General features: G+C 37.1%; 57 protein-coding genes and 1 other annotated feature (1 of these 58 running past the window's edge). Of the genes, 46 read left to right on the forward strand and 11 right to left on the reverse strand.

All coding sequences use genetic code 11. From position 1 onward, the window contains the following. Positions 1–9 precede the first annotated feature (9 nt). Positions 10–717, reverse strand: coding sequence for an iron-sulfur cluster repair di-iron protein (gene ric / locus AC6CHV_RS20330; RefSeq protein WP_498079573.1), 708 nt, complete (start codon positions 715–717; stop codon positions 10–12). A 189-nt stretch (positions 718–906) separates the two neighbouring features. Between ric and AC6CHV_RS20335 the strand changes: the two genes are divergently transcribed. From AC6CHV_RS20335 to AC6CHV_RS20395, 13 genes are all read left to right on the forward strand, one after another. After that, positions 907–1,869, forward strand: a complete 963-nt coding sequence (locus AC6CHV_RS20335; protein ID WP_498079574.1) for a methyl-accepting chemotaxis protein — start codon at positions 907–909, stop codon at positions 1,867–1,869. 61 nt (positions 1,870–1,930) lie between these two features. Then, entirely contained in the window at positions 1,931–3,199 is a 1,269-nt protein-coding gene (locus tag AC6CHV_RS20340; RefSeq protein WP_498079575.1) for a molybdenum cofactor synthesis domain-containing protein, read from the forward strand. Continuing rightward, positions 3,184–3,696 (forward strand): molybdopterin-guanine dinucleotide biosynthesis protein B, encoded by a 513-nt coding sequence (gene mobB / locus AC6CHV_RS20345; RefSeq protein WP_498079576.1) that lies wholly within the window; start codon positions 3,184–3,186, stop codon positions 3,694–3,696. The genes AC6CHV_RS20340 and mobB overlap by 16 nt, the downstream gene beginning before the upstream one ends. A gap of 215 nt (positions 3,697–3,911) precedes the next feature. Continuing rightward, entirely contained in the window at positions 3,912–4,382 is a 471-nt protein-coding gene (locus tag AC6CHV_RS20350; protein ID WP_341332360.1) for a molybdenum cofactor biosynthesis protein MoaE, read from the forward strand. Then, the gene (gene moaD, locus AC6CHV_RS20355; protein WP_341332359.1) at positions 4,379–4,612 is read left to right on the forward strand and encodes a molybdopterin converting factor subunit 1; all 234 of its coding nucleotides are present in this window, start codon (positions 4,379–4,381) and stop codon (positions 4,610–4,612) included. Before AC6CHV_RS20350 ends, moaD begins: the two co-directional genes overlap by 4 nt. Before the next feature lie 146 nt (positions 4,613–4,758). Then, complete coding sequence (gene argC, locus AC6CHV_RS20360) at positions 4,759–5,799, forward strand: N-acetyl-gamma-glutamyl-phosphate reductase (protein WP_341332358.1); 1,041 nt, start codon at positions 4,759–4,761, stop codon at positions 5,797–5,799. A 35-nt stretch (positions 5,800–5,834) separates the two neighbouring features. Further along, the gene (gene argJ / locus AC6CHV_RS20365) at positions 5,835–7,064 is read left to right on the forward strand and encodes a bifunctional ornithine acetyltransferase/N-acetylglutamate synthase (protein WP_341332357.1); all 1,230 of its coding nucleotides are present in this window, start codon (positions 5,835–5,837) and stop codon (positions 7,062–7,064) included. 11 nt (positions 7,065–7,075) lie between these two features. After that, positions 7,076–7,852 carry an acetylglutamate kinase gene (gene argB / locus AC6CHV_RS20370; protein WP_498079577.1) on the forward strand — a complete coding sequence of 259 codons (777 nt, stop codon included), beginning with the start codon at positions 7,076–7,078 and terminating at the stop codon, positions 7,850–7,852. Then, on the forward strand, positions 7,852–9,003 hold the full coding sequence (gene argD / locus AC6CHV_RS20375) for an acetylornithine transaminase (RefSeq protein WP_498079578.1): 1,152 nt from the start codon (positions 7,852–7,854) through the stop codon (positions 9,001–9,003). The genes argB and argD overlap by 1 nt, the downstream gene beginning before the upstream one ends. A gap of 117 nt (positions 9,004–9,120) precedes the next feature. After that, on the forward strand, positions 9,121–10,197 hold the full coding sequence (locus AC6CHV_RS20380; protein WP_341332354.1) for a carbamoyl phosphate synthase small subunit: 1,077 nt from the start codon (positions 9,121–9,123) through the stop codon (positions 10,195–10,197). Then, entirely contained in the window at positions 10,190–13,315 is a 3,126-nt protein-coding gene (gene carB / locus AC6CHV_RS20385; RefSeq protein ID WP_498079579.1) for a carbamoyl-phosphate synthase (glutamine-hydrolyzing) large subunit, read from the forward strand. Before AC6CHV_RS20380 ends, carB begins: the two co-directional genes overlap by 8 nt. Continuing rightward, complete coding sequence (argF, locus tag AC6CHV_RS20390) at positions 13,312–14,271, forward strand: ornithine carbamoyltransferase (protein ID WP_341332352.1); 960 nt, start codon at positions 13,312–13,314, stop codon at positions 14,269–14,271. The genes carB and argF overlap by 4 nt, the downstream gene beginning before the upstream one ends. Positions 14,272–14,380: 109 nt before the next feature. Then, complete coding sequence (locus AC6CHV_RS20395; RefSeq protein ID WP_121445419.1) at positions 14,381–14,560, forward strand: YjzC family protein; 180 nt, start codon at positions 14,381–14,383, stop codon at positions 14,558–14,560. A 38-nt stretch (positions 14,561–14,598) separates the two neighbouring features. On the opposite strand, the gene AC6CHV_RS20400 is transcribed toward AC6CHV_RS20395, so the two are convergent. Further along, a complete protein-coding gene (locus tag AC6CHV_RS20400; protein WP_121445418.1) occupies positions 14,599–14,787 on the reverse strand; it encodes a DUF2929 family protein in 189 nt (62 codons plus the stop codon). A 157-nt stretch (positions 14,788–14,944) separates the two neighbouring features. Between AC6CHV_RS20400 and AC6CHV_RS20405 the strand changes: the two genes are divergently transcribed. The 3 genes from AC6CHV_RS20405 (at position 14,945) to AC6CHV_RS20415 (ending at position 17,377) form a co-directional block, all read left to right on the forward strand. Continuing rightward, complete coding sequence (locus AC6CHV_RS20405) at positions 14,945–15,676, forward strand: alpha/beta hydrolase (protein ID WP_498079580.1); 732 nt, start codon at positions 14,945–14,947, stop codon at positions 15,674–15,676. Between the two features lie 87 nt (positions 15,677–15,763). Further along, positions 15,764–16,330 (forward strand): hypothetical protein, encoded by a 567-nt coding sequence (locus AC6CHV_RS20410; protein WP_341332350.1) that lies wholly within the window; start codon positions 15,764–15,766, stop codon positions 16,328–16,330. A gap of 90 nt (positions 16,331–16,420) precedes the next feature. Beyond that, on the forward strand, positions 16,421–17,377 hold the full coding sequence (locus AC6CHV_RS20415) for a BMP family ABC transporter substrate-binding protein (protein ID WP_341332349.1): 957 nt from the start codon (positions 16,421–16,423) through the stop codon (positions 17,375–17,377). Between the two features lie 29 nt (positions 17,378–17,406). On the opposite strand, the gene AC6CHV_RS20420 is transcribed toward AC6CHV_RS20415, so the two are convergent. Then, the gene (locus tag AC6CHV_RS20420) at positions 17,407–17,685 is read right to left on the reverse strand and encodes a hypothetical protein (RefSeq protein ID WP_341332348.1); all 279 of its coding nucleotides are present in this window, start codon (positions 17,683–17,685) and stop codon (positions 17,407–17,409) included. Positions 17,686–17,953: 268 nt separating this feature from the next. On the opposite strand from AC6CHV_RS20420, the gene AC6CHV_RS20425 reads away from it, so the two are divergent. From AC6CHV_RS20425 to AC6CHV_RS20435, 3 genes are all read left to right on the forward strand, one after another. Then, positions 17,954–18,886: a beta-ketoacyl-ACP synthase III gene (locus AC6CHV_RS20425; RefSeq protein WP_121445413.1), complete on the forward strand. Its 933-nt coding sequence runs from the start codon at positions 17,954–17,956 to the stop codon at positions 18,884–18,886. A gap of 78 nt (positions 18,887–18,964) precedes the next feature. Further along, a complete protein-coding gene (fabF, locus tag AC6CHV_RS20430; protein WP_341332347.1) occupies positions 18,965–20,203 on the forward strand; it encodes a beta-ketoacyl-ACP synthase II in 1,239 nt (412 codons plus the stop codon). Positions 20,204–20,416: 213 nt separating this feature from the next. Continuing rightward, entirely contained in the window at positions 20,417–21,064 is a 648-nt protein-coding gene (locus AC6CHV_RS20435) for a DUF2268 domain-containing putative Zn-dependent protease (RefSeq protein ID WP_498079581.1), read from the forward strand. Between the two features lie 468 nt (positions 21,065–21,532). Here the strand turns inward: AC6CHV_RS20435 and AC6CHV_RS20440 are convergent, their stop codons facing one another. After that, positions 21,533–22,363 (reverse strand): NERD domain-containing protein, encoded by an 831-nt coding sequence (locus AC6CHV_RS20440; RefSeq protein ID WP_498079609.1) that lies wholly within the window; start codon positions 22,361–22,363, stop codon positions 21,533–21,535. Between the two features lie 265 nt (positions 22,364–22,628). On the opposite strand from AC6CHV_RS20440, the gene AC6CHV_RS20445 reads away from it, so the two are divergent. The 12 genes from AC6CHV_RS20445 (at position 22,629) to AC6CHV_RS20500 (ending at position 35,906) form a co-directional block, all read left to right on the forward strand. Then, complete coding sequence (locus AC6CHV_RS20445; protein ID WP_341332345.1) at positions 22,629–23,642, forward strand: ABC transporter ATP-binding protein; 1,014 nt, start codon at positions 22,629–22,631, stop codon at positions 23,640–23,642. Between the two features lie 3 nt (positions 23,643–23,645). Next, on the forward strand, positions 23,646–24,641 hold the full coding sequence (locus tag AC6CHV_RS20450; RefSeq protein WP_121445408.1) for a dipeptide ABC transporter ATP-binding protein: 996 nt from the start codon (positions 23,646–23,648) through the stop codon (positions 24,639–24,641). Positions 24,642–24,707: 66 nt separating this feature from the next. Beyond that, the gene (opp4A, locus tag AC6CHV_RS20455) at positions 24,708–26,429 is read left to right on the forward strand and encodes an oligopeptide ABC transporter substrate-binding protein (protein ID WP_341332344.1); all 1,722 of its coding nucleotides are present in this window, start codon (positions 24,708–24,710) and stop codon (positions 26,427–26,429) included. A 76-nt stretch (positions 26,430–26,505) separates the two neighbouring features. Then, positions 26,506–27,471 carry an oligopeptide ABC transporter permease gene (gene opp4B / locus AC6CHV_RS20460; RefSeq protein WP_498079582.1) on the forward strand — a complete coding sequence of 322 codons (966 nt, stop codon included), beginning with the start codon at positions 26,506–26,508 and terminating at the stop codon, positions 27,469–27,471. 13 nt (positions 27,472–27,484) lie between these two features. After that, the gene (gene opp4C / locus AC6CHV_RS20465; RefSeq protein ID WP_121445405.1) at positions 27,485–28,393 is read left to right on the forward strand and encodes an oligopeptide ABC transporter permease; all 909 of its coding nucleotides are present in this window, start codon (positions 27,485–27,487) and stop codon (positions 28,391–28,393) included. 494 nt (positions 28,394–28,887) lie between these two features. Beyond that, positions 28,888–29,871 carry an ABC transporter ATP-binding protein gene (locus tag AC6CHV_RS20470; protein ID WP_440273359.1) on the forward strand — a complete coding sequence of 328 codons (984 nt, stop codon included), beginning with the start codon at positions 28,888–28,890 and terminating at the stop codon, positions 29,869–29,871. Beyond that, positions 29,868–30,890 carry an ABC transporter ATP-binding protein gene (locus tag AC6CHV_RS20475; protein WP_341332341.1) on the forward strand — a complete coding sequence of 341 codons (1,023 nt, stop codon included), beginning with the start codon at positions 29,868–29,870 and terminating at the stop codon, positions 30,888–30,890. The genes AC6CHV_RS20470 and AC6CHV_RS20475 overlap by 4 nt, the downstream gene beginning before the upstream one ends. Positions 30,891–31,004: 114 nt before the next feature. After that, positions 31,005–32,678 (forward strand): peptide-binding protein, encoded by a 1,674-nt coding sequence (locus AC6CHV_RS20480; protein ID WP_341332340.1) that lies wholly within the window; start codon positions 31,005–31,007, stop codon positions 32,676–32,678. A 136-nt stretch (positions 32,679–32,814) separates the two neighbouring features. After that, positions 32,815–33,765, forward strand: coding sequence for an ABC transporter permease (locus AC6CHV_RS20485; protein WP_341332339.1), 951 nt, complete (start codon positions 32,815–32,817; stop codon positions 33,763–33,765). A gap of 15 nt (positions 33,766–33,780) precedes the next feature. Then, positions 33,781–34,689 (forward strand): oligopeptide ABC transporter permease, encoded by a 909-nt coding sequence (opp4C, locus tag AC6CHV_RS20490; RefSeq protein WP_121445400.1) that lies wholly within the window; start codon positions 33,781–33,783, stop codon positions 34,687–34,689. 152 nt (positions 34,690–34,841) lie between these two features. Next, complete coding sequence (locus AC6CHV_RS20495) at positions 34,842–35,057, forward strand: YuzI family membrane protein (RefSeq protein WP_498079583.1); 216 nt, start codon at positions 34,842–34,844, stop codon at positions 35,055–35,057. Positions 35,058–35,156: 99 nt separating this feature from the next. Beyond that, positions 35,157–35,906, forward strand: a complete 750-nt coding sequence (locus AC6CHV_RS20500) for a YjbA family protein (RefSeq protein ID WP_341332338.1) — start codon at positions 35,157–35,159, stop codon at positions 35,904–35,906. 184 nt (positions 35,907–36,090) lie between these two features. On the opposite strand, the gene trpS is transcribed toward AC6CHV_RS20500, so the two are convergent. Beyond that, the gene (trpS, locus tag AC6CHV_RS20505; RefSeq protein ID WP_341332337.1) at positions 36,091–37,080 is read right to left on the reverse strand and encodes a tryptophan--tRNA ligase; all 990 of its coding nucleotides are present in this window, start codon (positions 37,078–37,080) and stop codon (positions 36,091–36,093) included. 85 nt (positions 37,081–37,165) lie between these two features. Beyond that, positions 37,166–37,404 (reverse strand) — a binding site (T-box leader). 161 nt (positions 37,405–37,565) lie between these two features. On the opposite strand from trpS, the gene AC6CHV_RS20510 reads away from it, so the two are divergent. From AC6CHV_RS20510 to AC6CHV_RS20535, 6 genes are all read left to right on the forward strand, one after another. Beyond that, complete coding sequence (locus tag AC6CHV_RS20510) at positions 37,566–39,203, forward strand: peptide ABC transporter substrate-binding protein (protein ID WP_341332336.1); 1,638 nt, start codon at positions 37,566–37,568, stop codon at positions 39,201–39,203. A 107-nt stretch (positions 39,204–39,310) separates the two neighbouring features. Continuing rightward, a complete protein-coding gene (locus tag AC6CHV_RS20515) occupies positions 39,311–40,246 on the forward strand; it encodes an ABC transporter permease subunit (protein WP_121445395.1) in 936 nt (311 codons plus the stop codon). 3 nt (positions 40,247–40,249) lie between these two features. Next, positions 40,250–41,167, forward strand: coding sequence for an ABC transporter permease subunit (locus AC6CHV_RS20520; RefSeq protein WP_498079584.1), 918 nt, complete (start codon positions 40,250–40,252; stop codon positions 41,165–41,167). A gap of 12 nt (positions 41,168–41,179) precedes the next feature. Then, the gene (locus AC6CHV_RS20525; protein WP_498079585.1) at positions 41,180–42,229 is read left to right on the forward strand and encodes an oligopeptide/dipeptide ABC transporter ATP-binding protein; all 1,050 of its coding nucleotides are present in this window, start codon (positions 41,180–41,182) and stop codon (positions 42,227–42,229) included. Positions 42,230–42,237: 8 nt separating this feature from the next. Next, positions 42,238–43,176 carry an ABC transporter ATP-binding protein gene (locus tag AC6CHV_RS20530; protein WP_341332333.1) on the forward strand — a complete coding sequence of 313 codons (939 nt, stop codon included), beginning with the start codon at positions 42,238–42,240 and terminating at the stop codon, positions 43,174–43,176. Between the two features lie 209 nt (positions 43,177–43,385). Continuing rightward, positions 43,386–44,591 (forward strand): putative glycoside hydrolase, encoded by a 1,206-nt coding sequence (locus AC6CHV_RS20535; RefSeq protein ID WP_498079586.1) that lies wholly within the window; start codon positions 43,386–43,388, stop codon positions 44,589–44,591. 37 nt (positions 44,592–44,628) lie between these two features. Here the strand turns inward: AC6CHV_RS20535 and AC6CHV_RS20540 are convergent, their stop codons facing one another. Beyond that, on the reverse strand, positions 44,629–44,814 hold the full coding sequence (locus tag AC6CHV_RS20540; RefSeq protein ID WP_341332331.1) for a hypothetical protein: 186 nt from the start codon (positions 44,812–44,814) through the stop codon (positions 44,629–44,631). Between the two features lie 146 nt (positions 44,815–44,960). On the opposite strand from AC6CHV_RS20540, the gene AC6CHV_RS20545 reads away from it, so the two are divergent. The 5 genes from AC6CHV_RS20545 (at position 44,961) to pepF (ending at position 50,744) form a co-directional block, all read left to right on the forward strand. Next, entirely contained in the window at positions 44,961–45,536 is a 576-nt protein-coding gene (locus AC6CHV_RS20545; RefSeq protein WP_341332330.1) for a GNAT family N-acetyltransferase, read from the forward strand. Positions 45,537–45,770: 234 nt separating this feature from the next. Next, a complete protein-coding gene (gene spxA, locus AC6CHV_RS20550) occupies positions 45,771–46,166 on the forward strand; it encodes a transcriptional regulator SpxA (protein ID WP_099354197.1) in 396 nt (131 codons plus the stop codon). A gap of 626 nt (positions 46,167–46,792) precedes the next feature. Next, positions 46,793–47,461 carry an adaptor protein MecA gene (gene mecA, locus AC6CHV_RS20555; protein ID WP_341332329.1) on the forward strand — a complete coding sequence of 223 codons (669 nt, stop codon included), beginning with the start codon at positions 46,793–46,795 and terminating at the stop codon, positions 47,459–47,461. A 129-nt stretch (positions 47,462–47,590) separates the two neighbouring features. Next, positions 47,591–48,823, forward strand: a complete 1,233-nt coding sequence (locus tag AC6CHV_RS20560) for a competence protein CoiA family protein (protein ID WP_498079587.1) — start codon at positions 47,591–47,593, stop codon at positions 48,821–48,823. Between the two features lie 97 nt (positions 48,824–48,920). After that, positions 48,921–50,744: an oligoendopeptidase F gene (gene pepF / locus AC6CHV_RS20565; protein ID WP_498079588.1), complete on the forward strand. Its 1,824-nt coding sequence runs from the start codon at positions 48,921–48,923 to the stop codon at positions 50,742–50,744. Between the two features lie 108 nt (positions 50,745–50,852). Here the strand turns inward: pepF and AC6CHV_RS20570 are convergent, their stop codons facing one another. From AC6CHV_RS20570 to AC6CHV_RS20585, 4 genes are all read right to left on the reverse strand, one after another. Beyond that, the gene (locus AC6CHV_RS20570; protein WP_245864076.1) at positions 50,853–51,029 is read right to left on the reverse strand and encodes a hypothetical protein; all 177 of its coding nucleotides are present in this window, start codon (positions 51,027–51,029) and stop codon (positions 50,853–50,855) included. 485 nt (positions 51,030–51,514) lie between these two features. After that, positions 51,515–52,354 (reverse strand): DsbA family protein, encoded by an 840-nt coding sequence (locus tag AC6CHV_RS20575; RefSeq protein WP_498079610.1) that lies wholly within the window; start codon positions 52,352–52,354, stop codon positions 51,515–51,517. A gap of 197 nt (positions 52,355–52,551) precedes the next feature. Continuing rightward, positions 52,552–53,166 carry a transglycosylase SLT domain-containing protein gene (locus tag AC6CHV_RS20580; RefSeq protein WP_498079589.1) on the reverse strand — a complete coding sequence of 205 codons (615 nt, stop codon included), beginning with the start codon at positions 53,164–53,166 and terminating at the stop codon, positions 52,552–52,554. Next, on the reverse strand, positions 53,163–53,762 hold the full coding sequence (locus AC6CHV_RS20585; protein WP_498079590.1) for a CYTH domain-containing protein: 600 nt from the start codon (positions 53,760–53,762) through the stop codon (positions 53,163–53,165). Before AC6CHV_RS20585 ends, AC6CHV_RS20580 begins: the two co-directional genes overlap by 4 nt. A 146-nt stretch (positions 53,763–53,908) precedes the next feature. Between AC6CHV_RS20585 and AC6CHV_RS20590 the strand changes: the two genes are divergently transcribed. The 4 genes from AC6CHV_RS20590 to AC6CHV_RS20605 all read left to right on the forward strand — a co-directional run bounded on the left by AC6CHV_RS20590 (position 53,909) and on the right by AC6CHV_RS20605 (position 57,089). Beyond that, complete coding sequence (locus AC6CHV_RS20590) at positions 53,909–54,277, forward strand: UPF0738 family protein (RefSeq protein WP_341332324.1); 369 nt, start codon at positions 53,909–53,911, stop codon at positions 54,275–54,277. Positions 54,278–54,310: 33 nt separating this feature from the next. Continuing rightward, the gene (yjbM, locus tag AC6CHV_RS20595) at positions 54,311–54,994 is read left to right on the forward strand and encodes a GTP diphosphokinase (RefSeq protein WP_498079591.1); all 684 of its coding nucleotides are present in this window, start codon (positions 54,311–54,313) and stop codon (positions 54,992–54,994) included. Positions 54,995–55,169: 175 nt separating this feature from the next. Further along, entirely contained in the window at positions 55,170–55,964 is a 795-nt protein-coding gene (locus AC6CHV_RS20600) for an NAD kinase (protein WP_121445380.1), read from the forward strand. Positions 55,965–56,189: 225 nt separating this feature from the next. Beyond that, positions 56,190–57,089: an RluA family pseudouridine synthase gene (locus AC6CHV_RS20605; RefSeq protein WP_498079592.1), complete on the forward strand. Its 900-nt coding sequence runs from the start codon at positions 56,190–56,192 to the stop codon at positions 57,087–57,089. Positions 57,090–57,454: 365 nt separating this feature from the next. Here the strand turns inward: AC6CHV_RS20605 and prpE are convergent, their stop codons facing one another. Further along, positions 57,455–57,671 carry the final stretch of a bis(5'-nucleosyl)-tetraphosphatase PrpE gene (gene prpE, locus AC6CHV_RS20610; protein WP_498079593.1) on the reverse strand. It continues 521 nt past the right edge of the window, so only the last 217 of its 738 coding nucleotides appear in the window; its start codon lies beyond the right edge, outside the window — the gene reads right to left on this strand; the stop codon is at positions 57,455–57,457.

The following is a 57,671-nucleotide window of genomic DNA, read 5'->3' on the forward strand; positions in this document are numbered from 1 at the left end:
GATTTGATGTTAGTTGCCAGCCGCAGCTCTTGGAAACAGTATATTATTTTCTAAATGAATATGCTCGAATAAATCTGCTTCAAGTGCCTCAAGACGTTGGTAGACAAGACGATACGTTCCACATGCACCGATTGGTGGTTGGAAGTCATTTGTGATGTCACGAATTTCTTTTATAATATTTCCGGCCTCATCATGATCGGCTTCTAATTCTATTACATGCTTCTTCACTAATTCATGATTTTCAGCAGTTGGTTCGTTTTCAAAGTTTACGATGAGTGGAAACGAATCTGCTTCTTCTTTAATAGTGTGTTGTTCTAGCTCAACCTTCAATTGATTAAAAAGTGAATGTACCCTTGCTAGGTGTGGATGATTTCCACCGTGAACGCGTAAAACCTTTGTTACATATGGACTAAGCTGTGGAAGTTCTTCATTTAAATAACGATGGTGTTTATTAACGATATGATCAATTAATTCTGAATAGCTTGCAGCTTTCCAATCCACCGTTTTTTCATTTAATTCTTTCATGTCTTGGTAAAGAGCATTTAGTTTAGTTAAAACTTCATCTTTTGAAAGATTTCTTTCCTCAATTGCATCTATAAGTGGTCGGTTTCCACCACAGCAAAAATCAATTCGAAGTTTTTTGAAAAGGTCTCCAGCCTTCGGAAACTCAGTTACAATTTCTCCAATGATATGTTGTTCAGTAAAAGTGTGTTCCATGATTCTACCTCCTATTTAGTAATCTACTTCTAGCATAGCTTGTAACACAATCAAATGAGGTGATGCGAATCACACTTTTGCTTAATAATCGTCGAAAAGTAAGATGAAAGTGATGGAAATCACAAATACAAATGGGACAAGTTTGATAGTATTAAGCTATAGTAAGATGGCTGCAAGGAGTTGGCGTAAATGTTTATTCGTAAACAATATATAGATGATCTCGAAAAAGAAAATATACAACTAAAAAGAGAATTAGAAGAATTAATAATTGAAAGAGATCGGCAAAATGAAAGCACTGCGACGTTTATTAAAAATTTTTACGAAGAGCTTGTGGCGACAATTGAACAGCATGAGCATGTCAATGGACAGCATCATGTTCTAGGTGAACTCGTAGCAAAAATAAAGTCTAAATTCGATAGAGTGGAAGAGTTAAGTCTCTTATCCTTTCAAAATTCAACGAAATTATATGAAAATGGTCAATCCTTACTATCAGCAGCAAGTGATATGGTAACAAAATCAACGGAAGGAAAGAACGAAGTATTAGAGGTTGAATCAATTATGAAAAAGCTTGGAAGCCAATTAAATGATACATCTGAAAAAATGAATCATCTTAATAGCCGTTCAAGGGAAATCGAGGATATTGTTGGAGTCATTAAAGAGATTGCAGATCAGACCAATTTATTAGCATTAAATGCCTCAATTGAAGCTGCTAGGGCAGGTGAGCAGGGGAAAGGATTTTCAGTTGTGGCTGCGGAGGTTAGAAAATTAGCAGAGAGTACGGCAGTTAGTACGGAGCATATTAGTTCACTCACAAAGGCGATTCAGAAAGAAATCAATGAATCCTTACAATCGACTACACACAGTACAAGTCTTGTTCATTTAGGGGTTGATGTAAGTATAAATACAACCGAAAGATTTAATTACATTATGACAGTGATTCAGTCTGTGCAACAAGAAGTTCACTTTGTCTTGGACACAATCGAGGAACAAAAGGAGTTTTCACAAGATGTAATGAATGAAATATCAAATACAAAAGAGCTATTTGATAATGCTAATCATTTAATTGTTCAACATATTATAGATGCTAAAGTTGTTGATGATAAATTAGAAGAAGGAATTATTCAACTTAATGACACCACTGCAAGAAAGTAGTGGTTTTTGTTTAAATATACTACAATAGGAAAAAAGTAGATAAAAGAAGCGAGTGGATAACATGGTTGAAAAACGAACACCGATACCGGTTCCAGAAGCGGTATCTCGTGTAATGGAATTTGCGGGTACAGGTACAAAAGAATTAGTACCGATAGAGGCCAGTTATGGACGATTTTTAGCAGAGGATTTAATTGCTGATCACGATGTCCCTCATTTCAATCGTTCCCCATATGATGGCTTTGCTTTAAGGTCAGCGGATACAATAGACGCCAGACAGGACCATCCAATTGAATTTGAAGTAATAGAAGAAATTGGAGCAGGTTCAATTGCTACAAAAAAGGTAGATGCTTTTCAAACAGTTCGAATCATGACAGGGGCGCAAATGCCAGCAGAATGCGATGCGGTTGTGATGCTGGAATTGACAAATGAATACGAACGTAATGGCAAAAAATACATGTCGATTAAAAGACCTTTTAAATCCGGAGATAATGTTTCATTCCAAGGTGAAGATACAAAAAAAGATTCTGTCCTAGTCGAAAAAGGAATATTCATTAACCCTGGAGTAAAAGCACTTTTAGCAACCTTTGGTTATCATCAAGTTGAAGTGGCAAAGAAACCTGTAATCGGCATTTACGCTACAGGAACAGAGTTGCTTGATGTTAATGAGGGATTACTACCTGGGAAAATTCGTAACAGCAATTCTTATATGGTCAGCGCACAAATTGAAAGAGTAGGTGCAAAGCCCAACTATTTCGGTAAACTCTCGGATGATTTTGACCTTTGCTATGAGGCAATCAAAAACGCATTAGATGAAGTTGATATTCTCATTACAACGGGTGGAGTTTCAGTTGGGGATTATGATTATCTACCGGCAATTTATGAAAAATTAGGTGCAGAAGTATTATTTAATAAAATTGCAATGAGACCTGGTAGTGTCACAACGGTTGCTAAACTAAATGGCAAGCTATTGTTTGGCTTATCCGGCAATCCGTCTGCCTGTTATGTTGGCTTCGAATTATTAGTAAGACCAGTGGTGCGAACAAGATTATATTCGAATCATCCACATCTAATAAAAATACAAGCTGAACTCAATGCTGACTTTCCAAAACCAAACCCATTTACAAGGTTTGTACGGAGTAGGATTAGTTTCTCTGATGGTAAAATTTTGGTGACGCCGAGTGGGCTTGATAAATCCAATGTAGTCTCCTCGCTTGCCGGGGCGAACGCATTAATGGTGTTACCCGGTGGAACACGTGGGTTTGGAAAAGGCGACGAAGTTGATGTGTTATTACTGGAAGATCAGGAAGGAAGTATGTGGCCTTGGAAATAAGGTTTCCACTTTTACAAATTGTTGGATATCAAAACAGTGGGAAAACAACGTTAGTTGAAAAAATTGTAAAAAGAGGCACAGAACTTGGGGTTAGGATTGCAACAATTAAACATCATGGACATACAAGCAATCTGAAGGGACTTAATAAAGAAAAAGATTCTTCCAGACACTTTAAAGCCGGTGCATCTGCAACCATTGTTGAAGGCGGTGGAAGTCTTCAGTTAGAAGCAAAGACTGCCGGCTGGACTTTAGAAAAGCTCATTCAGCTGTATGCTTTTTTTGAAAATGATATGGTATTAATTGAAGGGTTTAAATTAGCTGATTATCCCAAAATTGTTCTGATTAGGAATGACGCGGACAAGGAGTTGCTAACTTCATTAACAAATATAGTAGCAGTTATTTCTTGGATTCCAATCGAATCTAATTTTCCTCTTTTTCATATAAAAGAGGAAGAAATTTATTTAGAATGGGTATTTAACTTTATTCAGAAAAGATAAATGTAGTAATGAAGTTTAAAGGAGCAATTCTGAGTTGAATGAAGTTAAATGTCTCCGGCAGATGCAACAGATTTTTTAATGAAGTTTACGAGAATAAGAACAGAGACTAAGAATGCCACGTCCTGTGGCATCTTCTTTTGTGACCCACATCGTGTGGCCTAAAAAGTCTGTGCGCAAATACGCCTATGCGTATCTGGATTGAAGGAGGTAAATCAATGAATAATACTTTATATAAAATTACGAAAGAACCTATCAATGTTGAAGAAGTTACGAATAAAGTCGTTAGACGTGAGGCCGGTGCTGTTACTACTTTTATCGGCACAGTCCGCGAATTCACTAAGGGGAAACGGACCCTCTATTTAGAATATGATGCATATGTTTCAATGGCAGAAAAAAAGCTTGCTCAAATTGGAGAGGAAATAGCTGAAAAATGGCCAGAAGCTAAAACGGCCATTATTCACCGAATTGGTCGATTGGAAATATCAGAAGCTGCTGTTGTCATCGCAGTCTCCACACCACATCGTAAGGATGCCTACGCTGCAAACGAGTATGCAATCGAAAGGATTAAACAGATTGTTCCCATTTGGAAAAAGGAGCATTGGGAAGATGGAGAAATGTGGATAGGCGATCAATTAGAGACAAAACAATATTTAACAGGTCAACCAGAAGAGGAGGATCTAAAATGATAACTGTTTTATTCTTTGCTCATTTACAGGAAATGGCAGGAACAGATAGAATAATTTTACATGAAAATGAGCTAACTGTAACAGATTTGAAAGAAAAGCTTTCGAACGACCATGGTATAATAAACCTTGACCAAATTATGTTTGCAATTAACGAAGAGTATGCAGTAGATAAGGACGTTGTAAAAGCAGGAGATACAGTGGCGTTGATTCCACCAGTAAGTGGAGGGTAATTATAAAACCATCGACTACTGGTGGTTTTTTTGTATAAAAAAACTGAATTATTTATAAAAATACAATTGATTTTATTTTTATACGGACTTATAATGAAACATATTTCAAAATTTAATTTGTTATTAAAAACAATGAGGTGGATATATTGAAAGCGGCAATTATAGGGGTTACTGGTTATGGCGGAATTGAATTATTAAGACTATTGACAAACCACCCAACTATAGACGTTCATTCTGTTCACACTTCGTCTCAAACAGGGATGAAGCTTTCAGAGGTCTACCCCCATGTTACTAATCTGGTAAATCATTCTTTAGAAGAAATTGATATTCCTAAGATTGCAAATGAAGTTGATGTTGTATTTCTTTCTACACCATCAGGGGTATCAACCACGATTGTACCTGAACTATTGAAAGAAAATGTGAAGATTATTGATCTATCTGGGGATTATCGTTTAAAAAATCCTAGTGCATATGAACAATGGTATAAAAAGCCAAGCGCCCTACAAGCAGACTTAGACAAAGCTACATATGGTCTTCCTGAATGGAATAAAGAAGAAATTAAGAGTAGTAGTTTTATATCCAATCCTGGGTGCTATCCCACTGCAACAGTGCTTGGTTTAGCTCCGTTAGTGAAACATAAACTAATAGATGAAAAATCAATTGTGATCGATGCCAAATCAGGAATATCCGGAGCTGGAAAGAGTCCTTCTAGAACTACGCATTTCTCTGAAAGCAATGATAACTTTTCAATTTATAAGGTAAATCAACATCAACATATTCCGGAAATTGAACAGGTGATACAAGGGTGGGACGATTCAATCCCATACGTTACGTTTAGTACACATTTGGTCCCAATGACCAGGGGAATTATGTCAACGATGTATATCAATCGTGCAGTAGAGACACTTACAATGGACCAACTTTATGAACTTTATAAGGAAAGCTATCAAGATGCTCCATTTGTAAGAATCCGAGAAAAAGGCGCATTTCCTGCCACAAAAGAGGTTTATGGAACGAATTATTGTGATATTGGCCTTGCATTAGATGAGCGAACAAATCGAATTACCATTGTGTCAGTCATAGATAATTTAGTTAAAGGGGCTGCTGGTCAGGCCATCCAAAATGCAAATATAATGTTAGGTTTAGAAGAAAATACGGGATTACACTATGTCCCTCTATTCCCATAATAGAATTATGATTGATAGATAAGGAGTGACTTTGCATGATAGATATGAAGGAGATTCAAATAATAAAATTGGAAGAGGGAACTGTTGTAACCCCAAAAGGTTTTAAAACAGCAGGAGTCCATGCCGGATTACGTTATAAAAAGAAAGACTTAGGAGCGATTGTTTGTGATGTTCCAGCTAACTGTGCCGCTGTATATACGCAAAGTCATTTTCAAGCCCCTCCTTTAAAGGTTACGAAAGAGAGTATTGCCATAGAGAACAAATTACAGGCTGTTGTGATCAATAGTGCATGTGCTAATGCATGCACTGGTGAGCAAGGTTTGTTAGATGCATACGAAATGAGAGCTGAATCTGCAGCTCAGTTTGGTATTGAAGATCATTTAGTTGCAGTTGCTTCAACGGGTGTCATCGGGGAACTATTACCAATGGATAAAATTAAAGCAGGCATTAAACAACTTCAGCCAACTAATACAGTAGAAGCAGCTGAAAGCTTCCAAACGGCTATTTTAACAACAGATTTAGTTATGAAAAAAGCATGTTACCAAACAACAATTGATGGAAAGAAGATTTCAATTGGTGGAGCAGCAAAAGGCTCTGGGATGATTCATCCAAACATGGCAACGATGCTAGGTTTTGTAACAACTGATGCTAATATTGATTCAAACTCCCTACAAGCTGCAATAAAAACAGTGACAGATGTGACTTTTAACCAAATCACAGTCGATGGAGAGACCTCAACAAATGATATGGTTTTGGTAATGGCCAGTGGCTTGGCGGAAAATGATCTACTTACACAAGAACATCCTGAATGGGATTCATTTGTTTCTGCACTTCAATCCACTTTCGAAGATCTTGCAAAGCAAATTGCAAAGGATGGAGAAGGAGCTACAAAACTGGTCGAAGTGAATGTAACGGGAGCTGTATCTGATGTGGATGCACGTATTATTGCTAAAAAGATTGTCGGTTCAAACCTTGTTAAAACAGCAATCTATGGAGCAGATGCGAACTGGGGAAGAATTATTGGAGCGATAGGTCACAGTACAGCTACTGTGAATCCGGATAATGTAGATATTTCAATTGGAACAATCCAAATGCTAAAAGGAAGTCAGCCGTTGACTTTCTCAGAAGAGCTTGCAAAAGAATATCTTGAAGGTACTGATATTGTTATTCACGTTGACCTCCATTTAGGAAAAGGTACTGGTACGGCATGGGGCTGTGATTTAACCTATGATTATGTCAAGATAAATGCAAGCTACCGAACATAAGGAGACTTGAAATGGAGACAATTGTTATCAAATGTGGAGGTAGTATACTTAGTGAGTTGTCCGACTCATTTTTTAATAGTATTAAAGAATTAAAAAACAGTGGCTATAATGTAGTTGTTGTGCATGGTGGCGGGCCTGAAATAGCTGAGACCCTCTCCTCACTGAACTTAAAGAGCGAATTTGTTAACGGGTTAAGAAAAACAACAAAAGAGGTCCTTAATGTTGTTGAAATGGTATTATCAGGAACGGTTAATAAAAAGGTTGTAGTTGAGCTTGGGAAGGCTGGTATCCCAGCAGTTGGGTTATCTGGCTGTGATGCAGAACTAATAAAAGTGAAGCCTGTGGACCTTGAAAAATTGGGGTATGTTGGCGAAATTGTAGATGTTAATGTTTCATTCCTGGAGTTTCTAATTTCTCAAAATTATGTTCCGGTAATTTCTCCAATTGGGATTGATGAGGACTTTAGCAAATTCAATATCAATGCTGACACTGCTGCAGCAAGTGTTGCCATAGCCCTTCAGGCAAAACATTTATTATTCATAACCGATGTAGATGGAATTAAAAAAGACGGTGAAGTCTTACCATCGCTTACAACGGATTCAGTTTTATCCCTCATCGATGAAGGGACGATTTACGGGGGAATGATTCCAAAAGTAAAAGCAGCCCTCACAGCTTTGAATGATGGGGGACTTAATGAAATAACGATTATTAACGGGAAAAGCTCGTTATTATCCGTAGATGGATCGTTAAAAGGAACAAAAATTGTAAAAGAACTAGAGGTGGTATAATGGATGCACTATTTCCAACCTATGCAAGATGGGATTTAACAGTTGAATCTGCAGAAGGTGCAATCATTGTAGACAATAAAGGAAAAAAATACTTGGATTTCGTTTCCGGAATCGCAGTTTGTAATCTAGGACATCGCCACCCTAAGGTTATGAAAGCAGTAGAAGAGCAGTTGCAGAAATATTGGCATGTATCAAATTTGTTTAAGTCTGATATTCAACAAGAAGTGGCTGAAAAGCTAGTATCAAATTCAGAGCTTGATGCTGTTTTCTATTGTAATAGTGGAGCTGAAGCAAATGAAGCTGCTTTAAAACTCGCTCGTAAATACACTCAAAAATCAAAAGTCATTACATTTAAACAATCCTTCCATGGAAGAACATTTGGAACTATGGCAGCTACTGGACAGGAAAAAATTCATACAGGATTTGGCCCTCTCTTGCAGGAATTTGTCTATCTTCCATACAATGACTGTGACACGTTAGAGCGCGAAATGGATGATGAAGTTGCAGCGGTTATGGTAGAAGTTGTGCAGGGTGAAGGTGGAGTTGTCCCTGGAACAGAAGAGTTCCTTAAAAAGATTGAAGAACTTTGTGCAAAACATGGTTCCCTATTTATTATAGATGAAGTTCAAACAGGGATTGGTCGTACTGGAAAGGCCTTTGCTCACCAGCATTTAAACCTTACACCAGACATTATTACCTTAGCAAAAGGTTTAGGAAGCGGACTACCCATTGGTGCTATGCTTGGTAAGGAAAAACTGAAGGAAGCATTTGGACCTGGTTCACACGGGTCAACTTTCGGTGGCAACCCTATTTCATTAGCTTCTGCTAAAGCCACCCTATCGATTATTTTTCAGGATGAGTTTTTAGAAGAAGTTGAGAAAAAAGGAGCTTATTTACAAAATGAGCTTACTACAGCACTAGCAGATCAGGACTTAGTTACAGAGATTCGTGGTAGTGGATTAATCGTAGGGATTGCTTGTAAGGGAGAGGTAGCTGCTTTGATTACGGCACTTCGAGAAAATGGTCTTTTAACTCTTCCAGCTGGCCCGAATGTCATTCGCTTATTACCACCATTAACTGTTACTTACGAAGAAATTGATGAAGCGGTTAAGATGATTAAAGAAACACTTGTGGCAGTACATATTGCCTAGGATTGATGCTGGTAGTTAGGAATCTATCTATCTAACTACCAGCTTATACAATCGAATTTTTTTTGAATACTTTTGTATAAAAATACGTCTACCTAAATAAAAATACGAGGTGAAACAATGAAGGGATATCTACATTTAGAAAATGGTGAAAGCTTTGAAGGAACGTTATCGCAAGCTTCTGAAAAGGCTGTAACGAACGGTGAAATCGTATTTTATACTGGAATGACTGGGTATCAAGAAGTGTTAACGGATCCTTCTTATAAAAATCAAATCATTGTTTTCACGTACCCATTAATCGGAAACTACGGAATAAATGAATTCGATTTTGAAAGTAAAGAACCTCACGTCGCTGGAGTCATTGTATATGAAACAAAGGATTCTTATTCTCACTATAATGCAAAGTATTCCTTAAAACAGTATCTTGATAAATGGAATATACCATTGCTATCCCATGTTGATACTCGTGCAATTGTAAAGAGAATCAGAACTGAAGGAACAATGCAAGCTGTAATTAGTGATTCTCCTTCTTTTGATGTAACGGCCATGTCTGTTAATGCTAATCCGGTGGGAGAAGTATCGAGTAAGGAGTGGCAAACATTTGGTACAGGAGATAACCACATTGTATTAGTTGATTTCGGGTATAAGAGATCCATCTTACAATCTCTTTTGTCAAAGGGATGTACGGTAACTGTAGTTCCTTATACTACACCTTTTGAAAAGGTCAAACAACTTCAACCAAATGGTATTGTCTTGTCAAATGGTCCTGGAGATCCAAAGGCTCTAGCTGAACATCTTCCGACAATTAAGCAGATGATCGAATACTTTCCAACACTAGCCATTTGCTTAGGACATCAGCTTGTTGCCTTAAGCCTTGGTGGAGATACAAAGAAGTTGAAATTCGGCCATAGAGGTGCAAATCAACCAGTGGTAGATTTGCTAAATGATAAAGTTTATATTACCTCACAAAACCATAGTTATGTAGTTGATGAAGACAGTTTGAGTGAAACAAAACTGAAGGCGCGCTTTATAAATTGCAATGACAATTCAGTAGAAGGATTAACGCATTCAACGCTTCCAATTTTAACGGTTCAATTTCATCCGGAAGCACACCCAGGACCAGCTGAAAGCAGTTGGGTTTTTGATGAATTTATAGCCAACAATTGTACTGTTAGGAGAGAAGAGATATATGCCTAAGGATCATTCAATACAATCTATATTAGTAATTGGCTCTGGACCCATTGTAATCGGGCAAGCAGCAGAATTTGATTATTCTGGGACTCAGGGGTGCAGAGCTCTACGTGAAGAAGGCTATAAAGTCATCTTAGTAAATAATAATCCAGCAACCATTATGACAGATGAAGTCAATGCAGACACAGTATATTTTGAACCATTAACTGTTGAAAGCCTTGAAAAAATCATTGCAAAGGAACGTCCAGCCGGTTTACTCGCAACACTTGGTGGTCAGACAGGTCTCAACTTAGCTTTTAGTTTAAGTGAAGCAGGTATTTTAGATAAGTATAATGTGAAAGTACTTGGTACTCATATTGAATCCATCAAAAAGGGGGAGGACCGTGAGGCCTTTCGAAGCTTAATGAATGAACTAAATGAGCCAGTACCGGATAGTGAAATTGTAACAACAGTTGAAGAAGCGAAAACTTTTTCCGAAAGGGTTGGATTTCCTGTCATTGTTCGTCCAGCTTACACATTGGGGGGAACAGGAGGAGGCATTGCGCATGAACTGCAACAATTAGAAGAACTAACGAAAAATGGCTTATCCGAAAGCCCAATTACTCAATGTTTGATTGAAAAAAGTATTGCTGGATATAAAGAGATTGAATATGAGGTAATGAGGGACAAAAAGGGAACCTGCATTACCATCTGTAATATGGAAAATATTGATCCTGTTGGAGTCCATACTGGTGATTCTATCGTTGTGGCACCATCACAAACACTAACAGATGAAGAATATCAAATGCTACGAGCTGCATCAATTAAGATTATTTCTGCTTTAGGAATTATTGGTGGTTGTAATATTCAATTTGCTTTGGATCCATTTAGTAAGAATTATTTTCTAATTGAAGTAAATCCACGAGTTAGTCGTTCCTCAGCACTAGCTTCAAAAGCAACTGGATATCCAATCGCAAAAATGGCCGCAAAGCTTGCGGTAGGATATACATTAGATGAATTAGTAAACCCGGTTACAGGAAAAACATTCGCTAGCTTTGAACCAGCTTTAGATTATGTTGTTGTTAAATTCCCACGCTTTCCATTTGATAAGTTTACAGATGTTCCTACTACGCTTGGAACTCAAATGAAAGCAACGGGTGAGGTAATGGCCATTGACCGAAATCTTGAAAGTGCCATTCAAAAAGCTGTACATTCGTTAGAAGGCGATAATAAAAGCCTTCGTTTACCTGCAATTGTAAATAAATCTGGTGAGGAACTTCTCCAACTTGTAGAAAATGGAAGTGAAAATCGTTTCTTTGCTGTTCTTGAATTGTTAAGAAGAGGAACAACTGTCAGGGAGCTTCATTCGATTTCAAAAATAGATTTATTTTTCCTAGAGACGTTCAAGGTCTTAGTAGACACTGAAGAAAAAATTCAACAAACTGCACTCAATGATTTTACTGTAGAATTTATGCAAATCGTAAAGGAAAAAGGGTACTCCGATCAGCATATTGCGTTCCTTTGTCACGTAGAGGAATCGATGGTTCGTGCAAAACGAAAAGAACTTGGCATTATTCCAAGTTACAAATGCGTGGATACCTGTGCAGGAGAGTTTGCTGCACAAACTGCTTATTATTATTCAAGTTATTTTGGTGAAAATGAGCTGGACGTTTCCGAAAAGCAAAAGGTATTAATTCTTGGCTCTGGACCTATTCGAATCGGTCAAGGCATTGAGTTTGACTATAGCTCAGTTCATGGGATATTTGCGCTACAAGACGAGGGTTACGAAACCATTTTGATGAATAACAATCCTGAAACTGTAAGTACTGATTATGAGATTGCAGATAAATTATTTTTTGAACCCTTAACTCTTGAACATGTATTAAATGTAATTGAAGCAGAAAAAGTGGATCAAGTAATGGTTCAATTTGGTGGTCAAACCGCGATTAATCTTGCCCAAGGATTAGAAGATGCAGGTATTTCAATCGTCGGAATCACACACGATATCATTGACCAGCTTGAGGACCGTGACCGTTTTTATCAGCTCTTAGAAAAAACGAATATTCCGCATATCCCTGGTGAGATTGCCGATAATGCGGAGGAATTAGTGGAAAAGGCTAAGGCGATAGGTTATCCTGTCTTAATCCGTCCTTCATATGTTATTGGCGGCAAGGGAATGCTCGTAATAAATGATGAGGACGAGCTTGTATTATTTTTAAAAGACATAACAAAGGATACGTATCCACTTCTGATTGATGCATATGTACCTGGATTAGAAATCGAAGTTGATTTGCTTTCTGATGGCGACGAGATTTTAATTCCAACCATTGTTGAACACATTGAAAAAGCAGGAGTTCACTCTGGTGACAGTCATGCGATCATGCCTGCAGTTTCTTTAACAGAAGATAATAAGAAAACGGTTGAAACCTATGCTACTAAGATCGTTCGTGAATTAGATTTTAAAGGCATTATGAACATACAATTCGTAATCAGTAACAATCAAATTTATGTACTCGAAGTGAACCCAAGAGCAAGCCGTACGGTACCAGTTATTAGCAAAATTACAGGGATTCCAATGGCTCAACTAGCGTCAAAACTTGTGCTTGGTAAATCACTACAGGAAGTAACTTCAGAAAAAGGATTATTACGTGATTTACCGTTCTATACAGTGAAATACCCAGTTTTCTCAACATATAAACTACTCGGTGATCCGACAGTAGGACCTGAAATGAAATCGACCGGAGAAGGAATCAGCATTGCTGCAACAATTGATGAGGCACTAACAAAAGTTTTCCATAGCTACATCATTTCAAAAAAAGGCGCTGATGAAATTGTCTTCGATGCGGATTATATTCCTGAAGAATTGAACCAAATTGCTAAGGAAATGGGACTAAAAACGTATGTTGCTAACGACATTTCAGAATGGTGTAAGAGTGAAAAAGCTTTAGCATTTGTAAGCCTTACAGGTGAGAAAAGTGCGAAAAAGAATAAGTTAGAGGCAAGTCAAAAACGCATTCATGTATTCACTGAAATTGAAACATTACACGCATTCTTAAAAGCGTTCCGGGTATCGCATTTTTCCGTAATGTCGATTCAAGAACGAAGAGATACATTAAATAATCAGAAAGAAGTGATTAGCAAATGACAACTGCTATTAAACATAATGCTAAAAACGTTCTAAAGGGAAAGGATCTCCTCACTCTCCTTGATTTAACGGGTGAAGAAATTATCAATTTGTTGGATACAGCTATTGAAATAAAACAAAAGCATAAAAATGGGGAAGACACACCGTATTTAAAAGGAAAAACCTTAGCGATGATCTTTGAAAAGCATTCAACCCGTACAAGAGTATCATTTGAGGCAGGCATGCTTCAGCTTGGGGGAAATGCAATCTACCTAAATAGCAATGATATGCAGTTAGGTAGAGGAGAATCAATTGCTGACACAGCAATGGTCTTATCTGAGTATGTAGATGCAATCATGATCCGTACATTTGAACATGAAAAAATTGAGGAACTCGCTAAATTTGCAAATATTCCAGTCATTAACGGTTTAACAGAAGATTATCACCCATGCCAAGCATTAGCAGACTTACTCACGATTTATGAAAATAATAAAATCTTCAAAGGAAGCAAACTTGTCTATGTTGGGGATGGCAATAATGTTGCTCATTCCTTAATGATTGCTTCGGCAAAGGTTGGATTAGACTGTACGGTTGTTTGTCCGCCTAATTATGCTCCGAAGGCTTTTATCGTAGAGCAGGCAAAAGAAATTGCAAAGGAAACACATGCAGTGATTGAGGTTAGCCATGATCCTGTTTGCGGCCTAGAAGGTGCCGATTATATTTACACAGATGTATGGGCTAGCATGGGGCAAGAAAAGGAACAGCAAGAAAGACTTAAGGCGTTTAAGCCATATCAAGTTAATTCTGAGCTTGTAAGTGCTGCTAATGAAGACTACATGTTCATGCACTGTTTACCAGCTCATCGTGGTGAAGAAGTTACGGCCGATGTGATTGATGGACCACATTCAGTTGTATTCGAACAAGCGGGAAATCGTCTCCACGTTCAAAAAGCAGTATTAAAAGCAATTATGGAATAAGGAAATTTATTGAAGCTTCAGCCTTTTTAGGTACTGGGGCTTTTTTTCATGATTTTAAAGGGTAGTGGGAATAGTAATCTTGTAATACTATTCAAAAAGGAGGATTATGATGGGGCAAAGTCATGAATTTCGTGCAGGGCAAAAAGCACCGAATAATGGGATTTATGTAGAAATCGGAGAGCAAGGAGATATGGTTAAGAACCCTAAAAGTGTTAAATTAAATGCCGGTGACCCGTTCCCGGAAAACTCAAACCACAACCGCAAATGGTCATATAAAAGAAAGCCGTAAACAACAAAAAAAGACCCGAACGGGTCTTTTTTTGCATATTAATGATGAGGTTCCTCTACAGGCTCGTTTGGAATAACAGAACCTAAAATAATGATTAGGGCTGTAACGATCACAGCAACGATCGAAGCTGTTTGGAATGAATATGTAGCTGCCTGCATTGATCCAATAACATATGAAGCCATTTGGATTAAGAGGAATGTCCAAAAGAAAGTCCAAAAATAACGCAATGTTTTCACCTCATTAAATTTAACTATATCTTTAAGTAGTTTACCACATTTGTCATCTTTAAGAAAAGTTATTTATAGGCATTTCCCCCTTTCATCTTTTATTCCACAGCATACACTAATAATGAAGGACGAAAATTAGGAGTAGGAGAAGAGAGCAATGGTTCAAAATAAAGTATTTTTCAAGCTCGACACGGAGTGGTCTGCTCTTCATTTGCCAAAACGTCCAAACGGCTTTGCTGTATTAATCATTGGGGATAATAAGAATTTTGTAGAAGAGAGCTCAAGCTTTTGGATACAAAACTACGCAAGGTCCCAAATTCTCGAATACCTTAAGGATGAGGGATATACTGTATTTTATTCAAACTTGTATGGTGCAAACTGGGGAAATCCTGCCTCCATAAAATTAGCAATACAGTTGTATCACATCGTGATGAAACGCGAAATCCTAAATAAACGCATCCATATTCTTGCAGAAGGAATGGGAGCATTAACTGCCATGCAGTTAAGTAAAAGGATGCAGGGGGAGATACGATCTATGGCCTTCCTAAATCCATGCATTGACTTAGTTGCACATATTGAGAATGAAAGAAAAAATAAATTTTTTTATAAAAAGCTGTTAAAAGAAGTTGCGAAGGCTTACCACCTTGAGGAAAGAGAAGTTGAATCAAAAATTGCAGATTTAGCACCAAAAGAAAATCTTGTAATCCCAAATATCCCAATCAAAATTTGGCATAACACAAATGAAAGAACATACACTCCTGAAATACACAGTAAGAAATATCAAAGTGGAAACGAGATGGTCACGTTAAGCTATCATATCAGTGAAAATACGTATGCATTTAGTCGCTCAATTGGTAGCTTCTATAAAGAAAATGAAAAGGAATTATAAAAAGTCCCAGTTTCTATAAAGAATAGGGACTTTTTATTTACTCATTCGCATACGATACTGTATTAAATTAAATGGGGGATGTTACAAGTGAAGAAGGTTATACTATTCGATGCTTTCTCCTTTGTAGGATATGGGCTCTGTTGCAAGATGCTAGACGAGGAAATCAATGTTATTGGGATAGATGCTGAACCGATGGAAAATAGTCCGGAAGAGAAGAAATTGCTCTTTATTGGGCGCAATGCCTATTTTCGTTTTTTCGAGAATTCGAAGGCATCATTGAACCAAAGTTTGTTCAATAAAACAGATGCTGTCATATATCCTTGGTGTAGTTCTACACATCCAAATCAAAATGAGGAAAAAGAGGAGAGACTTCAATCCATATTCGACTATTGTAATGATTCAAAAACCAAACTTATCCTGGTATCGGCACATGAAATAAACAGAGTTGAAATTGATTCTTTGGCAGATGAATTGGATGATAGTTGGTATTCAAAAGTTAATATAAAAGATAGTCTGTGGGAACATCGGAAAATACGAACAAAGAATGTAAATTTTTTGTTTACTTTTATCGATTTTGCTAATAAAAGTTTTACTGAATGTATTCGAATAATGAATGACCATAGGGAATTTTTCTACCAAAACATAGACAGCTAATACTTCTTTTGCTTTCCAAGTAGTACAAAGTACAATAAAATAAATATATAGAGGACGAATTTTGTTTTTGTTTTTGAAGGAGTTGTAGGAATGCAAAAGTGGTTTAGGTGGGTGACACTCTTAATCCTGTTAAGTTTTCTTGTATCCTGTGGACAAACAGATGCAGATACTGGGGTCAAAAAAGTAGGTTTGCTTGTACCTGATACAATAGATGACCAAGTATGGGGTACGAAGGGGTATAAGGGGCTATTACAGATAAAATCTCAATTTGAGGTTGATGTCTTTTACAAAGAAGGAATTACAACAGAAGCTGCAACTAGATCTGCTGTAGATGAATATGTTGATAAAGGTGTTAATTTAATATTTGGTCATGGTAGTGAATACACTACGATTTTTAATGATATTGCTGATGAATACCCTAATGTGCATTTTGTTTTTTTCAATGGGAATACGAGAAAAGAGAATGTGACAAGCCTAAACTTTGAAGGGCATGCTATGGGATTTTTCGGTGGCATGGTTGCAGGTGAAATGACGAATACAAATAAAATCGGAATTATTGCTGCTTTTGAATGGCAACCGGAAATCAATGGGTTTTATGAAGGTGTTTTATTTCAAAATGATGAAGCCGATGTAGATATAGGATATGTTCAAAACTGGGATGATGACGAAAAGGCAATTTCGATTGCAAAGAATATGATCTCAGACGGTATCGATATTATATATCCTGCTGGGGACGGCTACAATGTCCCAGTGATAGAAAGACTGAAGGAAGAAGGCCTATATGCAATAGGCTATGTTTCGGACCAATCTGACCTGGGCAAAGAAACCGTCTATACAAGCACTGTTCAGCATGTGGATCAACTCTATTTATTAGTTGCCGAAAAGTTCAATAAAGGTGAACTGGCTTCGGGAAACCTCTCGTTTGACTTCCAGGATGGAGTCATTTCAATGGGGGTTTTTAGCCCGAAGGTAGATGAAAACTTTATTTCAGAACTAAATGATTATATTAATCAATATGTAGAAACAGGAGATCTTCCATCAAAATAGAAGAAGCTATCACATCAAGTGATAGCTTCTTATTTTTTACGAAAATAATCAAGGAGAGGCGAAAGGTCTTTTAAAGCTGGTTTGATTTTGTCAATTGAGGTCATAATATCATTAATTTGTCCCATTAATTGGTTGAAATCTACTCCATCAGCATGGTTTTGATTGGATTTTGCCTCAGAAGGTACATTTTCATTTCTCTTTGCCGAACGAGGACCAAACATGAGGCGATCAAACTTATCCATCGAAGAAGGAGTATCACGCTCACTCTTTTCGGCCTTTAAATCAATTTCTTCATTCTCATTACTCATTTTTATCACCAACTCACATTAGAAGTTTTCTTCAAAACATTTTTATTATATTCATATGATACATCTCAAAAAATGATATGGGCTAGTATCACTTAAAACCCTAGGCTAACATGGAATCTAACCAAAAATAAAACCAAAGAGTTGATAACAATTAAAAAATGGATTAAAATTAGTACCAAGTCATAATAATTGATAATAAAGAAAAGCGCAGAATAAAAAAGGCTTTTTTGATAAAAATTATGTTTTCTCATAAAAGGGAGATGTTTGTATGGGTGTAGGAATAATTGGAATCAATCGATTTGTACCAGATAGAGTGGTAACAAATAAAGATCTCGAAAAAGTTTTGGATACATCAGATGAATGGATTCGTACAAGAACAGGAATAGAAGAACGTAGAATTGCAGATGATGATACAAATACTTCTGATATGGCGTATGAAGCAGCCCGTAGAGCTTTAGAAGATTCAGGTATTACCGCGGATGCATTAGACCTAATTATTGTCGCTACAGTAACGCCTGACCATCCGTTTCCGTCAGTTGCATGTATGATTCAAGAACGTCTTGGTGCAAAAAATGCAGCGGCAATGGATATTAGTGCAGCATGTGCAGGATTTATGTACGGAATCATTACTGGTAAACAGTTTATTGAAAATGGTGATTATAAGCACGTATTAGTAGTAGGTGTTGAAAAACTATCTAAAATTGTGGACTGGAGCGACAGAAATACAGCTGTATTATTTGGAGATGGAGCAGGTTCAGTTGTTCTTGGTGAAGTTTCTGAAGGAAGAGGAATCCTCTCTTTCGAATTAGGAGCAGACGGAACTGGTTCAAAACATCTTTACCAAGATGAACACATCATTATGAATGGACGCGAAGTCTTCAAATTTGCAGTAAGACAAATGGGCGAATCAAGTGTAAATGTAATTGAAAAAGCAGGATTAAAGCGTGAAGATGTTGATTATTTAATCCCACACCAAGCAAACATTCGAATCATGGAGGCTTCAAGAGAAAGACTTGAACTACCAGTAGAAAAAATGTCTAAAACAGTGAATAAATACGGAAATACATCTGCCGCATCTATCCCAATTTCAATTGTTGAAGATATTGAAGCAGGAAAAATTAAGGATGATGACGTAATTGTTATGGTAGGGTTTGGTGGAGGACTAACTTGGGGTGCCATTTGCATCAGATGGGGTCGCTAAAAAAGAACTAACAGATTAGAACATCATTAGTCGAAAATATTGATAGAAATGTTGAAATAGGCTGGAAGGAGAAAGATTATGGAAAAGAAGCGTGTAGTAGTAACAGGATTAGGCACGGTTTCGCCGTTAGGTAACGATGTGAAAACGACGTGGGAAAACGCGAAAAACGGTGTTTCAGGTATCGGTCCATTAACAAGAGTTCAAATCGAAGGCTTACCTGCAAAGGTAGCAGCGGAATTAAAGGATTTTAATCCGGAAAATTATATGGACAAAAAGGAAGCACGTCGTATGGACCGCTTCACACAATATGCAATAGCTGCTTCATTCATGGCAGTTAAGGATGCAAATTTAACAATCAATGAAGAAAATGCTGAGCGCGTTGGAGTATGGCTTGGTTCAGGAATTGGCGGAATGGAAACTCATGAGGAACAGCATAAAATTTTCTTAGAAAAAGGATATCGTCGTGTAAGTCCATTCTATGTACCAATGATGATTCCAGACATGGCAGCTGGCCAAGTTTCCATCGCAATTGGAGCAAAAGGAATTAACACATGTACAGTTACGGCATGTGCGACTGGTACGAACTCAATCGGTGATGCGTTTAAGGTAATTCAACGTGGAGATGCAGACGTTATGGTCACTGGTGGAACAGAAGCACCATTAACTAATATGTCATTTGCCGGTTTCGTTTCAGCAAGAGCCGTATCATTAAATCCAGATCCAAAAACAGCAAGCCGTCCATTTGATAAAAATCGAGACGGATTTGTAATGGGTGAGGGAGCTGGAGTTCTTGTCCTTGAAGAACTTGAACATGCATTAGCACGCGGAGCCAATATTTATGCAGAAATCGTTGGCTACGGTGCAACAGGAGATGCTTATCATATCACGGCTCCAGCACCAGGTGGTGAAGGTGGAGCTCGCGCAATGCGCCAAGCCATTGCTGATGCAGGATTAAATCCAAGTGAAATTGATTATATCAATGCACACGGAACTAGCACAGATTATAATGATAAGTTTGAAACTGCAGCAATTAAAGAAGTACTAGGTGATCATGCATATAAAGTAGCGATTAGCTCTACCAAATCAATGACAGGTCACTTGCTTGGAGCAGCTGGTGGTGTGGAAGCGATCTTCTCAGTACTTGCAATTAAAGAAGGAATCATTCCACCAACGATTAACTATGAAACACCAGATCCAGAATGTGACTTAGACTATGTACCAAACAAAGCAAGAAAACAAGAAGTAAATGTTGCCTTAAGTAACTCACTTGGTTTCGGTGGTCACAACGCAACTATTCTATTTAAGAAATATCAATAACATATAAATCCAAGGAGTCAGGCCAAATGGTCTGGCTCTTTTTTTATGAAAGTCGAATACGATAAAGAGGTAGAAAGGAAGTGGTGACGTGGGGTAATCCGCACTGATCAATGGCTGAAGGATTCACATGATAATCCAATTAAACTTTGTAAAAAATTAAAAAGTTATTTTTCAAATAGAGCATCTGAACGTGAGATTTATGAGTATCTAAAAATGCACGGAATGTACAGAACAGTATCTGAGAACATACTTGAGAGCCTTCCTAAAAACGTATGGGGAAAGGTAGAAAAAGAATATAGTGTCTTGCAAAAAAAATGGAGCGGTCCGCAGGTCCCAATTTTCATTTTTCCAGCAGATAAAACAAATTCAAGGATCAACAATGAATATAATGGGAAATCAGGGCTTGCCTTTAAGGACAAATTATTTCTATTTTTCTCTCCGCACAATTCTCATGACGAAATCAAAGCAGTCCTCACACATGAATACAATCATGTTTGTCGTCTAAAAAAATATAAAAAGAATGAAGCTGATTTAACTTTTTTAGATACCGTGATCTTAGAGGGTATTGCAGAAAATGCAGTTCGTGAGCATTGCGGTGCAGAGAATCTAGCGGGGTGGACAAAATATTACTCAGATGTACAGCTAGAAAAATTAGTCAAACAACTAATAATTCCGAACCAATCTGTAAAAATAAAAGAACGAAAACACAACGATCTCTTATACGGAAAAGGATTCAGCCCCAAGATGGCCGGCTATTGTGCAGGATATTACTTAGTTAAGCAATATTTGGAAGCCCACAAACTTCAAACGAACGCAATCTTGGGTGTGGATTCGAAGGAATTTGTGAAGGAGTATCTTTGATGGTGGTATTTTGTTTTTAATCTAATCATATGTGTAAAAAATGTATTGATAATAGTAGTTACGATCTAACTTTTAAAAAAATGGTAAAAATAGCTCCGTATAAGAAGTGACTTTTGGAAAAACGGGAAAAAGTTCAAGCATAAGTATCGAATAAACTAGGAGTTTTGGATAAAACAGGGAAATGCCCATGTATAAGTTGTGGATAAACCATGGTTTTTGGATAAAAAAGGAAAAAGTCAAAGTGTAAGTTGCGAATATGACAGGGGTTATGGATAAAACAGGAAAAAGTCCAAGCATAAGAAGCGAATAAACCACAGATTTTGGATAAAGTAGGAAAAAGTCAAAGAATACCCATGATTTAAAATGGAATCGTATCATACAAATATAAACCCCACAAAATAAAAAAGATAAGAGTCCCCCTTTTGAATGAAACAGGGAAAGCTCTTATCTTATTTTCCTCATATTGCACTATTTATTTTTTTTAATATAGTATGTCCCTTTTTTGGATGAGCAAGATTGATAGGATTTTGCAAGTGCTCTTTGGATGACAGCCCTTGATCTTATAATTTTACACCATTCGAAAATAATCCCTGAAGTAATCTTCATTTGTCGAAAAAGTAAACTGAACTCCTCTGTACTCCGCAAAATTGCAGCTTCTTTATCTTCAACAAAACCACATTTCTTACATGTTAATGTTGTAGTGAATCCTGAATCAAACATCTCTAATTCACCACACCCCTCACACAATATCCCCTTCGTCAATCCATCAAAACTATACTCTGGCAGCAGTGAAAAAGGTGAATCTTTTACATGCAATTCCATGAGTTTCTCCGCTAGTGCATGGTGTTTCCCTGCTAATTTGAAGAACTGTGAATTTAATTGATTCATAAATCGTCCAAGTTGTGATGGAAAAATAATTGGTAGGTCGGGGGAGGCTCCGTAGAGGTAAAATTCCGGGTTAATAAAAACAAGATGAGCCTCTACTTTTTGGTTATAACCGAGCTGTTGGAGCAATTGCCGAAAGAGCGATTCGGTACGTGATAGTTGAATGAGGGGATTTTTAATCTCCTTACCAGAGATTAGTCGCATGCGGTTGTCTTCAATTAGGAAATCTCCTTCAAAATTTTTCACTTCAAAAATGTGAATTTTAGGCGGAGATACAAGGTGAGAATCGATTAGGTAGTGGGTATTGGCCGTTTCAAGTAGGAGGTCATTAATGATGAGGCATTCTACGGAGAGCTTTTCTAGTTTCTGGTCAAACATCTTTTCTCCATGATAACCTTTTTCGAGCGTTATAATTTGATTCTCTGTTTTTTCGAAACTTTCATTCGTGCTTAATCAAGTTGTATAGACAGGTTTTTTGAAAATTCTAATATGATATATTTTTATAATATATTGAAATAATTTGAGTTGATAGATAATTTATTATAAAACCTTATTTTGCAACATTTTAAACGATTTTGACTCTGATTATAAAAAATTATCTTGCAATTATAATATTATAGTAATAAAATTCTATTTACATAATAATTTTGACTAATCTAGAAGAATCTGGGGTGTTTTTATGCATCAGACAAAAACGGAAGCACCTTTGCTAGAAGTAAAGGGATTGAAAACAGGCTTTAACATTGATGGTCAAATCTATCATGCTGTCGACGGTGTTTCTTTTAGTGTTAAATCGCGCCAAATTGTCGGAATTGTTGGAGAATCAGGTTGCGGTAAAAGCGTTATGTCAATGTCTGTTATGAAACTACTACCTGTAGGGGTCGGAGAAATTACAGACGGAGAAGTTGTTTTCCAAGGAAATAATATTGAGAATCTATCAGAATCTGAAATGAATAAAATTCGTGGGAAAGATGTTTCAATGATTTTCCAGGAACCAATGACAGCGTTAAATCCTGTTTTTACTATCGGTTTTCAATTAGCAGAAGTTTTACTTAATCATTTTGATATTTCAAAGCAGGATGCACGTGAAAGATGTATCAGTTTGTTACAGAGTGTCGGAATATCTAGGCCGGAAAAAATTGTGGACGAGTACCCACACCAGTTATCGGGCGGAATGCGTCAACGGGTTATGATTGCCATGGCAATTGCATGTCAACCAAAATTATTGATTGCGGATGAGCCGACTACAGCATTGGATGTTACAGTCCAAGCACAAATCCTTGATCTATTAAAAGAGATTCAAGAAAAAAATGATATGTCCGTTATTTTAATTACACACGACTTAGGTGTTGTTGCGGAAATGTGCGATGAAGTAATCGTGATGTACGCTGGGAAGATTGTGGAACGAACGGATGTCGACACGCTGTTCTATAATCCGAAGCATCCGTATACAAAAATGCTATTAGATTCCATTCCTAAAATGGAAGAAGTTGAAGAAACATTAGGTTCAATTGAAGGTATAGTTCCTTCGCTGAAGAACATGCCAAAGGTTGGTTGTCGTTTTGCTGAACGCTGTCCAGTGGCAACAGACGAATGCAAACGAATTACACCTAAGTTGGCAGAGGTAGCGAGCGGCCATGAGGTATCTTGTCTTCTTTACAAAACAAGTTATCCAATGGAAGAGGTGAAATAAGAAATGAACCAGGCAATGAAAGAAAGAAAAGATGAAGTTTTGCTCGAAGTTCAGAATCTCAAAACCTATTACCCTATTAAAGGCGGGTTTTTTAAGAGAACTGTAGGAAATGTAAAAGCAGTGGATGATGTTTCATTTGAGATACTTAAGGGTGAAACGTTAGGTCTTGTTGGTGAATCAGGCTGTGGAAAATCGACAACAGGTCGTACTATTTTACGATTAACTAAACCAACAGATGGAAAAATCATTTTTGATGGTAAAGATATAACGAATCTATCCGGAACAACATTAAGAAAGATACGCCAAGACTTTCAAATGGTGTTCCAAGATCCATATGCTTCTTTAAATCCAAAGCAAATGGTAGGGGATGTTGTAGCAGAACCAATAAAGAACTATTACAAGAAATCGTCTAAGGAATTAAAACCCGAAATTATTGAACTATTAAAAAAGGTTGGTCTTCCGGAGGATGCGTACTATAAATATCCGCATGAGTTCTCAGGTGGACAAAGACAACGTATCGGAATAGCCCGAGCGTTAGCTTTACGACCAAAATTAATTATTGCGGACGAGCCAGTATCAGCTTTAGACGTTTCTGTTCAATCACAAGTATTAAATTTATTGAAGGAACTGCAAGAAGAATTTGATTTAACGTTCTTATTTATCGCTCACGATTTAAGTGTTGTAAAACATATGAGTGATCGAATCGGAGTTATGTACTTAGGTGGAATCGTAGAAATTGCAGATAAAAATGGATTATATGCAGAACCATTGCATCCCTATACAAAAGCTCTAATCTCAGCGATTCCATATCCAGATCCTAGAAGAAAGAAGGAGCGCATCATCTTAGAAGGTGATGTACCTAGCCCAGCAAATCCTCCAACTGGCTGTCCATTCCATCCGCGTTGTGCTTTTGCAACTGATGAATGCCGAGCAGTAAAACCAGCTTTAAAGGAGGTGAAACCAGGACATAGAGTAGCGTGTCACCTCTACAACGAGTAGGGTGATAAATGAAAAATTCTAGTTCATACTTACATGAAAAACAAACACAAAACGGGGGTAACAAAGATGAAAAAATCACTATTGTCTGTGATTTCCCTGTTGCTAGTAATGTCTTTATTTTTAGCAGCATGTGGAGGTAAAGATTCTAAATCCGGTGAGGAAAAAGAATCTGCGGAAAAAACAACTGAACCACAACAAGGTGGTAAAGTAACATATGCGTTAGGTGGAGAATTCCAAGGTTTATTAGAATGGGCATTCTATGAAGAAGCTTCAGATTCTGAAATTATTCAGTTCTTTAATGAATCTTTAATTCAAACTGACGACAACTTAAATTACATTCCAGGAATTGCAAGCTGGGAAACAGAAGATAACCAACACTATACTTTCACTTTCAAAGAAGGTGTAAAATGGCATAACGGTGAAGAACTTACTGTTAATGACTGGGTATTTGCATTAGAAACAATTGCACACCCTGATTATACAGGTCCACGTTATGTGAACGTAAAAGACATTGTTGGTGCTCCTGAATTCCATGATGGAAAAGCAGAGAGTATTTCTGGTATTAAAGTAATTGATGATTACAATATCGAAATTACTTTTGACAAAGCACGTGTTAACAACTTAGAAAATCTTTGGACATATCCAATGCCTGAAAAGCATTTTGAAGGTGTAGCTGTTAAAGATATGGCTTCTTCACCACAAGTTCGTCAAAACCCAGTAGGGCTTGGACCTTTCAAAGTGAAGAACATTGTTCAAGGTGAATCCGTAGAGATGGAGCGCTTTGATGATTACTATCAAGGTAAGCCAAATCTAGATACTGTTGTTGTAAAAGTAATTGACGCAGCATTAACTTCAGGTGTACTTCAATCTGGAGAAGTAGATGTAATGTCTGTACACGCTTCAAACTACGAGCAGGTTGCGGCATTAGACAATGTTAATCTTGAAAAAGTATTAGGCCTTTCTTATTCTTACATCGGATTTAAATTCGGTCACTGGGATGCAGAAAAAGAACAAAACGTTATGGATAATGAAAAATTCCAAAACTTACAATTACGTCAAGCATTGGTACATGCACTTAACCGTGAAGAATGGATTAAAGGATTCTTTAATGGTTTAGGTGAAGTAGTGGACACTCCAGTACCAAGTGCGCACTGGATTGCAGCTGATAAAGAAGATTTAACTCATTATGAGTATGATCCAGAAAAAGCAAAAACATTATTAGATGAAGCTGGTTACAAAGATGTTGATGGTGACGGCTTTAGAGAAGATCCTAATGGAGAGCAATTCTCTATTCAATTTGCTCACTACGCAGGTAGTAACCCAACATTCGAACCACGTGCGAAGTATATTGTTCAAGCATGGAATGAAGTTGGGATTAAAACAGAATTTGCAAAAGGTGCATTAATCGACGGTACCCTTTATTACGATATGTTAGAAAAAGACGATAAGGATATGGAAGTTCACTTCGGTACTTGGGGAACTGGAACTGACCCAGATCCATCTGGATTATGGGGAAGAGATGCCATTTGGAACTTCACTCGTTGGACAGATGATAAGAACGACCAATTGCTAGAAGATGCGCTTGATGTTTCAATCGTTGGTTCTGACCAAGAAAAACGTAAAGAGCTTTATGTTGAATGGCAGCAATTATGGAACGAACAATTACCTATTATTCCAATCGTAGAATATTATGATCTATGGGGCATGAACAAACGTGTTCAAGGTGTACATGTTTCTGCACCTGGATTAAGTGATTTCCATAAGTGGTATGTTACTGACGGTAAATAATATGTGATGGTTCTATCAGTGGGCGATTCGCCCACTGATACTACTTTAAAGTAATACTAGATAAGGAGAATCGACCATGTTAAAGTTTGCTCTTCGAAGAATACTCGGTATGATTCCAGTTTTGCTCCTTATCTCCATCGTTGTGTTTACTTTGGCGAAACTAATGCCAGGGGACTCACTAAGCGGAGAAATTGATCCAACAAACACGGATCCTCAGTATATTGAGGAAATGAGGGAAAAACTTGGTTATAACGACCCTATTCATATTCAGTATATTCGTTGGATATCAGATTTCGTACAAGGAGAATTTGGTACATCTTCACGCTATAAAATGCCAGTTATCGATGTAATTGCAGAACGTCTTCCAAATACACTTCTATTAGGTGTAGCTGCACTTATCATTACGTATATTCTAGCATTCTTTATGGGAATGTATTCCGGAAGAAAACCCTATACAGTGGGTGACCATGTAATTAGCTTAGGGAATTATTTTGCATTAGCGATTCCTTCATTTGTTGCCGCAATTGTAGCAATCTATGTTTTCTCATTCCAATTAGGATGGTTTCCATCAGGTGGATCTTCAGAGGTTGGATTAATGGAAGGAACATTTGCATATTATATGAGTCGTTTACATCATGTTCTTTTACCTGCTCTTGTACTTGGTGCGTTTAGTACAGCATCTTATACACAATTTTTACGAAATGATGTAATTGAAAACAGCCGTAAGGATTTTGTAAGAACAGCACGTGCAAAAGGTACAAAGGAATCTACTATCTATAACAAACACATTCTTCGTAATTCAATCATTCCCCTTGTAACATTTTTTGGCTTTGATTTAGCAGCGTTAATCGGTGGGGCGATTATTACAGAAACTATATTTACTTATCCTGGTATAGGAAGTCTATTTTTAAACTCAGTAAGTCAACGTGATTATACAGTTTTAATGTCATTAACTATGCTTTTATCTACTTTAACACTTGTAGGGAATTTAATCGCAGATATCTTGTACGGTATCGTAGATCCGCGAATTCGTTTAGATTAGGAGGAATGGTTTTATGGAAACAGCAACAAATACAAGCTTACAAGCAAACATAAAGCCTCGTAAAAGTCTATCTCCATGGGCCATTGCTCGGAAAAAATTTGTAAAGAACAAGCTTGCGATGGTGAGTTTAATCTTTTTAATCTTTGTTGCTATTATTTCTTTTTTAGCCCCGTTTATTACAACGGCAGATGTAACAAAGGTAGATATCGGAAAGATGAATTTATCTCCATCTAGCGAACATTGGCTAGGTACGGACAACGCAGGGCGTGATGTATTTACACGTCTTTTATACGGTGGAAGAATCTCCTTAACAGTTGGGGTTGCCTGTACGATTTTAATTGTAACATTTGGTACATTTATTGGATCAGTAGCAGGGTATTTTGGTGGGAAAATCGATAATATGTTAATGCGTTTTACTGATTTTGTTCTGAACTTCCCATTCATCGTTTTTGTTATTGTTATCAATACCATTTTAATTGGAAAAGTATCAGGGGTTTGGGTACTTATTGGTGTAATTAGTCTGCTAAGTTGGGGTGGAGTTGCACGTATCGTTAGAAGTAAGGTTCTTGCAGAAAAAGAGAATGAATATATTTTAGCAGCACAATCAATAGGTTGTTCTTCAGCGAAAATTATTGTAAAGCATTTATTACCGAACGTCTTTTCAACTATTATCGTTCAAGCAACTCTTTTATTTGCTGGTATGATTGTTGCTGAAACAGGACTAAGCTTTTTAGGTTTTGGTATCCCGCAGGATGTTCCGAGTTGGGGAAATATGCTTTCAGTAGCAAATCAGCCGGATGTACTTCAAAATAAAACATGGATATGGATTCCGCCTGCTTTGGCAATAACATTAACGATTTTATCTATAAATTTTATAGGTGAAGGTTTGAAGGATGCGCTAAATCCTAAATCAAATCGTTAGCTAGATCTATCACAAAATGTGATGGATCTTTTTTTATTTTTACATTTCATTAATGTAACGCTTTTTAGCACTAAAGAATTATACTAATAAAACAAAATCCCCTGTTTTCTTGAAAGGTGTATTTTAGATATTACTTTAAAAAAACTAATAATATCAACAGTTACACTAAAAAGTAATAAAAATAATAAAAATTATCTTGCAATTTCGACATAGTTTTAATAGAATTTTAAATAGATTAGGAGAATAGTCACTGTTCTGTTAAAAATGTATATTAACTTAATTTAAAAAATTGACTTGTATTTGTAATCTTTCTGTAATAAAATTTAGTTGATTCTTTTGTCAGATAATTTCTATATATTTGACACTTAAAAGCTTTAGTGTGGTAAAATAAGAGATTGCTAGAATTTTTTGGTTGATATTTCACTAAAGATATTATATTTTGAATAATGAGTGAACTTGTTTTTTAGTTCCGGTAAGGAAGGTGAACCGTTTTTATGGCTACATTACTAGAAGTGAAAAATCTAAAAACCTACTTCTACAAAAAGAAAACTGTAATACCTGCCGTAGATGGCGTTGATTTGAAAATAAATAAAGGTGAAACCCTAGCTATTGTAGGTGAATCAGGATCTGGTAAAAGTATTACATCATTATCAATTATGAAATTAGTGCCAAGTCCAGCTGGGAAAATTGTTGAAGGTGAAATCATTTTAGATGGTAAGAACCTGGTTGATTTATCAGAAGCTGAAATGTGCAAGGTTCGTGGGAATGATATTTCAATGATATTCCAAGAACCAATGACATCTCTTAACCCAGTACTAACAGTTGGAGAACAAATTACTGAGGTACTAATGTATCACCAAAAAATGTCGAAAGCTGAAAGTACAAAAAAGGCAATTGAAATGTTAGAAATGGTTGGTTTCTCAAGGGCAGCGGAATTAATAAATGATTACCCACACCGCCTATCAGGTGGTATGCGCCAAAGGGTCATGATAGCGATTGCAATGAGTTGTAATCCGAAACTTCTAATAGCTGATGAGCCTACAACAGCACTAGACGTGACAATACAAGCCCAAATTCTCGACTTAATGAAGGACTTAAGTCACAAATTTGATACTTCAATTCTACTAATCACTCACGATTTGGGTGTTGTATCAGAAGTAGCAGATAAGATCGTTGTAATGTATGGGGGCCAAGTTGTGGAACAATCACCTGTAGATGACTTGTTTGATGAACCGCTTCACCCTTACACAGTTGGACTCATGAATTCTATTCCTACAATAGAAGGTGAGATAGAACGTCTACAGTCAATTGAAGGAAATGTACCATCACCGGAAAATATGCCAAAGGGATGCAGGTTTGCTCCACGCTGCTCAAAAGCATTTGATCGCTGTTTTGCAGAAGCGCCTCAGCTAAAACAAATGGGGAATGATCGAGCAGTTCGCTGTTTCTTATATGACGACGAGGGGGCAAAAGCATGATTTCAACAAACGTAGAAAATAAGGTTGATACTTCGAAAGAAAATAGTGAAATCATCCTTGAACTTCAAGATGTAAAAAAATACTTTCCGATTAAAGCTGGTCTACTACAACGAAATGTTGGAAATGTTAAAGCGGTAGATGGAATAAGTTTGCAGATAAAAAAAGGTGAAACAATTGGACTAGTTGGAGAATCAGGTTGTGGGAAATCAACAACTGGTAGAACAATTATCCGGTTGTATGAACCAACCGATGGGAAGATCATCTTTAAGGGGAAAGATATTACCCATATGTCTGAAAATGAATTAAGAAAGACTGTACGAAGAGATATTCAAATGGTCTTTCAAGATCCTTTTGCAACCCTTAATCCAAGAAAGTCTTTACGCTCTATTATTAAAGAACCATTAATCACTCATAATCTATATACCGCTAAAGAGCGGGAAGAAAAAGTAAAAGAATTAATGGAAACAGTTGGATTGAATGCTTCATTCATTAACAGGTATCCGCATGAGTTCTCAGGAGGACAACGCCAAAGAATTGGGATTGCAAGAGCGCTCGCTTTGAACCCTGAATTGATAATCGCTGATGAACCAGTATCAGCGCTAGATGTGTCAATTCAAGCACAGGTAATTAACTTAATGGAAGACCTCCAAGAAGAATTTGGTCTAACTTATATCTTTATCTCTCATGATTTGAGTGTTGTAAGACATATAAGTGATAGAGTGGGAGTTATGTATCTTGGTAAGATGATGGAATTAGCGAATAAAGAAGATTTATATGCTGAACCACTTCATCCATATACGCAGGCATTATTATCTGCAGTTCCAGTCCCTAAAAAATCAGGGGCAATCAAAAGGGAACGTATAGTGTTAAAGGGGGAACTTCCAAGCCCTTCAAATCCACCAAGTGGTTGTGTATTCCACACAAGGTGTCCGGCAGCCACAGATATTTGTCGCCAGTTGGTACCAGAATTTAAAGAAGTAAAACAAGGGCATTTTGTTGCATGTCACCTTTACGAGTAAAAGTGACGGCACAGAATATATATAGATTCTTTGAAGGGAGGAGATGCCACCTATAGGGATCAATTTAAGCAGTAAAAACTAAAAATTCTAACAAAATGATAGGGGGAAACAAACGTGAAGTTAAGAAAAAGCTTATGGCTATTTTTAGTCCTAACACTTGTAATGTCACTTTTCTTAGCAGCTTGTAGCGGTGGCGGCGAAGAAGCTGGCACTGACACACAAAAAGAAGAAGAACCAGCTAAGGAAGAACCAGCAAAAGAAGAACCAAGCAATGAGCCAGTTGATGGTGGAGATTTAGTTGTTGGATCTGCTGGTAGCCCAACATTATTCAACCCATATTTCTCAACTGATACAGCTTCAAGTGATATTGAAGGATTCATTTACAATGGATTAGTAACAGTTAACTTAGATTTAGAAGTAACAAATGACCTAGCTGAAGAAATCACTCCTTCAGAAGACGGTTTAGAGTATACTGTAAAACTTAAAAAAGGTGTTAAATTCCATGATGGAGAAGAAATGACAGCTGATGATGTTGTATTCTCTTACATGTTAATGAAAAACCCAGACGTAGTTTCTGAGCGTAAATCAAACTTTGAAAGCATGGAAAAAGTAGAAAAAATCGACGATTACACTGTTAAATTTACTTTAAACAAAGTAGACGTAACTTTCTACCCAACAACTTTGAGCTATTCTGTACTACCTGAACATATCTTAGGTGATGTTGATCCTGCTACATTACACGAGAATGAGTTCAATACTAAAAACCCAATCGGTACTGGTCCATTCAAATTTGTTGAGTGGAAAGATGGAGAGTATGTAAAAGTTGAAGCATTTGATGACTATTTTGATGGTCGTCCACACTTAGATTCAATCACTACACGTTATGTAGCTGATGCTAACGCACTAGTTGCTGCATTACAAGCTGGTGAAATCGACATGTACAACGCAGTTCCTGGAACTGAAGTTGACACAGTTAAAACTATCGAAGGTACTAAAGTTGAAAATGGTTTAGCATTATCTTATACATTCTTAGGTTTCAACCAAAAAGATGAAAGATTCAAAGACAAGAAAGTTCGTCAAGCATTTACACATGCAGTTAACAAAGAAGCAATCGTTGAAAGCATCATGAATGGCGCGGGTCAACCAGCTACTGCTCCTGACAGCCCATTAATGTGGACTTACAATGACGATGTACCACAATTTGAGTATGATTTAGAAAAAGCAAAAGCATTACTTAAAGAAGCTGGATGGGAAGATACGAACGGAAACGGTATCGTAGATAAAGATGGTAAAGAAATGTCATTCTCTATCAAAACGAACCAAGGTAACAAAATCCGTGAAGATATCGCTGTAGTATTACAACAACAATTTAAAGAAATTGGTGTAGAAGCAAAACCTGAAATCGTTGAATGGTCTGCATTCATCGAGCAAATCTCAGCTCCAAACTGGGAGTATGAAGCTATGATTCTTGGTTGGGCATTATCAACATTCCCTGACCAATATGATATCTTCCACTCTTCACAAGCTGAAGAAGGCTTAAACATGACTTGGTATAGTAATCCAGAAGCTGACAAGTTAATGGAAGAAGCAAGACAAACTACTGACATTGAGAAGTACAAAGAGATTCACAAAGAACTATACAATATTCTTGTAGAAGATCAAGCTTACACATTCTTGTATTATCCTGAAGAATTCCGTGCTATGCCGGAAGAATTACAAGGTTATGAGTTCCATTCAAGAAACCCATTCTATAATGCTCATAAATGGTGGTTACAACCAGCTAACTAATATGAGTTAGTTAAAATGATAGTTGAAGAGGGAAGGGTAGTTTCCCTTCCTTCTTTCTTTTGAAACCGAAAACTCCTGGATATACGTATCTAGATAAAACATAGAGAATTTATTAAATTATGAAGGAGAAATAGCTATGGTATCTTATATCATCCGACGAACATTAATGGCTATTCCCCTATTATTAGGAATTACCATCATTTCATTTGCAATTATGCATATGGCACCTGGTGACCCAACTGCACTAATGATGGATCCTAATATTAGTGCAGCAGATAGAGCATTGGTTATGGAGAAATACGGATTTAATGACCCAATCCATGTCCAGTATTTTAAGTGGTTAGGAAATATGCTTCAAGGTGACTTTGGAGATTCTGTTATTAATAAGGGAAGAGACGTTTCCGAATTGATTTGGAATCGATTGCCGAACACCCTCCTGTTGATGGGAGTATCTACGATTTTAGCAATTGTTATTGCAGTCCCGTTTGGGGTAATTTCTGCAGTACGTCCATATTCTAAAATCGACTATACGGTTACTGTATCCTCATTTTTAGGACTTGCTATACCAAATTTCTGGTTCGGATTAATTTTAATTATGGTTTTCTCTGTTCATCTAGGGTGGTTCCCTGCTTCTGGTACTCAAACTCTAAATGCTCCGTTTAGCATTTGGGATCGTTTTCACCATTTAATCTTACCAGCGTTTGTATTGGCTACTGCAGATATGGCGAGTTTAACACGCTATACTCGTTCAAGTATGATTGAGGTTGTCAACCAAGACTATATGAGAACTGCAAGAGCAAAAGGCTTTAAAGAAAGAAAAGTTATTGCAAAACATGGATTACGAAATGGTCTAATTCCGGTAATAACGATTTTTGGTATTATGATACCAAGTTTCATCGGTGGTTCTGTTATTGTTGAATCTGTATTTGGTTGGCCAGGTCTTGGTAAATTATTTGTTGATTCAGCTTTCCAACGTGACTATCCAATTGTTATGGCAATAACTGTAATTTCCTCCGTATTAGTAGTAGTAGGAAATCTTATAGCCGATATCTTATACGCTATCTTTGATCCGAGAATTGAATACTAGAAGGGGGGAAGAAGGATGGCACAACCTAATTTAGCATCAGGAAACGAAATAGAACTCCAAGGTTTAAATTCAAAAGCTGACACTTTAACGAAGATAATGATTCGTAAGTTCTTTAAAAATAAACTTGCAGTTATAGGTGCAGTGCTTTTAATTCTTATTATCTTATCATCAATATTTGCACCTTTATTAACACCACATGATCCAGATAAACAGGATTTGTTAAAAAGACTAGTAGACCCTAGTAAGGAACATCTCCTAGGTACAGATACATTTGGACGAGATCTCTTAACCCGATTATTGTATGGTGGAAGAATCTCATTACTAGTTGGCTTTGCTTCTGTTGCTGGTGCAATTACGATTGGAACAGCACTAGGTGCAATTGCAGGATATTTTGGTGGTATTGTGGATGCAATGATCATGAGATTTGTAGATATCATGCTTTCCATTCCACAAATCTTCTTGTTAATTACACTTGTAACAATTTTTAACCCAGGTGTGGACAAGTTAATTCTCATTTTTGCACTTACAGGGTGGACAACCACTGCCAGATTGGTACGAGGTGAGTTTTTATCATTACGTGGCCGTGAATTTGTTTTAGCATCAAAAACTATTGGAACTAGGAGTTTTACGATAATCTTCAGGGAAATTCTACCTAACGCAATGGGTCCAATCATTGTTGCGGCAACATTAAATGTTGGTGGAGTAATTTTAGCTGAGTCTGCTCTTAGTTACCTTGGATTAGGTATTATGCCACCAACACCAAGTTGGGGGAATATGCTTCAAGGTGCACAAAGTATTACAATCATGCTTAATCAGTGGTGGGTACCAACTGCTCCAGGCTTAATGATTTTAATTACTGTATTATGTTTTAACTTTGTGGGTGACGGCTTACGTGATGCCCTTGATCCAAAAATTAATGAGTAAAAAGCCAAGATGCCATCTTGGCTTTTTCTTTTTGAAATAAAACTATGCATAAGTGTTATTGTCATGTTTTGTGAGCTTGTACCATAGATTGGTAATATGAGTATGGGGCGAGCAGGTGATTGGTTTGAAATTAGCTATTGCAAGGTATTCAGATGGGTAGAGCATTTATATTTTTAGTTGGGTTTGGACTGGCTGTTTGCGGTGGAATTACTACTATTGCATATTTGAATTTAACTACGACAGGATACACTTTTATTGAATTTCTACAATTTATTAGTAAAAGAATCGAGTGTTACTTAATCGTAGTCGGTTTAGTAATGGTTTGGATAAGTATTTATTTTCCTTTTGAATCCACAGAAAAGGATTAATTTTATATGTATTTTCTAACAATACATGAATATTTTGGAATAAAACTTTCTCCTTCTGCCTATACTGTTGACAAACAGCTTTGAAGTGAGGGGTAAAAAATGTTGTTTCTTCATGATATTTGGGTAAATTGGTTTGAAGGTGAAGAAAATGGTTACAACGTTTGCCACTTCCATGAATGGCGCAAGGATGATAGTGTTGAACTGTTAGACCAGGTACCTTTGCTAAAAATTGAGTCTCCTTTGTTTAACTACATTGAGAATGATTTAATGGAACTACCACAACAACTACTCATGGATGTTTACCAAAAAGCGTATGTTCGTAAAAATCATGAACGAATTCAGCAAGATTATTGCTTCGTTGTAACAGATGGTCAAGGGATTATTGCAGTAGACACAATAGGTTATAATATCCCAATTCGAAAAAGTCGATTAATTCCTCGACAAGAACAACTCGTTTATGAGATGGTGAATGGCCATGAAGCGATTCCTTATACCTTTGATAATAAGGATATCATAAAGGATAAGGAACATCACATTTTATCTCCATCGCCAATTGAAATGGCAGGCTTGACCCGAAAGGAAAGACAGTTAAAGCAGCTATTATTTATGGCGTTAGATCAATTAGCATCAACGAAAAATGTGGCAGAGATAAGGTATTGGTATACGGAGTGGAATCCTTCGAAATACCACGAAATTCAAGAAATGCAATTTGAAGAAGTTTGGCAAAACCTCTATGAAGAAACGAGAAACGGTTGGACAAGCAAACATGTACAACTATGTGAAAATTTGATTAAAGGTCAACCATTTTTTGAAAAACTTTGGGAAATAGAACATGAATCAAAAGTGTAAAAGAAAAAGGATTTGTTTTTAAGACAAATCCTTTTTTCTTTTTGATTCAGATATCATCAAGTTTGAAGTTATGGCCGATAAATAAATTTAATGGCCGTAAAAAAAAGTTTATAGCCGATAATCTAGATTTATGGACATTACATCAACTTTATTGCCGTTAGCTAAGACTTGAAATTCTGCTGAATTATTTTCTCTTTCTACCAAGTCCCATGGCATTTTCCATTTTTTTTACGGTTTTACTCGCAACTCTATTGGCCTTTTCAGCACCAGCATCAAGGATTTCGTCCAATTTTGGTGAGTTAAAAATTTCGTGGTATCTTTCTTGTATTGGGCGAATCTCGCTTAATACGACTTCCGCAAGGTCTGCTTTGAAATCCCCATAACCTTTTCCTTCATATAATGCTTCGATTTCCTCAATGGTTTTATTGCTGAAATTTGAATAGATGGTAAGCAAATTAGAAATACCGGGTTTATTTTCCTTATCAAATTTTACAATACCCTCTGAATCTGTTACTGCACTCTTGATTTTCTTTTCAATTTGTTTTGGGTCATCAAGTAAAGCAATATATGCTTTTGGATTTGGATCAGATTTACTCATTTTCTTTGTAGGATCCTGTAAGGACATAATTCTTGCGCCTTCTTTTGGAATTCTTGGTTCAGGTATTGTAAAGATTTCACGATATTTTTTGTTGAATCTTTCCGCAAGGTCTCTTGTGAGTTCAATATGTTGCTTTTGGTCTTCACCTACTGGAACGAGGTCTGTATTATAAAGAAGAATGTCTCCAGCCATTAACGGTGGATATGTTAATAAACCAGCCACAACAGCTTCTTTTCCTTGGGACTTATCTTTAAATTGAGTCATTCTTTCGAGTTCACCTATATAGGAAACACATTGTAACATCCAACCAGCTTGAGCATGTGCTGGAACCTCTGACTGAATGAATAAAGTAGCTTTTTCTGGATCAAGTCCAATTGCGATATAAAGTGCTGCTAAGCTCTTAATGTTCTTACGTAATTCTTGAGCATCCTGTGGAACAGTAATTGCATGTTGGTCAACAATACAATAGAAGCAATTGTATTCATTTTGCAATTCAATAAATTGTTTCATTGCCCCAATGTAGTTACCTAATGTTACAGAACCGCTCGGTTGAATACCTGAAAAAATAGTTTGCATGTTGTTTCTCTCCTTTAAGTGACTGGTATAAAGCTTAGAGTAGAGTTGGGCAAAATAAAAAACCATTCGTCCCTAACAAATTAATGTTAGGGACGAATGGTTTCCGCGTTGCCACCCTAGTTATTTTACCCATATAGGGTAAAATCTCTCGTTTCCTTGTAACGTAAGGAATGCGTCTTAGCCTACTTCAATTTTCAGCAAAGATGCTCAAAGTCCATTCCATATGCTCCAATATCTGTTCACACCAACCACAGACTCTCTGAAAGAGGTAATGACCTCTTAATTAATGTCCACATATGTACTACTCTTCTTCATAGCCCGATATTAATATTATTTTTATTATAATCTTTTCTTCATGAAATGCAAGTATTCTAGCTAAAAACTTAAGGCCCATTTGCGCATAAGATAGTACGTTTTGAAACAACATAAGTAGCGTATATCTTTTGAAACAAAAAAAGGAAATTACATATTAGGAGGTCATCTATTTGAAAAAAATATCGTGGCTATTAAGCATACTTTTTGCGAGTATTCTTATTTTATCAGCCTGTGGCACATTTGATAATGGAAATGAAAAAGGAGGAGGAGCAGAGGGGGAAGGGCCAAAGCAAGAACTACGAATCAATATAAGTTCTGAACCACCTACTTTACACCCAGGTCTGGCAACTGACTCCACTTCGGGGGTAGTTCTCAATCATGCTTTTGAAGGTTTAACTCGCATCAATAAAAATGGAGAAGCCGAAGAAGCAATGGCGGAAAAGATTAATGTGTCAGATGATGGAAAAACCTATACTTTCACAATCCGTGATGCCAAATGGTCGAATGGTGATCCTGTTACCGCTCACGATTTTGAATATGCTTGGAAGTGGGTATTGGTCCCTGCAAATCAATCAGACTATGCGTCACAAATATACAATTATATTGAAGGCGCAAAGGAGGCATACGATACACCAGATATCTCAATTGAGAAAATGGAGAATGTGGGCATAAAAGCGATTGATGATAAAACTCTTGAAGTAAAACTAACGAACCCGACAGCTTACTTCTTAGAATTAACAGCTTTTTATACGTATTACCCTGTTAATAGTAAAATTGCGAAGGATAATCAAGATTGGGCAAATCGAGTGGATGAATCCTATGTCTCAAATGGACCTTTTGTCATAACGGATAAATCATCGACTATCACTCTTGAAAAGAACAAAGATTATTGGGATGCAGATTCAGTGAAGCTCGAAAAAATCACAATGGATATGATTAACGATCCGAATACTGAATACCAAAGCTTCAAAAAGGGTGAGCTTGATTGGGCTGGTGCACCTACATCATCATTACCTACAGATGTAATTCCAACTTTAGATAAAGAAGGCACTTTACAAAAGAGCCCGATTGCGGGTACGTATTGGTTTAAATTTAATATTAATAAAGAGCCGTTTCAAAATGAAAATCTTCGAAAAGCTCTTAGTTATTCAATCAATCGAAAAGCAATAGTTGAAAATGTCACGCAGGGTGGACAAATTCCAGCAATGGCCCTCGTTCCGTCTGCAATATTAAAGGAAAATGAGAAGGGCTATTTTAAAGATAATGATGTGGATGCTGCAAAGGAACATTTACAAAAAGCTTTAGATGAACTTGGGTTATCAGACGTTTCTGAACTTCCAGAGATTGCTTTATCCTATAATACCTCAGAAGGCCATCAAAAGGTTGCCCAAGCGATTCAAGATATGTGGAGAAAGGCTTTGGGGATTGAAGTCACTCTTAATAATGCTGAATGGAACGTGTATCTTGATAATATTGATCAAGGAAATTTCCAAATTGGTCGTGCTGGTTGGTTAGCTGATTTCAACGATCCTGTGAACTTCCTTGAAATCTTTACAGTCCCAAAAGGAAATAATGATACCGGCTGGACAAATGAAACATTTAATAATCTTTTAGCACAAGCTGCAAAAGAAACCGATAAAGAAAAGCGACTTGGGCTATTAAAAGATGCTGAACAATTGGTAATCGATGAAATGCCAATTGCACCAGTATACTTTTATACAAACAACTGGGTTCAAAATGACAACCTAAAAGGAGTCGTTATTTCTCCATTAGGAGATGTTCAATACAAATGGGCGTATTTTGAGTAATCGCAAACTAGGAAATCACCAATAAGAACAAAAGAGTAAGGTATATAGTTGGCCTATATACCTTACTTTTTGAAAACCATATGTGATTGCAATGGGAGGTGTACGAAGTGGCAAAATATATAATTAAGAGATTAATCTATATGATCGTTTCGCTTATCTTGATTGTTACCGCCACATTTTTCTTAATGCAAGCAGCTCCGGGAGGTCCATTTACGAAAGAGAAGGATGTCCCTCCAGAGATTGAAGCAGCTCTTAATGCCCATTACGGCTTAGATCAGCCATTGTATAAGCAGTATTTTGACTATTTATATGATGTGGCAAGATGGGATTTTGGCCCATCCTTTAAATATAAAGCAATGACCGTTAATGAAATCATTAATAATGGATTTCCAATTTCTCTCTTTTTAGGGATCGAGGCTATTCTTATTGCGATTGCTTTCGGTGTTGTACTAGGTGTGATTGCTGCACTTTATCATAACAAATGGCAAGACTATTCTGCGATGATAATTGCGGTTTTTGGTATATCCGTTCCAAGCTTTATTTTAGCTACGGTTTTACAATATATATTCGCCATTAAGCTAGACCTGTTTCCAGTTGCGAGGTGGGAATCATTTATGCATACTATATTACCTGCAATTGCATTATCATCCTCACCAATGGCCTTTATAGCCAGATTAACACGTTCAAGTATGCTTGAGGTACTAAGTAACGATTACATAAAGACAGCTCGAGCAAAAGGATTAAAGAAAGGTACAATCACCATGAAGCATACGATACGTAATGCAATGTTGCCTGTTGTATCTTATATGGGGCCATTAACTGCTGGTATCTTAACTGGTAGTTTTGTTATCGAAAAAATCTTTGGAATACCTGGATTAGGGGACGAATTTGTAACGAGTATAACCAATCGCGACTACACCGTGATTATGGGAGTTACTGTTTTTTATAGTATCTTACTCTTAATTTCTGTTCTCCTTGTTGATATTTTGTACGGATTTATTGATCCTCGCATTAAGCTATCTGGTGCGAAGAAAGGAGAGTAACTTATGCAGAATATTCCAAAGGAAATGTTTGCACCAGCAACATTAAATGAGAATGAGGCTGAAAAAATTTCAAAACCAAGTTTATCGTTTTGGAAGGATGTCACCTCTAGATTCAAAAAAAATAAATTGTCCATAGTAGGTATAGTTCTCTTAGTCCTACTATTATTCATGGCGATTTTTGGGCCAATGATGACTGAGTTTGATTATCGGACAACAGACCTTGCCCATGCGAATGAAGCACCATCTAGTGTGCATTGGTTTGGAACAGATGAATTGGGTAGAGATGTGTTCACAAGGACATGGGAAGGTGCGAGAATCTCTTTATTTATAGGACTAGCAGCTGCAATAATTGATCTTGTGATTGGTGTTTTATGGGGTGGCATATCAGGTTACATGGGCGGTAAAGTGGATGAATTCATGATGAGAGTCGCTGACATTCTATACGGCGTCCCATATTTGCTTTTAGTTATTTTACTTATGGTTATTCTCGAGCAAGGGTTAGGAACAATGATACTAGCAATGACGATTACTGGATGGATCAATATGGCAAGAATTGTAAGGGGACAAGTTCTACAATTAAAATATCAGGAATATGTACTTGCCGCACAAACGCTTGGAGCGGATGTTAAAAGAATAATGTTCAAACATTTGATACCTAATTCAATGGGCCCCATTTTGGTAACAATGACGCTAACAATCCCAAATGCCATTTTCACTGAATCTTTTCTAAGTTATCTTGGATTAGGTGTTCAAGTTCCACTTGCCAGCTGGGGAACGATGGCCTCTGAGGGACTACCTGCATTTGAATATTATCCATGGCGCTTGTTTTTCCCTGCTACCTTAATCTGTATCACAATCTTTGCTTTTAACGTAATTGGAGATGGAATGCGTGACGCATTAGACCCAAGGCTGCGCAAGTAAGGGAGTGAGTAAATGGAAAAGTTATTGGAAGTAAAAGACCTAGAAGTCTCTTTTCAAACCTATGCTGGTGAAGTAAAGGCGGTTCGCGGTGTGAATTTTGATTTATATAAAGGTGAAACACTTGCGATTGTCGGCGAATCAGGGTCAGGGAAAAGTGTAACCTCACAAACAATCATGAAGCTTATTCCAATGCCACCTGGAAAAATTAGTAATGGTCAAATTCTTTTTGATGGTGAAGATCTTGTTCCAAAAACCAACAAGGAAATGGAGAAGATTCGTGGGAAGGATATCGGAATGATCTTTCAGGACCCAATGACCTCCCTTAACCCAACGATGAAGGTTGGTATGCAAATTATGGAGGTTTTAATTAAACATCAAAATATGTCAAAGGGAAATGCAAAGGACCGTGCAATCGAACTCCTTCGTCTTGTTGGAATCCCTAGCCCAGAGAAGAGAGTCAATCAATATCCACATGAATTTAGTGGGGGTATGAGGCAACGTGCGATGATTGCCATTGCGTTAGCCTCAAATCCGAAATTATTGATTGCAGACGAACCTACCACAGCATTAGATGTTACGATACAAGCGCAGATTTTAGAATTAATGAAGGACCTCCAAAAAAAAATGGAAACATCCATTATTTTTATCACTCATGATTTAGGTGTGGTTGCGAATGTAGCCGATCGGGTAGCGGTAATGTATGCTGGGAAAATCGTTGAGACTGGTACAGTGGATGAAATTTTCTATAATCCTAAGCATCCTTATACTTGGGGATTATTATCGTCAATGCCAAGCTTAGATAGTGATGAAAAAACAGAGCTTATGGCAATTCCCGGTTCACCACCTGACCTTACAAATCCTCCAAAAGGGGATGCATTTGCTCCAAGAAATCGTTATGCAATGAAAATTGACTTTGAAAAGGAACCACCAATGTTTAAAATTTCTGAGACACATTATGCAGCGACTTGGCTTCTACACCCTGATGCTCCTAAAGTGGAACCACCTGAAGCAGTCAAGCGTCGTATGAAAAATTTCTCATCCGATAAGCTTAGGAAAGGATGATGAATGAAATGGCTGAAAAACAAAAATTGGTAGAAATTAAAAACTTAAAGCAATATTTTAATATTGATAAACCAAATATGGTGAAAGCTGTTGATGGGATTACCTTTGATATTTACAAAGGTGAAACACTTGGCCTGGTTGGAGAGTCTGGATGTGGTAAATCTACCACAGGAAGGACCATAATACGGTTATACAATGCCACGGGTGGAGAGGTCCTTTTCAATGGAGAGAATGTTCATGGAAGAAAATCGCGTAAAGAATTGAAAAAGTTTAACCGAAAAATGCAAATGATTTTTCAAGATCCATATGCTTCACTAAATCCAAGAATGACCGTAGCGGATATCATCGCAGAAGGAATCGATATTCATGGGCTCGCAAAAAATAATGCCGAACGTATGGAACAGGTTTATACGTTACTTGAAACAGTAGGGCTAAACCGTGAGCATGCGAATCGATATCCACATGAATTCTCTGGAGGACAACGCCAACGGATTGGTATTGCGCGTGCCCTTGCGGTAAAGCCAGATTTTATTATTGCTGATGAACCGATTTCTGCATTAGATGTTTCCATTCAAGCTCAAGTTGTAAACTTAATGAAAAAACTTCAAGAAGAGAAAGGCTTGACTTACTTATTTATTGCCCATGATTTGTCAATGGTAAAATATATCAGTGACAGAATTGGTGTTATGTACTTCGGAAAAATTGTGGAACTTGCCGATGCTAACGATCTCTATTCAAACCCTATTCATCCCTACACAAAATCTTTGTTATCAGCAATTCCATTGCCAGATCCGAACTATGAACGCAATCGAAAAAGAATTATATATGATCCGAAAGAACATGGATACTCAGATAATGAAGAAGTCAAACTACGTGAGATTCGCCCCGGGCATCTCGTTTCTTGCTCGGAAAAAGAATTTCAAGAATATAAATCGCATTACAGTTAAATGGCCTAATAGAAGGGCCATTTTTTTGTTTGAGCAGATTTACCACTAATATCAGTAAGGTTTATAAGAACACTAAAATATATAGACAAAACTGCTCATACAATTGAATAAATACCTTATTCACTAAGAATTTTGTCTAAATTTGTATTATTTTCTGGAAAGTTCATTTAAAATGACTATAGAAGATTGGAAGGAAGGAGGAAGCTTTGATGAAAAAGATTATATCTTTAGTTGGGGCAATGATTATCGTTGTATTCGGTACTTTCTTTGTTACTCAAACAAGCTCTGCAGAAAATAAAAGTTTTGCTATGGACTCACATCCAACGAGTAAATTGGTTATGCCAAAAAAGGAATTACCTGAGTTAGTTTCGCGTTTTGAATTTAATTCTGGCTTTCAATTTGAATATCCTGATGCCATAAGAGGGGTATACGTAACAGCCCATTCTGCCGGTGGTGATCGTTTTTCACAACTTGTCCAATTAATCGAGAATACGGACCTCAATGCTATGGTTATTGATGTTAAAGACGACTTTGGATATTTAACCTACGTACCCCCAAAAGGCTCAAAACATCAGAATATTAGTAAGGATTATATCAAAGACCCAACAGCAATGCTTAAAAAACTAGAAGAAAAGCAGATTTACCCAATCGCAAGGGTTGTTGTATTTAAGGACTCTGTATTAGCACAGCAACGTCCAGAATTATCGTTTAAAGATGGGGATAAAGTATGGAAAAATGGGCGCGGAGAAGCTTTTGTAAATCCATTTTTAAAAGAAGTTTGGGATCATAATGTAGGAATCGCAATTGAAGCAGCAAAGCTTGGATTTCAAGAGATACAATTTGATTATGTTCGCTTTCCTGAAGGGTTTGAAAGACGAGATAGTTCTTTAACCTATAGTATGGGTGAATATGAAAAAGTGGAGCTTGATAATGTACAAAAGAGAGTCGCCGCTGTTACCGATTTTGTGGCATATGCAAAAGAAAAATTAGAGCCATATAATGTGAAGGTTTCTGTAGATATTTTTGGGTACACCGCAACATTACCTGAAGCACCAGGTATTGGTCAAAATTTTTCGAAAATATCTGAGCATGTTGATGTCATCTCATCCATGATTTACCCGAGTCATTGGACGTCTTATTTTGGAATTCCCCGCCCAGACTTAGAGCCGTATCGATTGGTATCTGAATATGCAAAAGTTGAAAATCATAAGCTAAATCAAATTAAAAATAGACCTGTTTCAAGACCTTGGCTCCAAGATTTCACAGCAAGCTGGCTTGGAAAAGGTAATTATACTGTTTATGGAAAAGATGAAATTGAAGCCCAAATAAAAGGATTGCAAGACCAAGGTATTCATGAATTCCTACTATGGAACGCTGGGAATAGCTACACAAAAGGTGTAGATTATACGCCATAAAAAAGCTGGCACGACTCAATGTGCCAGCTTATCATATTTATTTTTTCCGTCCACCAACGTTTTTCCAACCAGCTTTTACATTTAGATCACGTGTTACTATATTAGAGCCGGATTTACCTCCAAAAACATTTTCCCCAACGCCATTTGCGATAACACCCATCAAAGCAGTAATACCAATGACTAAAATAGCAATTAGACCTAAATCCATTATGTAGCTTGCCATGAATATCCCCCTTAATGAAAACGCTTCTTTACTTCTATTCTATTCCAAGTTTAGTTTTAAAGAAAGAGGGAATATCTAAATTTAGAAACAAAACAAAAACATTGCATACACTAAGAAAGTCCTATCAAAGTACAAGGAGCAGATGTATGAACTGGTATGAGAAACTAAATCAATATTTTCCAATTGAAGAAATGAAGTCAAAAGAGCATATGGAAACCCTCTTGAAAGAAAAAGGAGATATTTATCATAAAGATGAAGGACCCTATCATGTCCTCATGTATGTTGAACTTGATCATTTTATTTTTATCGACTATCTCTTCGTTTCAAAAGAATCGCGTGGACAAGGGCTTGGCCATAAACTTCTTGAAAAATTAAAGAAAAAAGGAAAACCCATTATTCTAGAGGTCGAACCCGTGAACTATGAAGACTCAGATACTGAAAAAAGGTTAAAGTTCTATAAGAGAGAAGGTTTCGAACACGCAACTTCAATTGGTTATGAACGTAAATCGTTAGCAACAAATGAGTCTAATCAAATGGAAATACTATACTGGTCTCCAACTAACGAGTCGGAAGAACTTATTTACAAAGCGATGAGAAAAACGTACGATGAGATTCACACGTACAAAGATAAAGAATTTTATGGAGATTCCTACCAAGATGTTAATGAAGTATTATCATTTAACAATAAGAATGATAATCGTGATATCCTAAGAGATGTGTAAACTATTAAGCAATTGGGGCTGTATTTCCAATTGCCTTTATTAGAGAAACGACTGTGAATCAACATGTTAATTAAGCAAAAGTTTTCTTTAAAATTGTCTATCTTTCTCAGAAAATTTAAGGTATAATAATTAAAGAAATTACTTAATTAAATTAATTTTAATTTAGCATAAACTCCATGACCAATCATGCTGATTGTTAAGTAATAATCTACTTTTTAAGGGAGTGATAAGTTAATGGTTACTCTTTATACTTCTCCAAGCTGTACTTCATGCCGTAAAGCGAAGTCATGGTTAGAGGAAAATCAAATTCCATATCAAGAAAGAAACATTATTTCTGATTCTCTTTCAATCGAAGAGATTAAAGAAATTTTACGTATGACGGAAGATGGAACAGATGAGATCATCTCAACTCGTTCTAAAGTATTCCAAAAATTAAATGTAAATCTTGAGACAATGCCTCTTCAAGATTTATATAAATTAATTCAAGAAAACCCTGGTCTTCTTCGCCGACCAATTATCATCGATGAGAAGAGACTTCAGGTTGGATACAATGAGGACGAAATTCGCAGATTTTTACCAAGAAAAGTTCGTACCTTCCAATTAAAAGAAGCACAACGCTTAGTAAACTAACAACAAGAAACTTCTACTCCTGTAGAAGTTTTTTTATTTTTTTCTAGCTACAGGCGCCATTCGGCTCTTTGGTCTAAGCCAGTTGCTTCGGCAGATAAATAACACCTTCTGCCATCACTATTCAAATGCTGCTCGCCTTGTACTTTTCTAAAATTTATTAGGACATATTTCTCGTTTTCTTTTGTGTTTCGTATTATAATGGTACGTAAAACAGTAACATCCCGAAAAACTTAACCGCATTCAAAATAAATTTGAATGAAAACCGGGCAAAATCACTGTTTTTTACAAATTACTCTTTTTTATTTCCATTCTCATATCTTTTAACATAAAATAAAGTACAAGATATAGACTTTTTTCTTTAAGATAGGTTATTCTACAGCCATAATGGGAAAAGTGAATAAAAGTGGTTGTTCAAAAAGTCAGGTGAAAATGACACATCGAATTTCTTCGTTGGCTTGCTTTTTTTGTTCCTCACGTATTAGTTGCATACGTTCCGGTACTCAAAGATGCGCCGCCTCGAACTTCTCGGTCCTTTTCATCCTCCTTTTGAACTCACATTTAAAGAGCATCTGGCTCGGGGGTATAACGTCCCTTCAAAATCTGAGCAAGAAGGGAGAGGTTCTGTAATGGAAATCGAAAGAATAAACGAACATACTGTTAAATTCTACATTTCATATAATGACATAGAGCAACGCGGATTTGAACGTGAAGAAATATGGTATAACCGGGAACGAAGCGAAGAGCTCTTCTGGGAAATGATGGATGAAATTCATCAAGAAGAAGAATTCACGATAGATGGTCCACTATGGATCCAAGTCCAGGCGTTAGAAAAAGGGTTAGAGGTACTTGTAACACGCGCACAACTATCAAAAGATGGGAATAAATATGAACTACCTGTTGGTGACGATAAGATTCCAGTAGACGAAAAGATTGAATCTTTACTTGATCAGCAATTTCATTCTAAGTATGAGGAAAATGATTTTGTCGAGGAATTTGAGGAAGAAAACTTCCAATTTCTAATTCGATTTAATGATTTTGAAGATGTTATTTCTCTTGCACACCGGATTCAACTAAATGGATTGAATAATTCCTTGTACTCGTTTGAAAATAAGTACTATTTATTTATTGAATTTAATGAGGAACTCTATACAGAGGATGAACTCGAGAATATGCTCAGCATAGTCTTAGAGTATGGGAATGAGTCAGCACTTTCTGTTCATAGAATTGAAGAGTATGGTAAAAAGATAATTAATGAGAATGCATTAACTGAGATGGTTAAATACTTCTCACTATAAGTAAAAGTCGATTTCATTTTTTGGAATCGGCTTTTTTGTGTGAAAAATTCGAAATTTTGTAATTGTACATGCACGGTTATCTGTGCTATTTTTAAGTAGCAGTAAATTAGAAGTAAGGAGATGACGTGAGTGTTTGTTGCGTTACGTGAAAATGGTGAATATATTTCGTTAGTGGAAAAATGGAAGCGCTCTGATTTACTTGAACTTCGTAGCAATGAAAGCTTTCTTTGTCCGGCATGTCAAAGTAAGGTTCTGTTAAAAGCGGGAATGAAGAAAACACATCATTTCGCACATCTAAGAGGAGCAGAATGCAGTGTTAAAACTGAGCCGGAATCTGAGTACCATCTCGAAGGCAAACGACAGCTCTATTGTTGGATTCAAGGACAAGGATATAAGGTCCAGTTAGAGCCTTATTTAGATGAAATCTCGCAACGCCCTGACCTTTTAGTGACCACAGAAGACAAACAGTATGCAATCGAGTACCAGTGCTCCCAAATTGATTACCCTTTGTTTAAGAAAAGATCAGACTCTTATAGGAACAAAGGTATTGTACCAATTTGGATCTTAGGAGCAAAATGGTTTAAACGACAGTCAACCTACTCAGTTCGACTCTCACCATTTCAATGGCTTTTTGCAACCTCTTTCAATCAACCATTCCAACCTAGCATACTTTATTATTGCCCAGATACCTCTACCTTTGTAAAACTCTCAAACCTTCAACCTTTTACAACTAGTGAAACCTTTTGTACCATTCAATTCCATAAAGAAAATGTGCATACCTTTCCAAAATTACTAGCCCCCAACCAACCAACGTTTACCTATCAAAGTTTGTGGGTAAGAAAAAAGTATAAATGGAGAGCAAGCTACTCTGTTTATTCATCTAATCAAATCGCATCATTATTATCATCTCTCTATCAAAACCGAATACCTCCAGCCCACCTGCCAGCTGAAGCTGGTTTGCCTGTCCGCTCTGCCTACTGGTTCCATACACCACCAATGATATGGCAAATGTGGACGGTGTTAGATTTATTGCTTCCACTGCAAGTAGGGGATACATTCTTTTTTTCAAAGGCAATGGAGGTGATATCGAAGCAAATTGCTTCAAATAACATTACAATCAGACATCTACCATTGATTTTTCATACCCAATATTCTCTTGCTGTGGAGGAATACCTGGATTTGCTTGTGAAAGCAGGGCAACTAAAAAAACTTACACAGACAAAATATCAAAAAGTAAGAGAATTCCAAATACCCGTTAATTTGGAGGAAGCCTATAATATGGATGTAGCCCTTACCAAAAGATTGGAAAGTGTTGGAAAGAATGAAGAAGTTGGAATGGTAAAACCTAATATTGGTGGATGACTGAATTCAAAAAACTTAAACTTTTTCTAATAAAAAAGGAGATAGTCAATAGGATATCGAATACATTTTAAAGAATAGGAATTAGGAGGTTTATAAAATGGCTGAACAATCAACTGTAAAGAAGCTCCCGAATCGTAATGAGATTGCTGAACAGGATACTTGGAGATTAGAAGATATTTTTGCATCTGACGTAGATTGGGAAAAAGAATTTCAAGAAATAAAAGAGATGATCCCTGGAATTGAAGCATTCCAAGGAAAACTCGGCGAATCTGCGGATCAGCTGTATGAAGCCTTAGCTTATCAAGATGCAATTTCCTTACGAATGGGAAAACTCTATACATATGCACATATGCGTAATGACCAAGATACATCAAATTCGTTTTATCAAGGTTTATATGATCGTGCAACTAATTTGTATACACAGGTAGGAAGTGCGCTCGCATTTATCGTGCCGGAAATATTATCAGTCGATGAAGATAAAATAAAATCCTTTTTAGCGGAAAAAGAAGAGTTGAAGGTATACGAGCATGCATTAAATGATATTAATCGTGAACGACCACATGTATTATCTGCAAAAGAAGAAGCCTTGCTTGCACAAGCTTATGAAGTAATGGATTCTTCAAGCAACACATTTGGGATGCTAAATAATGCTGACCTAACGTTCCCGACTATTAAAGATGAGAACGGTGAAGAGGTAGAAATCACACATGGTCGTTATATTCGATTCCTGGAAAGCTCAGACCCACGTGTGAGAGAAGAAGCTTTTAAAGCGGTATATGATACGTACGGTAAATTTAAAAATACCTTTGGTAGCACATTAAGTGGTACTGTAAAGAAGGATAATTTTAATGCCCGAATTCGTAATTATAAATCAGCCCGCGAAGCAGCCCTAAGCAGCAATAATATTCCAGAAACGGTATATGATAATCTAGTAAATACCATTAATGAAAATCTGCCTCTTTTACATAGGTACGTTGACTTACGTAAAAAAGCGTTAGGGGTAGATGAGTTGCATATGTATGACCTCTACACACCATTAGTCAAAGACGTAAAAATGGAAGTTTCTTATGAGGAAGCAAAGGATTATATACTTAAAGGGCTTGCTCCACTAGGTGAGGATTATATTAATGTTCTAAAAGAGGGCTTTGATAATCGATGGGTTGATGTTCAAGAAAACAAAGGAAAGCGAAGCGGAGCGTATTCATCTGGTGCATATGGTACAAATCCATATATCCTTATGAACTGGCAGGACAATGTGAATAATCTGTTCACGTTAGCTCATGAATTTGGTCACTCGGTACACAGTTACTACACAAGAAACAATCAACCATACACATATGGTAATTATTCGATCTTTGTAGCAGAGGTTGCGTCTACTTGTAATGAGGCACTGTTAGGAGATTACTTATTAAAAACGATTGACGATGACCAAAAGAGATTATATCTTTTAAATCATCAGCTTGAAGGCTTTAGAGGAACTGTATTCCGTCAGACGATGTTCGCAGAATTTGAACATATGATTCACATGAAAGCCCAAGAGGGAGTAGCATTAACACCAGATCTGTTTACTGAAATGTACTATGAGTTAAACAAGAAATACTTTGGTACAAATATTGTGGTAGATGAGGAAATCGGCTTAGAGTGGTCTCGAATTCCGCATTTCTACTATAACTATTACGTATATCAGTATGCAACAGGCTATAGTGCTGCAACAGCTTTAAGCAAGCAAATCCTAGAAGAGGGTAACCCTGCTGTTGAACGATATATTAACAATTTCCTTAAAGCGGGAAGCTCCAATTATCCTATTGAGGTACTTAAAAATGCAGGTGTAGACATGAATTCAGCGGAGCCGATTAAAGAAGCATGTAAAGTATTCGAAGCAACCCTAACTGAAATGGAAAAATTATTAGAAAAGCAATAAGTAATGCGAAAGGTTCAGCTGATCGGCTTATGATTCGAGCTGATGGGCCTGGAGCTAGACAATAAAGAGGAAGGGCATCCATTATTGGATGCCCTCTTATTTGCAAAATTAATGAAAACCCCTAAATCGATTTCGGTGATTATAAATAACAAGTGTCACGAGTAATGATAGAAATAAAAGAGGGGTCGTAATGTAAAGGGGAATTAATTTCATCAATCCTAATATGTTTAGTCCAAAGGTGAGGATAATCATAACCACCCCGATAATCAGCCCAATTTTCCTCATAGACACGCCCTCCTTACAAGTGAATGTAAGTATCTATTTAAATATCTATGTCCAAGCATGCGTTTTAAGAATAGGGAATTTGACAACTTTGTGAAAAAATGTACAAATAGTTGAAAATGGTTATCAATCTTGCTATTATGTATTCAAGAAGTAATCACACAAACAACACCCCTTTGTTTGAAGTGAGATTTCTCCCATCCCCTTTATTGAAATAGAAAAAAAGACTTGGTCAAACGACCAAGTCTTTTTTGTTATTCAATAATCTTGTTCCACCGCCTAGCCCCTCAAGGTCACTAGCCAATCAAACAAGAAGGTCAAAGAACAATCTTCTCGCCTTATGCTTGTTGTACTTACACAGGACAAGAAACTTTAGGAGCATATTCACACGCGAAGAAAGTGCAAAGCTTTTCGATGTGTTGACATCGACATTTGCCACAGGACGTGGCTGTTGTTAGGCAATGCTCCTCTTACAGTCGCTTGAACGTTTAGTCAATATATCTCCAGAAGGTTCCGTACTTAACAGGAACTTGCTCTACTTTCTGCTTAAGGATAAGCTTTTTCATTTCCCGTTCGACCTCTGGTATAGGCAAGTCGTATAAAACTGAAATTTCTTTTGAAGCAACAAATTTAAAGTATTTCAAGAAATCTTCTAATGGAGGTGCTGGGGTTGGTTCGATTTTTTCACCAAGCATATCGTAAATGATATGGACGTACATTTCATATGGATAACACCCCGTAATTTTCAAACCTTCTTCTTCAATGTTTTCATTAAAGAAAACGAGAGTAGGGATTTCATCCACTTCCATTTCAGATGTGATCTTCAAGTCACATTGGAATGCTTTGGCAGCACTTGATGAATGAAGATCATTCTTAAATTCATTTACATCAAGTCCGACTTCATCTGCGCAAGACATTAATACATCTATATCAGAAATGTCACGTTTTTCAAGGAAGAGATTTTCCTGGAGTTTTCGTAAAAAACGTATACCAGCTCTTTTTCCTTGCAGCTCAGCCGCTTTAATCGCAATCGATACAGAATGTGGAGCTGAAATCGGATTTTCAAGCCATAAACTACCATCACAAGACATTCCTGACCTACTAGCAGTGCGCTCCCAAACCTGAGCCATGTCTGCAGGTTTATTTTTCTTTTGTATATTTAAGGAAGCAAGGCGGCCACTTAAAATATGGCGAATTGTAAAATACTTTCCATATTCAATTGTTAGCTTTTTTAAAATGGGCTCAAGTGCCCAACAATCAGGACACAATGGATCAATAAACATATAGATCTCTAACGGACGATTGCTAGATGTTTGATTGAAGCCCATATTTTCAGAATGTTTCAAGACCTTACCCCTTTCTACTCGTAAGGAGTTTCTATCATATGTTAAGTGTACTAACATTTTATCAATGGATGAGATTTAACTCAAATAAAGCGCACTTTCGAGCGAATGAAATTTATGGAATAGTGTTTAAATCGCTTATAAAATAAAAGTTCTCCTGTTTTAGTCCAGGAGAACAATGTTTATCCAATATAGGTTTCTGTTACTTTTCTAACATAGTTTTGTGTTTCTTTAAATGGCGGAATTCCCCCATACTTATCAACATTACCTGGTCCTGCATTATAGGCTGCAAGGGCAAGTGAAACATTTCCATTATAACGGTCTAGCATATTTCGGAGATATTTTGTACCCCCTTCAATATTTTGCATAGGATCAGTTAGGTTGGTTACCCCTAGACCTCTCGCTGTTGCGGGCATCAATTGCATGAGGCCAGTAGCTCCAGCATGGCTTTTCGCATTTGGATTAAAATTAGACTCATGCTTAATCACAGAGCTTATTAATCGTGCATCCACATTGTATTTTTGTGCCGCATTCTGTATCATTTCATCAAAAGAGTTCGGAATAGACGTAGGTCCAGGGTTCGAAATTGTAAGAGGCAGATAATGATTATTGATATTTAAAGATGAAGGATTAACCTTCGATCGTATACTTTCAGTTGATGAACTAGTTGCATTAGACATAAGCTGTAACATCATGTCCTTAAATAAGGAACCATCATTACTAGTAGTCGGTGTATCGGATGTCGAAACGTTACGCAAAGCCTGAAGCTCCATCATTACTTTAAAATCTATTTTCAAGTGAGTTCCTCTCCTAGTAGAATTTGTTTCTTTCGATTATAAAACCTCAGAATTTTATTGTCTGTTTTCCGAATAGGGATCTTGTATTGTTCGAGTAACTCTTTAAATACTACTTTTCCGCTAACTTCATCAGTTACTTCATATTCTACCTCGAAATCAATTTTATTTAAATAGTAACTCTTATCCAGCACAAGTAAACCATTTTTGTATTCGACTTCTGCTCGTTTCGTTTTAAGGGAGCCAAAAAAAAGAACGTCCAGAGGTTCGATTGATAATCCTTTTATGATAGACGTGACTTCGCCTTCAATGATGTTTCCACCATTAAGCATTTGCTCGGCTTCTTCCTTGCTTAGTACTTGATGTGTCTCAAGCAAACCACGTTTAACAGGCTGTTTTAATGTAAGAGTACATATTCCATTCTTTTTACGAATACGGAGGGCAGCCCCCACACCCTTTAATGAAAATTCAGGGGTATCAAAATAAAAATTTTCTTGGATTATTTTTCTGTCCTCACTAATTGAGAATGCAGTTAACAATTGACGGTATTCAACTTCCTCTAGAATATTTTTAAACTCAATTTCAAGCTCTTGTGACATAATTTCAACCTGTCCTTTGTATTAGTTTTTTTTATTATATCATTATGGTGTATCTTTTTTAGGATTTGGATAGCAATTCTTTAAAGAATGGCTGTACATATGATAAAATAAGTTTGGATTTTGAAAAGAGAAAAAGGAGCTTACTAATGCAGAAACGTATTGAGATTAGTGAAATGAAAACCTCTAACAACCAATTAGAGCTAATTGCGGAAAAACCAAATTTTGACACAACTGGTTTACAGTCTAGTGGACAAATGCTTGTGGATTCTGACTCGTTAGCATTTATCTACAAACTTGAAAATGAAAAAGAATTTATATATGTGAGCTTGCCATCATCAATATGGCCGTCCCTTAAAAATGTTATATCAGAAAAACAAAAAGTTATTTTACACCTTGAAGAGAATGAACTCGAACTTATCGATATCATCCCTGAATTGGAATACCTGTTACAAAACATTGAAGGTAACACCAACTATGGAAATGAAATGGTCGAGCTTGTTGAAAAAACATTTTGATTGTTATAGCTTAGAAAAACAGGGGGGGCTATTATGAGTAAAGACTGGGATCTTTTTTTGGCTCCATATAAGCAAGCTGTTGATGAACTAAAGGTTAAGCTAAAAGGAATGAGAACTCAATTCGAAATGCAAGGGACCCATTCCCCAATAGAATTTGTAACAGGAAGAGTAAAGCCAATCCCTAGTATTCTAGATAAAGCTGCTAAGAAAAATATATCACTCGATAATATTGAAGAAGAGATGCAAGACATTGCAGGTCTAAGAATGATGTGCCAATTTGTGGACGATATTAAAAGGGTCGTTGAAATTTTAAAGATGCGAAAAGATTTTGAAATCATTGAAGAACGAGACTATATCTCCCAAAAGAAAGAAAGTGGTTATCGTTCCTATCATCTTGTAATCAAATACCCAGTGCAAACTATTAATGGAGAAAAGAAGATTCTTGTAGAAATACAAGTACGCACACTTGCAATGAACTTTTGGGCAACCATCGAACACTCCTTAAATTACAAATATAAGGGCAGATTCCCGCAAGAGATTGAGAATCGACTGCAACGTGCTGCAGAGGCTGCATTTCAGCTTGATGAGGAGATGTCTAAGATCCGTGGCGAAATTCAAGAAGCACAAGTTATATTTTCTAGAAAAGCTGAAGGTAATGACTCTGATAAAGTGAAACTTCAATCAGAGGGGGATGCTTCAGCCCCCTCTGATTGTTAGTTGAGGCCCACATGATGTGGGTCACGAAGACGGTGCCACAGGACGTGGCGTTCTTAGTCTTCGTTAACTTTATCGGGCATTTACGGGCAGTGATTACATGCCTACTAAAGTTGTTTTAAACAAAATTTTACTGCCCGTTAATGCGGGAAAAATCATAATAGATAGGGTGTAAAATATGAAATTTGCTGTAACTTCGAGGGGTGACTCGAACTCGAATACATTAATGCATAAGATTAAAACGTATTTAATGGACTTCGGGCTTACTTATGATGAGGACCAACCAGATATTGTAGTTACTGTCGGAGGAGATGGAACACTATTATATGCCTTTCACCGTTACCGCAGTCGTTTAGATAAAACAGCATTTGTAGGCATACACACTGGACATCTTGGATTCTATGCCGACTGGGTTCCGGAAGAGATTGAAAAACTCGTGATTGCTATTGCAAAAACCCCTTATCAAGTGGTTGAATATCCATTACTTGAAGTATATATTCGTTATATTAATGGGGGGCGAGAGTCAAGGTATCTCGCATTGAATGAATGTACGGTGAAAAGTGTGGAAGGCTCACTCGTAATGGACCTTGAAATTAAGGGCCAGCTTTTTGAAACATTTCGTGGAGATGGGTTGTGTATTTCCACACCTTCCGGAAGCACTGCGTATAATAAGGCGCTTGGTGGTGCTATATTACATCCGTCAATCGAGGCAATTCAGGTTGCAGAAATGGCATCGATTAATAATCGGGTATTCCGAACTGTTGGCTCGCCATTGATTTTACCAAATCACCATACGATTGTGATGAAACCAGTGAATGATGTGGATTTTCATATCACGATTGACCATTTAACCCTTTTACACAAGGATGTCAAGTCCATTCAATGCCGCGTAGCTCCGGAAAAAGTACGTTTTGCACGCTTCCGACCTTTCCCATTCTGGAAAAGAGTTCGTGATTCGTTTATTTCGGATTGACAGAAATTCGGAGGCGAGTGTTCAGCGACGAACGTGCTAAGGCTCAAGGTGGGACACACAGACATTGCCAAAGGACGTGTCTTAGTTAGTCTGTGTTCCTAAAGGAGATACAGGAAACATGGTGAACAAAGTAAACCGATGATGAATTTATCGTAAGCTAGGGAGAGAAAGTAACGATAGTCGAAGCGAGTCGTGGATGGACAAATTTGAAAGGAAAAAAGGATTGTGGCTCAATTTACATTAGAATGGAAAATCTCATCACGGGACACGGGAAAATTAATTAGAGAGTTTTTAAGGGAGCAGCAGATTTCGAAAACAGCTCTTACAGATATTAAGTTTGCTGGTGGCGGTATCTTTATTAATGAAGCATCTGTTACAGTTCGGCACCTTTTAACGGAAGGTGAGGTCTTGAAGGTCGTATTCCCACCTGAAGAGGCGAGCATGGAATTACTTCCTAATAAACTACCATTACGGATTGTGTATGAGGACCCTTATGTAATGGTAGTGAACAAACCTCCACATCAGCAATCAATCCCTTCACGGGAAAATCGGTCAGACAGTTTAGCCAATGCATTATTGTTTTATTATCAGTCTATAGGTCTTAATACGACTGTCCATTTAGTTAATCGCCTTGATCGAGATACATCAGGTTTGTTAGTAGTTGCTAAACACCGCCATATTCATCATCTATTATCTGAGCAACAGAAGGCGGGAAGATTGAAAAGGGCATATGAAGCAATCGTACACGGCAAATTGGATATGGATTCTGGGTCGATTGATGCCCCAATCGGTAGGAAGGACGATAGTATTATTGAGCGTCAAGTGCGGCAGGATGGACAAAAGGCGGTTACTCATTTTCGAGTTATTCAAGAGTTTGGTGAGTGGACGCATGTGTGGTTGCAGCTAGAGACGGGACGTACCCATCAGATCCGTGTTCATCTATCTCATATTGGTCATCCTATTGTTGGAGATGATCTGTATGGGGGGAAGAAAGCGGATATACGCAGGCAAGCACTCCATTGCAGGGAACTTTCATTTTGGCATCCAATGGATAAGAAAGAGTTATCCTTTCGGGCAGAACTACCCGAGGATATGAAAAGATTATTGGAAAAAGCGACCTTTTGAGGTCGCTTTTTGTGTAGGAAGGATGCGTACTGTTTTTAAAAGAAATACGAACAAAGTGGTAACGCAAGCGATTGAATCGAGGCCGATTGTCAAGGGATCCGGACAAAAGGGTAACGTTACCGATTGAATCGTACCCGTTCTCGGAGAAACCGACATAGAAGGGTAACGCAAGCGATTGAATCGTACCCGATCGTCGAGGAACCCGGACAAAAGGGTAACGTAGGCGATCGAATCGTACTCGTTCTCGGAGAAACCACAACAAAAAGGGTAACGTAAGCGATCGAATCGTACCCGATCGCCGAGGAACCCAGCCAAAAAGGTATCGCACATTTCGTGCTCGTTTCCAAACCTTAATCCAACATCACCTACCCAAACTCCCGAAACTTCTCCTCAACAAGAGGCATTGTAGAAGGCACAGTTACAGTCTTCATTTCAGGATACCTTAAAGCAGTTAAACTACCTCCAAACACGCAACCTGTATCGATATTTAAGGTATGATTCACCCATCTTGGCTCTCTCACAGGTGTGTGCCCATAGACTATCCAAGAAGATCCCTTATAATGCTTAGCCCAATCGCGTCTT

The sequence above is a fragment of the Ferdinandcohnia sp. GQ5 genome, assembly GCF_059759275.1.

Excerpts from the sequence above, each read along its gene's own strand:
- AC6CHV_RS20450 (WP_121445408.1), top strand. The coding sequence starts at position 23,646 with ATGAACCAGGCAATGAAAGAAAGAAAAGATGAAGTTTTGCTCGAAGTT.
- opp4A (WP_341332344.1), top strand. The coding sequence starts at position 24,708 with ATGAAAAAATCACTATTGTCTGTGATTTCCCTGTTGCTAGTAATGTCT.
- AC6CHV_RS20435 (WP_498079581.1), top strand. The coding sequence starts at position 20,417 with ATGCACGGAATGTACAGAACAGTATCTGAGAACATACTTGAGAGCCTT.
- ric (WP_498079573.1), bottom strand. The coding sequence starts at position 717 with ATGGAACACACTTTTACTGAACAACATATCATTGGAGAAATTGTAACT.
- AC6CHV_RS20500 (WP_341332338.1), top strand. The coding sequence starts at position 35,157 with ATGTTGTTTCTTCATGATATTTGGGTAAATTGGTTTGAAGGTGAAGAA.
- AC6CHV_RS20540 (WP_341332331.1), bottom strand. The coding sequence starts at position 44,814 with ATGGCAAGCTACATAATGGATTTAGGTCTAATTGCTATTTTAGTCATT.
- AC6CHV_RS20520 (WP_498079584.1), top strand. The coding sequence starts at position 40,250 with ATGCAGAATATTCCAAAGGAAATGTTTGCACCAGCAACATTAAATGAG.
- AC6CHV_RS20425 (WP_121445413.1), top strand. The coding sequence starts at position 17,954 with ATGGGTGTAGGAATAATTGGAATCAATCGATTTGTACCAGATAGAGTG.
- opp4C (WP_121445405.1), top strand. The coding sequence starts at position 27,485 with ATGGAAACAGCAACAAATACAAGCTTACAAGCAAACATAAAGCCTCGT.
- AC6CHV_RS20525 (WP_498079585.1), top strand. The coding sequence starts at position 41,180 with ATGGAAAAGTTATTGGAAGTAAAAGACCTAGAAGTCTCTTTTCAAACC.
- argJ (WP_341332357.1), top strand. The coding sequence starts at position 5,835 with ATGATAGATATGAAGGAGATTCAAATAATAAAATTGGAAGAGGGAACT.
- trpS (WP_341332337.1), bottom strand. The coding sequence starts at position 37,080 with ATGCAAACTATTTTTTCAGGTATTCAACCGAGCGGTTCTGTAACATTA.
- AC6CHV_RS20470 (WP_440273359.1), top strand. The coding sequence starts at position 28,888 with ATGGCTACATTACTAGAAGTGAAAAATCTAAAAACCTACTTCTACAAA.
- AC6CHV_RS20530 (WP_341332333.1), top strand. The coding sequence starts at position 42,238 with ATGGCTGAAAAACAAAAATTGGTAGAAATTAAAAACTTAAAGCAATAT.
- AC6CHV_RS20415 (WP_341332349.1), top strand. The coding sequence starts at position 16,421 with ATGCAAAAGTGGTTTAGGTGGGTGACACTCTTAATCCTGTTAAGTTTT.
- AC6CHV_RS20545 (WP_341332330.1), top strand. The coding sequence starts at position 44,961 with ATGAACTGGTATGAGAAACTAAATCAATATTTTCCAATTGAAGAAATG.
- AC6CHV_RS20575 (WP_498079610.1), bottom strand. The coding sequence starts at position 52,354 with ATGGGCTTCAATCAAACATCTAGCAATCGTCCGTTAGAGATCTATATG.
- AC6CHV_RS20590 (WP_341332324.1), top strand. The coding sequence starts at position 53,909 with ATGCAGAAACGTATTGAGATTAGTGAAATGAAAACCTCTAACAACCAA.
- spxA (WP_099354197.1), top strand. The coding sequence starts at position 45,771 with ATGGTTACTCTTTATACTTCTCCAAGCTGTACTTCATGCCGTAAAGCG.
- AC6CHV_RS20420 (WP_341332348.1), bottom strand. The coding sequence starts at position 17,685 with ATGAGTAATGAGAATGAAGAAATTGATTTAAAGGCCGAAAAGAGTGAG.
- AC6CHV_RS20395 (WP_121445419.1), top strand. The coding sequence starts at position 14,381 with ATGGGGCAAAGTCATGAATTTCGTGCAGGGCAAAAAGCACCGAATAAT.
- carB (WP_498079579.1), top strand. The coding sequence starts at position 10,190 with ATGCCTAAGGATCATTCAATACAATCTATATTAGTAATTGGCTCTGGA.
- AC6CHV_RS20380 (WP_341332354.1), top strand. The coding sequence starts at position 9,121 with ATGAAGGGATATCTACATTTAGAAAATGGTGAAAGCTTTGAAGGAACG.
- pepF (WP_498079588.1), top strand. The coding sequence starts at position 48,921 with ATGGCTGAACAATCAACTGTAAAGAAGCTCCCGAATCGTAATGAGATT.
- AC6CHV_RS20600 (WP_121445380.1), top strand. The coding sequence starts at position 55,170 with ATGAAATTTGCTGTAACTTCGAGGGGTGACTCGAACTCGAATACATTA.
- AC6CHV_RS20475 (WP_341332341.1), top strand. The coding sequence starts at position 29,868 with ATGATTTCAACAAACGTAGAAAATAAGGTTGATACTTCGAAAGAAAAT.
- AC6CHV_RS20335 (WP_498079574.1), top strand. The coding sequence starts at position 907 with ATGTTTATTCGTAAACAATATATAGATGATCTCGAAAAAGAAAATATA.
- AC6CHV_RS20535 (WP_498079586.1), top strand. The coding sequence starts at position 43,386 with ATGAAAAAGATTATATCTTTAGTTGGGGCAATGATTATCGTTGTATTC.
- opp4C (WP_121445400.1), top strand. The coding sequence starts at position 33,781 with ATGGCACAACCTAATTTAGCATCAGGAAACGAAATAGAACTCCAAGGT.
- mecA (WP_341332329.1), top strand. The coding sequence starts at position 46,793 with ATGGAAATCGAAAGAATAAACGAACATACTGTTAAATTCTACATTTCA.
- AC6CHV_RS20350 (WP_341332360.1), top strand. The coding sequence starts at position 3,912 with ATGAATAATACTTTATATAAAATTACGAAAGAACCTATCAATGTTGAA.
- AC6CHV_RS20495 (WP_498079583.1), top strand. The coding sequence starts at position 34,842 with ATGGGTAGAGCATTTATATTTTTAGTTGGGTTTGGACTGGCTGTTTGC.
- AC6CHV_RS20445 (WP_341332345.1), top strand. The coding sequence starts at position 22,629 with ATGCATCAGACAAAAACGGAAGCACCTTTGCTAGAAGTAAAGGGATTG.
- fabF (WP_341332347.1), top strand. The coding sequence starts at position 18,965 with ATGGAAAAGAAGCGTGTAGTAGTAACAGGATTAGGCACGGTTTCGCCG.
- argD (WP_498079578.1), top strand. The coding sequence starts at position 7,852 with ATGGATGCACTATTTCCAACCTATGCAAGATGGGATTTAACAGTTGAA.
- AC6CHV_RS20340 (WP_498079575.1), top strand. The coding sequence starts at position 1,931 with ATGGTTGAAAAACGAACACCGATACCGGTTCCAGAAGCGGTATCTCGT.
- opp4B (WP_498079582.1), top strand. The coding sequence starts at position 26,506 with ATGTTAAAGTTTGCTCTTCGAAGAATACTCGGTATGATTCCAGTTTTG.
- argB (WP_498079577.1), top strand. The coding sequence starts at position 7,076 with ATGGAGACAATTGTTATCAAATGTGGAGGTAGTATACTTAGTGAGTTG.
- moaD (WP_341332359.1), top strand. The coding sequence starts at position 4,379 with ATGATAACTGTTTTATTCTTTGCTCATTTACAGGAAATGGCAGGAACA.
- AC6CHV_RS20585 (WP_498079590.1), bottom strand. The coding sequence starts at position 53,762 with ATGTCACAAGAGCTTGAAATTGAGTTTAAAAATATTCTAGAGGAAGTT.
- argF (WP_341332352.1), top strand. The coding sequence starts at position 13,312 with ATGACAACTGCTATTAAACATAATGCTAAAAACGTTCTAAAGGGAAAG.
- AC6CHV_RS20405 (WP_498079580.1), top strand. The coding sequence starts at position 14,945 with ATGGTTCAAAATAAAGTATTTTTCAAGCTCGACACGGAGTGGTCTGCT.
- AC6CHV_RS20570 (WP_245864076.1), bottom strand. The coding sequence starts at position 51,029 with ATGAGGAAAATTGGGCTGATTATCGGGGTGGTTATGATTATCCTCACC.
- yjbM (WP_498079591.1), top strand. The coding sequence starts at position 54,311 with ATGAGTAAAGACTGGGATCTTTTTTTGGCTCCATATAAGCAAGCTGTT.
- AC6CHV_RS20485 (WP_341332339.1), top strand. The coding sequence starts at position 32,815 with ATGGTATCTTATATCATCCGACGAACATTAATGGCTATTCCCCTATTA.